Genomic DNA, 57,671 nt, shown 5'->3' on the forward strand with positions numbered 1-57,671 from the left:
CATCTTGTGAAGCTACAGAAAAACGTGCTGCATTACCTGCAAAAGCAGCAGTAGACAAATCAAAAGCAGTAGTTAGTGTGTATTGGTTAATATCATCACCAGAGGAACCCATCAATAACAAATTGAAGCCGTTGTTCACAAACACAATGGACTGAGGAAACAATTCTTGCGTTCCTACGAGCAACCTTTTGCTGTAAGTAGCAGAAGAAACATCAAAGGCCTCTGAAAGTATATACTCATTCACTGCATCATTATCGCTGCCAGCCACATACATTTTAGTGCCATCATGATTGAATGTGAGCGATGTTGGATAGGTTTCTTGAGCTGCCACCGAAAAACGTTGTGCGTTTCCGGCAAAAACTGCCGTAGAAATGTCAAAAGCAGTGGAAAGATTATATTCATTAACATCGTCACCAATTGTTCCAATTACAAACATTTTGGAGCCATCATTATTGAAAGCAAAAGAGCGTGGATTAGTTTCTTCTAGAGCCACTGAAAATCGCTCGGCATCCCCAGCATAAACTGATGAGGTAACATCATAAGCAACAGACAGATTGTATTCATTAATATCATCACCACTACTCCCCATTACGTACAACTTTGTGCCATCCAGATTAAAAGCAATGGCTCTGGGCTCACTCTCTTGCGCAGCCACTGAAAATCGGTCTTCATTACCTTCAAAGATTGCTTTGGATATATCAAAAGCACCTGATATAGTATTTACATAATTCGTTTTTGTGAGTGTTCTTGAGCAACCGTCAAGATCACTAACCGTCAGGCTTACATCGAAAGTACCAGATGTAGTATAAGTATGTGTCGGGTTTTGTAAGTTAGAAGTTGAACCATCTCCGAAGTTCCAGCTCCAATTAACAATAGGAGAAGTTGAAGTTGATTGGTTTTGAAAAGTTATTGCGCCTGTGCCACCCAATATTGTGGTGCCAGTCGTACTAAATTTAACCATAGGGCCAATGACCTGAACGTAATTGGTTCTGGTTTTTTCATGAGTACACCCCCCAGAATCTGTAATTTTTAGTTTTACCGTATAGGCTCCAGATTTATCATAAACATGTGAAGGATTTTGACTTGTTGAGGTACTTCCATCGCCAAAATCCCAAGCCCAGCCAACAATGGTATTAGCCCCTGAAATAGACGATGCATCTGTGAAATTTACCGTAAGTGGTCCGCAGCCAAAAAGTGATGTACCTGTAAAGTCAGCTGTTGCTACCGAGATGGAAACTGTTTCAGTATAAGTATCTGTATAGCCAAAAATAGTATCTTGAACGGTCAGTCTAACAGTGAAGTTTCCAGTGGTTGTATAAGTATGACTTGGGTTTTTAACTCTTGATGTGCCCCCATCACCAAAATTCCATGACCAAGTATCGGGATTAACTGATTGATCCGTAAAGGAAACTATCTGTGGATTTGAGCAGCTCTGGGTTGGAGTAGCACTAAATTTCGCATCAAAGGTTTGAGCCTTAACCACTGTTACAAATGAGATCAATAGCAGCGTTAACATTGCGATTCTAGATACACCTGTCCAGCAACTTAATTTAGATACTAAATCACTCTTATAGAGTTGAAAAGAATTTGAAGTCTTAGCTATAGGCAAGCTTTGCGAGGTTAACTGATGTGGTTGAGCTTCCATAATCACTTAGGTAAAGCCAAAGTTAAAACCCAGAGTCGCGGTAAAACATACGTAGCGATACGTATTTTCACTAAAAGATTAGTAAATAATTCACTTTCGTGCTTTCAGAGAAGTAATGAATAAAACAGCTTTTATTTAGGGATTACCAGCGAAATGATTGTTCCGGTACCTTTGGAGACAATGCTCAGTTTACCATTAAGCATGGCTATTCTTTCATTTAAGGTTTTGAGCCCTAAAGAAGTACCTGATTGTTGTTCCTGTTCTACAATAAAACCTCGACCATTGTCTTGAATATTGATTAAAACTTTGTGTTTTAGTCGCTCAATGGTAAGCTTAGCAGAAGCAGCATTAGCATGCTTTACGATATTATTCAGGGCTTCTTGAATAATTCTATAGAGATTCAACTCTTCATCATCTGCAAAAATATCATCAATATTTTCAAGGTCGGTAGAAAAGAATATATCTGAATTCTCATCCAATTGACGAATCATTTCTTCCAATGCAGCGGTAAGCCCTAGCCTACTAAGTACTACGGGATGTAGGTTTCTAGTAATGCTTCGTACTTCTTCCAGAGTATCACTTACATTCTTAACTAAAGCTTGGTTTTGAGTAGCATTTGCCTGGTTTTTGAGTAGTATCAACTGCTGACCAACACTATCGTGCAAATCACGAGAAATTCTAATTCTTTCTTCTTCTTGAACTTTCAAAAGAGAGCGTGAATAATGCTGTTCTAAAGCTTTTTCCTTATTGGCCTGCCTTATGAAATAATAACTGACAGCTATCACAAATAATACACAAATTAGTGCGAACCATATGGTGCGATAAAAGAATTCTTTGGCATAAATATTCATTTCAAAAGCTTCACCAAAAGGCGCCCCTTCAGAATCTACCATTCTAACTTTTAAATGATATTTACCGGCAGCCAAATTATTGAACTGAATTTCTCCAGATTCCTTTATACCAAGCCATTCACCATTATTCAAGCTATATTCCATATCTAGTGTTGGTTGATGAAGCAAGTTTTTTGGTGCTACTTGAATTTTTAAGTACTTGTTCTCAGCCGGTAGGTATACTTCATTAACCTGTGCTAAATCGTTGAATGATACAACGCTTATATTGGTGCTTTCTTTAGTACTAAAGTAAGTAAGCCCGGTAAGCACAACCTTCCCTCCTCTTTCTAGCTTTCGCAGTTTATCTGTTTCAAAGTAGTTTAACCCCCTAACCGATCCTAAAAGGACCCCTCCTTCATTGACCTGATAAGTACTAAAGCGATTAAACTCATTATTACTAAAACCATCATCTTCCATATACCTTATTAGGGATTTGGTTTGTGGGTTGTACTTGATAAGTCCCGAAAATGTAGCAAACCATAAATTTGATTGCGCATCTTGAAAAACTGAAACAATTGGGCTTTTGAGTGGGTCTGTAAAAATCAATTCAGGTTTACTGTTTTCATGTCTTAAGCGAAAAACCCTGCCATCAGTGGTGGTTACCATTAGACCATAGTCTTCTAAAACATCAAGCATCATCAACTTATTCGATTCCACCTGAATATCTACAAAACCCTCTTTTCCTTGTTTAAAGGTAAAAAGGCCACTCTCGGTAGTAGCAAAAAAAGTTTCACCAAACCTAATTAGGTCAACCATGGTGAGCGAATCATTTTTTGACAGTGGCTGATTTCTTTTAGATACCTTATCGAATTCTATTAATGGATATTTAACCGAACCGTAGACCAATCTATCACCATCGTTAACCATCGCCCTTATAGGGAAATGTCGAAAGCGTTCTACCTTATGCGTTTCTGGATCGATAAATAAAATCCCTTCATTGTAATTGGTCCAAATGCCATGTTTATCAATAAACACTCCTCGTATTTCAGAAATAGGAAACGGTTTATTATTAAGATATAATGGAAATGGCTCCTCAGTCTTCTTGTCAATATCAATAAGGAAGAAACCACTATTTTCAGTTGTCACCAAGTAGTTATTCTTCTTCAAATTGACAATACTTCTAATACTATGGTCTCCTAAAAATGTCTCTACATTGTTGTTATTGAACATTACGTAGTAGAGTTTTCCTGAACCAGAAAAAAACAGTTCTTTCCTTAGGTTTTTGCTCACCATTATTTGGGCATCATCAACTGCAAAGTGCGCTGACTCCCCCTCAAATGTAGAGTTAAAAAAGAACCTCTTAATGGTTAATACGCCATCTCTTGACTCAAACCTTGCGGCATTCCCAAAATCATCATTTAGTGTACCTTTTCTTAAAGGTAAACTTGCGTTTAAAGAATTCACTCTATCAGAAGATTCAAAACTACTTCTAGCCCAACTCATTGTCTTGGAGTTGTATTTATACATACTCGTTTCATTGTTCAAAACGAAATGATAATAGCCTTCAAAAAATAAAGGGGTATAAAGCGTAGGTACTTCCTGATTTTTAATACTACGTAAACCAAAATCCTCGTAATTGAACTTCTTTAGAACATCACCCTTAAGGCTATATGCAATAACCCCTGCTCGAGCTTCAGAAGTGAGAAAGTGATCATCGAAGAAAATAACCTGACGAAAATAAGACTCAGTTTCACTTTGTAACTCGAACAGATCGCTATAAGACAGGTCGTCTTCTAAGCGAACTAGATAGGTAACTCCCCCTCTGTTATTAGCCACAAAGGCCTTTTCTCCTTGCACAAAAAAGCCTGTAATCTTATTCTGATCACTATGTTGGCCCAAAAAAAACTCTCTAAACTGAAATGTATTGGGGTTGAAAAGGTAAAGTCTTTGACTCTCCAAAGAACTCATAATAAAGTAGAATTGCCCATCACTTCTCTTATGAAGCGATACATTGATGGGAGAAAAATCTGTGGGGATTGTAGGAATATTCACTGTATGAAAATTCAAACCATCAAACCATTGCAGTTTGGGCACATTATTCATAAAAAGACTGACTCCAAGTTCTGACTCAAGCCCACTTAACCAGAGCCAACCCTCCTGATCATATGCTAATGAATGAATATCACCTACCTCTAGCCCATCTCTTTCATCAAATATTTTGAATGCTGAAGCAGTTCGGTCAAGGCTGTTTTGAGCAAATAGTGTAATGGTGGCTGAAAACAGCCATAAATAGAGGCAGGAGTTCAAGTAATGCTTTACAGATAACACTACTTTAACAAGTGTTTATTTTGCAAAACCCAAGTAGTTAACCCGTTAGGCTTACCTTCTAAGTCCAACTTTTGAATAACATTACTACGATGTTTTTCTACGGTTCTTTCCGAAATAAAAAGCTTATCGGCAATCTCTCGGGTAGATTGGCCTGCGGCTATAAGCTTAAGGATTTTTCGTTCAGAAGGAGTAAGTGCTTCTACCTTTTCTAAAGACGATTGAGCAAACTTTACGTCTTTTAACTGAAAAGCATTACTAAAGTATTGCCCTCCATTTGCTACTTCTCTGATACAAGCTTCTATTTCTTCCAAAGCATCTTCCTTTAACAAGTAACCTGATACGTTCAAGCTTTTTGCTCTAGCAATAAACTCTATTTCTTTATGATATGAAAGAATAATAAACCTAGTTTCATAGCCTTTTCCCATACAATACTTGGCTACAGTAAGCCCATCCATTAGAGGCATTTCTATATCGAGAATAGCAATATCAGGATTGAACTCTGTAATTAGTTTTAAAGCAGCACTTCCGTCACTGGCTGTTCCCAAAACATCGAAGCCTTTAGAGATTAGAGTAGACTCTAGCCCCTGTAATAATAAAGGGTGATCATCAGCTAAAACTAAGGTTATCCTATTCATTTAGAAATTGAGTATTTAGAACGTGAAGATAGCCTTAATGAATAACACCTAACAATACGTAGGGCTACGTATTGTTAGGTAAAGTGGGGTTTTAAAATGCCTATAGCTCAATCATCACTCACTTCTTAATGCCTTTACAGGGTTACTTGTAGCGGTTTTCACCGACTGAAAACCTACGGTAAGCCAAGCAATAACACTAACCAGCACTACAGGTACTACAAACAGTAAGGGATTATTAATATTAATTTGGTAGGCAAAAGTGGCCAACCAGTCTTGCATAATCCAATATCCGACCGGAATGGCTATTAACGCCCCAATTACTACTAGTTTAGTGAAATCCGACACCACAAGCATGGTTAAACTTTTCACCGATGCACCGATTACTTTTCTTACCGCTATTTCTTTTCTTCTTCTTTCTAAAGTAAATGCTGCCAAAGCAAATAACCCCAAACAAGCAATGGCAATGGCCAAGCCTGAAGAAACGGTAAATAGCTTTCCAAATCTTCGTTCTTCTTCGTAAAGTGAGTTGAATGAATCATCGAGGAAAACAAAATCGAAGGGTTCGTCTTGCACCATGGCATTCCATTCTGACTCTACTTGTTTTACAGTTTCACCAAAATTACCCGTTACTTTAAGCGATAAGTAATTGCCTCCGTACCAGTCTGCTTCCATCCTTCCGTCTTCAAACATTCTTCTCAAGATTAAAGGCTCAATAGATCGTTTTAAACTCTCATAGTTAAAATCCTTAACCACACCAACTATGGTATAATCCGCGCCATCTCCCCTAGAAACTTTTTTGCCAATCACATTTTCAAAGCCCAATTCCTTTTTGGCGCTTTCGTTAATTACTGCCACAGCGGAATCTGATGCCAGATCATTTGAATAGAAACGGCCTTCCACCAATTCTAAACCCATGGTTTCCAAAAAGTCATCGGTGGTAAACATATTCATCAAATTGAACGACCTAGGATTGTCTTCAACTGTTGAATAGCCCCAATCAGCTATTCTGCTCGACACATATTGATTTGTAAGTGTAAGTGATTCGATATTTGGTTTTTGAAGTAATTGATTTTTAAAAGCAGAGAGTTTTTCTCTTAAGAGCCCTGTGTTTTTCACGACCATAATTTGTTCTGGTTGAAAACCTAGCTTCTGCTGCCCCATAAACCTTAGCTGAGAAAACACAATCATGGTGCTAATGATTAAGAAAATCGAAATGGCAAACTGAAATGCTACCAATCCCTTTCTCAAAAACACATTACCACCACCTGCTTTGTTTTCTCCTTTTAATGCCCTAAGTGGATTGAAACCAGAAAGATAAAATGCTGGATAACTGCCTGCTAAAAGTCCAACAATGAGTACTAACCCAAACAATAAAAACAGCGTGCTTGGTGCTAATAAATCCGTATAACTAAAATTTCGATTCGCCAATTCATTAAAACCACCAAGAACTAGGCTGGCCAAGCCCATGGACAGGATCATGGCTAAAACACTAATCATCATAGATTCCACCAAAAACTGATAAACCAATTGCGTACGTCTAGAACCCAACACCTTGCGCATACCAACCTCCTTTGATCGTGCTGCAGAACGTGCTGTAGAAAGGTTCATAAAATTAATGCTGGCAATTAACAGAATGAAAACTGCCACAGCAGAAAATATGTACACGTTATTGATGTTTCCTTGCGAACCTAAGGCCATATGAGGATAATACAAGTGAAGGTCTTTCATTGGTTTTAAGGTGAAAGTTCCTTGTCTGCCTCCTTCGGCTAAATACTCTTCATAGCTTGTATGCCCCGTATATTGCACTAAATCTGGACCGACATATTTGGCGACAAAATCTGGATACCTAGCTTCTACTGATTCAGGTGTGGCACCCGCCACCAGTTTAGCATAGGTAAAGAAGTTATTTCCTGTCCAGTTGCCTACCGTAATCCAGCTTTCGTGTGGGAAAGATTCAATAAAATTATAATGAAAATGGGTGTTCTTTGGTGGATCGGCCACCACGCCTGTAACCTTAAGCGAGTTACCGCTTACGGTAATTAACTCACCGTATGCCTCTTTATTAGGAAATAGCTTTACGGCTAACGACTCTGTAAGAACGATTGAATTAGGTTCAGTAAGTGCTTGGTCTGGATTACCTTCCAGAAATTGGACAGTGAAAATTTTATGGAAAGTTGAATCTGCAGTAAAGCCTTCGCTTTCTTTAAATATCTGATTGTTGACCTTAAAAGTTTGATCATATGGGCCTGTCAATCGAACAACCTCTTCTATTTCAGGAAACTCCATTTTGGATTGAGCACCAAGGCGAGCTGGTGTGTACTGACCGCTCTGATTATTGGCAATTCGATAAATACGATCTACATCTTTATGGAAATTATCGTAACTAAGCTCATTAGTAATGTAGAGCATAATGAGCAAACAGGCCGCTAAACCTAATGAAAGCCCTGAAATGTTGATTATGGAGTAGAACTTTTGGCGTACCAAACTTCTGACCGAGATTTTGAAATAGTTTTTGAACATGACAATGTTGTTTAATGAGTTAATATCTTCTAGACCTTTGATATATTTTGGACGGAAGAACCGAAGTACATCCCACCCGAATTTGCGTTTTGCTACCTTTAAACCTTCTGTTTCGACCCTTTTATAAAACAGTTCATAGGCATCTCCCTCTATGATTTCACGTACTCGTGGTTTACAGTAAAGCTGTAAAAACCAGAGTGCCCATTTCGGAGGCTCGTGATCAAATTGAGGCATATTGATTCAGACCAAAATCTATATTTGGTATTTGTTCGTGCAGTCGGTTGCGTTGTTCACGCACAAAATTGAGGGCCTTATTTCCTGCAACAGTAACTGTAAAAAATCGCTTTCTCCTACCTCCTCTTTCATTAGTGGCTCCTCCAACTTCTGACTTCAGAAAGTCCTTACTTTCTAACCGATCTAAAGCTGAATGCACCGCACTAATATTGACTTTCCGACCAGTTTGGTTTTCAATCTCTTCCATTACACTAATGCCATAGGCATTGTCGTTCAGAATGGCTACTATAAGTAGAACCAGTTCCTCAAACTCTCCCAGGTTAATTCTCTGCATCTGTTTTTATTAGTTTCACAATAGTAAATGAAATACATATGTTTCACTATTGCAAATGAAATAAACAATGGATGAATTGAATCGCGAAATTAGCGGAGTGAATTGGGCGTTTGATATCAGTCAACAGTCAATTGACCATTGCCTAAAGTTAAAATTCAGTATCCCCTATTCAGATCGACTTGGTGCAACAATGGTGTTTCATTGACTAACCTTTCGATGTTTTCCTTCAGAAGGTTAAGGGCTGACTCGGGTGAAGTTACGCTGGCTACATGAGGAGTAACTGTTATCTTATCGTGCGCCCAAAATGGATGGTCATTTGGAAGTGGTTCTTGATGAAAAACATCTAACATAGCACCAGAAAGGTGGTTTTCATCAATAAGTTTTAACAAATCACTATCTACTAAATGATTCCCACGCGCTACATTAATCAGATAACATCCTTTTGGCGTTTTGCTGAGCAGTTCACAATTCAAAATACCAACCGTTTTGGGAGTGATGGGCAGTAAATTGACCAAAACATCTAGTTCAGAAAGAAACGTATCCAGATGATTTTCATCATAACACTTCACTCCTTCGATCTGCTTTTGAGTTCTAGAATAGCCCGAAACCTCAAAACCAGCCGCATAAAGTTGTTTAGCCAAATGTCCCCCCAGTTCTCCAAGCCCCATTACCCCTACTCTGAGTTTATTGTAAGTAATGCGTTCCCACTGCGCCTTTTGCTGATTTTGTTGTAACAGCCTAAAACTTCTCTGATGCATGATTACGCCCATCAACACGTAATTGGCCATGTCGGTAGTTAAATTCGGGTCTACAATTCGGGTGATGGGAATGTTTCTGGGAATTTGAGGATCCGTCATTAAATGATCTACCCCTGCCCCGAGCGAACTGATCCATTTTAAACTGGGTAGCTTTTCAATTACTCCTTCAGCCAAAGGCTTCCATACAAAAAGTGCTTCTACATTACTCAAGTCTTCTTCCGTAGGCCAAACATAAATTTTGCCTACCAATTCCGACTGACTTAATCCTTCGACCCATGCTTTTGGATCCCATACTGAAGTTGAAAGTAAAATATCTATTTTTTGCTTACCCATTTTGAATCTTTAATGTAAAATCGCCAAGGTTTCAATGCATCTTCTTCGGCATAATCCACCCCTATTCGTGTAGTTGAAATTATTTGCTCTTCGGAAACTTCGGCTTGGTCTTCAATCCATATTTCATTTTCCAAAAGGCTAAGTCCATTATGTCTTTTAGTATTTAATCCTAAGGCCTTACCTACATTTCCTGGGCCCGAAGTTAATGCTTTGGTCAACTTATCAAACCCTCTTCTTTCAAGCATTGTATCAATTCCTATTATAGGCTCAATTGCCCTAATTAAAACTGCATCGGCTTGCCCTTCTACATTAGTTACAATATTGATCATGTGATGAATTCCATAGCATAGATAAACATAAGCATAACCTCCAGCTCCATACATCACTTCTGTTCTTAAAGTTCGAAGTCCGTTATTTGCATGGCAGGCTTTGTCGTTTCTGCCAGAGTAAGCTTCAACCTCAGTAATTATCCCCGCTGTGACAGCTCCATTAAAATTTGTAACCAATTTTTTACCCAAAAGCTTTTTAGCTAAAACCTCTACATTATTCTGTTCGTAAAAACTTCTCGTTAATTGCATTGAATGAAATCTAAATGACCAAACTCAATTAAACCCTTTGTCCAAATCAATTATAATAAACCTAAAACAAGAAATTCAGTTTACTTTGTTGAATCAAAATTCCACTTTAAAAATTAAGCACTAAATTTATACTCATGAAAAGAACACTGACACTAATTGTAATGCTTGGCCTTTTTGTTTTTACTCAAAACGCCTTTGCTCAAAGAGTAGCTGCTAGCCCATTGGTTACAGTAAAACAAATGATTGGCACCACAGAAATGGAGTTGGTATACAGTCGCCCTAGCCTTGATGGCAGAGATGTCAACAAAATGGTAAATAGCCTTAACAAAGGAGTGTGGAGAACTGGAGCGGACACAAACACCATTATCGGATTTGATAAAGATGTAACCTTAGGTGGAAAAGCATTGAAAGCAGGCCGCTATTCATTATGGACAGTACCTGGTGACAAAGAATGGAAAGTTATCATAAACTCAATAACAGATAAATGGGGAACAGCATATGACAACACCGGTGATGTTTTAAGCTTTATGGCTCCAGTTACTAAAACTTCTAACAACGTTGAGACATTTGTGATTAACCTTACTGATTTCGATAAAAACTCTAAAGACAAAGGAAATATCGAATTAGCTTGGGGAAATCTTTCTGTGAAATTCCCGGTAAAAGTGAACAACTAATTCGCAATAAAAAAAGTATAAGATAAGGTCGACCAAAATGGTTCGGCCTTTTTTTATACCCTGTTGAACTTAATTAAGGGAAAACGGATTGCTCAACTGTTATAGAGTAATCCTTTATATTTGAACCGCACAAACACAAAACAACATGAGAAAATATTCATTTGTACTAACTGCACTATTAATTGGTGTAATGGCCATAGCCCAAATTAAAATGCCTCCTGCTAGCCCAACTTTTGAGTTGAAAGGCACTGTAGGATTGGCAGATGTAAAAGTAGTCTATTCTAGACCCAGCGCCCGTGGCCGACAAGTGGCAGGTGCATTGATTCCTTACAATGAAGTATGGAGAACAGGTGCTAATGCTTCAACAAAAATTACTTTTAGTGAAAACGTAAAATTAAATGGCAACCCTGTGCCTGCTGGCACCTATGCTCTTTATACAATATTTACAGAAGAAGTAGCTACTATTATTTTGAGCAAAAACCTTACATGGTGGGGTGCTATTGGTTACGATAAAAAAGATGATCTCTTAAGATTTGATGTACCCGTAAAACACCCAAGCAGCATGTACGAGACCTTTACTATTAGTTTTTCAGACTTTACTTTGAACTCTGCCAACTTTAACATGAAGTGGGAACATACTAAAGCAATGTTTACGATCGAATCAGATGTGGACAGCAAAGTAATGGCAGATATCAAAGCCCAAGTAATTGACAAAAAACCTTCTGATGCTGGTGTATACTTCCAAGCTGCGGGTTATTATTACGATACAAACCGTGATCCTCAATTGGCTTTAGAGTGGGTAAACAAAGCCATAGCAGGAAGTACTGATGAGCAATACTGGGTAATTCACCTCAAAGCCAAATTACAAGCCAGATTAGGAATGAATAAAGAAGCCATTGCTTCAGCACAAAAATCAATGGCACTGGCCAAAACAGGTGGAAACCCTGATTATGTAAGGTTGAATGAGAAGTTAATTGCTTCGTTAAAATAAGATTACAATAGCTAAAAAATACAGAAAGAGGTTGCCAAAACGGTACCCTCTTTTTTCTTTTTATGGGCTTGAATTGAAATAAGAAATCAGTCAAATTATTCCGCACCTGACAGTACGGCTTACCTTTCAATCCACTTGGTAAAAGAAAGCCTGACAAAATTATAAGGTTGTCATTCTCTGAATGCGCTATTTGAAATAAACAACTGACAAGAACCTGACAAAACTTCACATTTAGCGATTGGCACATTTAATGCAAATGGGCTCCTCGACAAATTGTTTTAACACTTAACTATTTATAGAAAATGTCAAAAGTAAACATCACTCCATTAGCCGACAGAGTTCTAGTAGAACCTGCCGCTGCTGAAGAAAAAACTGCTTCTGGTTTAATCATTCCTGACACTGCGAAAGAAAAACCACAAAAAGGTATTGTAGTAGCAGCTGGAGCTGGAAAAAAAGATGAGCCTTTAACTGTAAAGGTTGGCGACACTGTATTGTACGGTAAATATGCTGGCACTGAAATTTCAGTAGAAGGTAAAGACTACTTAATCATGAGAGAGTCTGACATTTTTGCAATTGTTTAACCAAATCAGAAATTAAAAATCTAAAATAAAATGGCTAAAGAATTATTCTTTCGTAATGACGCTAGAGATCAGCTGAAAAAAGGTGTTGACACCTTGGCAGATGCTGTAAAAGTAACATTGGGTCCAAAAGGTAGAAACGTAATCATCGACAAAAAATTCGGTGCCCCTACTGTAACTAAGGATGGTGTTTCGGTAGCAAAAGAAATCGAGCTAAAGGAGCCAATCGAAAATATGGGTGCTCAGTTGGTTAAAGAAGTTGCTTCTAAAACTGCTGATAGCGCTGGTGACGGTACTACTACTGCCACTGTTCTTGCTCAATCAATTTTTAACATTGGTATTAAAAACGTTGCCGCTGGTGCAAACCCAATGGACTTGAAAAGAGGTATCGACAAAGCAGTTTCTGCAGTAGTTGCTAACCTTCAAAGTCAATCAAAATCAATCCAGAACTCTAACGAGATCAAGCAAGTAGCTACCATTTCTGCCAACAACGATGAAGAAATCGGGCAAATGATTGCTGATGCGATGGACAAAGTTGGTAAAGACGGTGTAATCACTGTTGAAGAAGCCAGAGGTACTGAAACTGAAGTGAAAACTGTAGAAGGTATGCAGTTTGACAGAGGTTACCTTTCTCCATACTTCGCAACCAACACAGAGAAAATGGAAGTAGAGATGGATAATCCTTACATCTTGATCTACGACAAAAAAATCTCTTCAATGAAGGAATTACTTCCAATCCTTGAGCCAGTTGCTCAAAGCGGAAAGCCTTTATTGATTATTTCTGAAGATGTAGATGGCGAAGCCCTAGCAACTTTGGTAGTAAACAAAATCAGAGGTTCTCTAAAAATTGCTGCAGTTAAAGCTCCAGGCTTTGGCGACAGAAGAAAAGCAATGTTGGAAGACCTTGCCATCTTAACTGGTGGAACTTTAATCTCTGAAGAAAGAGGTTACAAGTTAGAAAACGCTACAATGGAGTACCTTGGTACTGCAGAAAAAGTAAATATCGACAAAGACAACACTACCATTGTAAATGGTGCTGGAACAGAAGCCGATATCAAAGCTAGAGTAGCGCAAATCCAACAGCAAATCGAAAACACTACTTCTGATTACGACAGAGAGAAATTGCAAGAAAGACTTGCTAAGCTTTCTGGCGGTGTGGCTATCCTTTACATTGGAGCTGCTACTGAAGTAGAAATGAAAGAGAAAAAAGACAGAGTTGACGATGCATTGCACGCAACCAGAGCAGCCGTACAAGAAGGTGTAGTTGCTGGTGGTGGTGTTGCGCTCATTAGAGCTGCTGCTGCTTTAGATAGTGTTGAAACTGACAACGAAGACCAAGCAACTGGTGTTAACATCATCAGAATCGCGATTGAGTCGCCATTAAGAACAATTGTTGCCAACTGTGGCGGTGAAGGTTCTGTGGTAGTAAACGAAGTGAAAAACGGTAAAGCGGATTATGGTTACAACGCTCGTACTGAAAAGTATGAAAACCTAATTGCTGCGGGTGTAATTGACCCAACCAAAGTAACTCGTTTAGCACTTGAAAATGCTGCTTCTATTGCTGCTCTTCTATTGACTACTGAATGCGTAATTGCTGAAGAAGTTGAAGAAGGTGGCGGAATGCCAATGCCTCCAATGGGCGGTGGCGGAATGGGCGGCATGATGTAATCTGCTTCGCTTAGTACCTAGTACTTAGAAATATAGAAAGAGCCTGATTCGAAAGAGTCAGGTTTTTTTGTGTTTGGTTTGATTTTTTTGAAGCTTCTCTTTACAAAAATACCACTGTCGCAGGTTCTCCGAACCTGTGACCATCAATTAATAAAGGACTCTGTTCTTGAAGTTCATTGAAAGCTATGCCGCTTTGTAGACCCTTCGTTACCTCAAGGAAAAAAAATCAACGGCACATTTTTAATAACATTCCCTGTTGAGGAAATCACCGCTTCTGTACCTCTGAAAAAGATCCCTACGGGATGACGGAAAAGCAAACATAGCTGCTAAAGCTCAATCAGCAGTACAAACTTCAATTTAAGTCATGCTGTAAGCATCCTTTCTCGTCATTCAAGGCTCACTAGTTCAAATTTGTAAAGTGCATTTTCTTCTCTTGCAGGTATTCTTAATCATCCACATATTTACTACATTAGTCTGTTATTAACACTCTCCTTTTTATCCTGAGTGGCAGCGAAGGAACTAGCCACTGTCGCAGGTTCTCAGAACCTGTGACTAAGTATTTATAAAGGACTCTGTCCTTGAAGTTCATTGAAAGCTATGCCGCTTTTTAGACCCTTCGTTACCTCAGGGAAAGAAAATCAGCAGCGCACTTTTAATTACTTCCGTGTTGGAGAAATCACCGCTTCTGTATTACTGAAAAAGATCCCTACGGGATGACTAGAAAGCAAACATAGCTGCTAGCAGCTAAGCCCTACTAATTCTCGTTTACAACTAGAATATTAAACTCACTAATCTTCTTTTGCAACGAAGATTTAATGCAAAGCCCTTTAAAGATTCAATTATCTTAAATGTATACTACACTGTGCAATTGAGCAAGTAGGCGGGTTTAGAAACCACACTCTTCTGCATTAAATAGGCGCGAGTTGCATAATTGCTAATTTCAGTAAATAGAATTTGCAGCATTTACTATTGAGTAATGGAAATAAGTCAGTAAATTCCATTAAATGCAAATATTCATGAGTATCCCCACTAAGAAAACTACAAGTTTTATTACCCTTATAAGCCTATTTGTTATCGTATTAGGCGTGGCCGTAATTGTGGGGTGGATATTCGATATTGAAATATTAAAGAGCATAATACCAAGCTACACTACAATGAAATTCAATACCGCATTAGGTATGGTCTTATCTGGTTTTGCTCTGTATTTAATGGTTAGAGGAAAGACAAGAGTACACTCAATCCTTTCCAACATTTTTGCTTTATCTGTATTTGTTATTGGAGGACTAACCCTTCTTGAATGGCTTTTCGACCTTGATTTTGGTATTGATCAACTATTAGTGAGGGACTTAGACTCCATAGCTAGCAATCACCCTGTTCTTGGCAGAATGTCACAATTGTCTGCCACTTGTTTTGTTCTTTTAAGCACTAGTTTTTTTCTTATCCAACGGAAAAACACAACGGCAAAAATCCTCGGTCAAATCTTATTAGACATTATTGCCCTGCTTTCATTCATAGCTATCATGAGCTATTTGTACAATGTACAAACATTCAACAGACTTTCCTTCCTTACATCAACCGCCCTGCACACCGCTTGGAGTTTTTTAGTTTTATCTACTGCCTCTTCTTTAAAAAACCCTTCATTGGGAATAATTGGTCTTTTCTCTGGAAAGAAATTAGGAAATAAGATGGCCATTACGCTTTTTTCACAATTGACCATCATCATTCTGGCTCTAACCTACATACGTCTTCAAAGCTATAGAAGTCAAGCAATTACCGAAGATTTAGGAATATTAATATTTGCACTTGCCTTTATTCTCACAAGTCTTTTTTTAATATGGAGGACATCGCAAATGCTGAACCGCCTAGAAGCAAATAAATATGAGACGGAAAACAACTTACTAAAAGTAAGTTCATTCTTGAATGCTACCCCCGACCCTATTGTCATTATAAATGAAAACGGGCTTATTCAAGTAGTGAATGATCAAACAGAAACGGTTTTTGGCTACACAAAAGAAGAACTAATCAATCAACCTGTTGAAATACTCTTGCCAGAACGATTTCAAGGAGGTCATATGAACCATCGGAAAGATTTTATTAAAACCCCAAAGGCTAGAAGTATGGGGTCTGGCATGAGTTTGTTTGCACAGAAAAAAGACGGCTCAGAAATACCCGTGGAGATATCGCTAAACCCTGTAAAGGTGCAACATAGGGTCTGGGTTTCTGCTGCTATCCGCGATATATCGGAACGAAAGAAAGAAGAAATCCAGATCAATAGATTAGCGAGCATTATAAAAACCTCTGGTGATGCCATCATCAGTAAAAGCATTGACGGCACCATACTTACTTGGAACAAGGCCGCGGAAGCAACATTTGGATACTCTACCGATGAAATTGTAGGCCAGCATATTTCCATCCTTTTCCCTCTTGAACTGAAGGATGAAGAAGTCACTCTTATTGGTAAAATAAAAAAGGGTGAAACCATTGAAAATTATGAGACTGAGAGAATAAAAAAAGACGGGGGAAGAATTAAGGTATCTATTACACTCTCTCCTATTCAAGATCGTGAGGGAAATATTATAGGAGCTTCGAAAATATTAAGGGACATTACCGAGCATCATTTGCTCCAAGATGAGATAAAAAAGTCTCGTGAACAGTTCATGACTTTTTTCAATATGAGTCCAGTTGCCTCAAACATTGTCACTTTTCATGATGGTAAGATTTGGTACGTAAATAATGCATTTTATGAGTTGCTTCACTATGACGAAAGTATAATTGGTAAAACGGGCGATGAGATTAATATAATGAACTCAAAAGACCTAGAGGAAATGAAAGCCCTATTGGAAAAAAATAACATGAGACATAAAGGGTTTGAGACAAGGCTTAATGATAAATATGGTAGACCTAGAAACGTTATTATTTCCGTTGAGAAAGCTGAGATTGTTGGAAAAGAATACCTTATCTCCTCTATACTTGATATGACGGAACGAAATGCGGCTGAGGCAAAATTTAAAGAGATATCAAACCGCTTAAAACTAGCCACCAATAATTCATTAATAGGAATTTGGGACTATGATCTAGTTAACAACACTTTGATATGGGATGATATTATGTTCAAAGTGTTTGGAGTAGAAAAAGATATGTTCTCTGCTGATTTAGACGCATGGGAAAGTGTCGTTCATCCAGACGATATAGAACAAGCCAAAAGTGAAATGCAGATGGCAGTCAGAGGTGAAAAAGAATTTGATACTGAATTCCGTATTATCTGGCCGTCAGATAAATCCACTCACTTTATTCGAGCCAAAGGCCAAGTCTATTATGATGACTCAGGAAAACCCGTTCGAATGCTAGGTACTAATTGGGATGTTACGGCTCAAAAAATTGCCCAGCAGGCAATTGAAAGAAGTAATCAACGAAACCAAATTTTCATAGAACAAGCTCCTAGCGCCATAGCTATGTTTGATAAAAACATGTGCTATATGGCTGCATCTAAGCAATGGATTGAAGATTATAATATTACTGAAAACGAGATAATTGGAAAATCTCATTATCAAATATTTCCTGAGATTGGTGATGACTGGAAGAAAATACATCAAGAATGCCTACTTGGTGCAATAAACCAATGTGATGAAGCTTACTTCGAACGTGAAGACGGAAGCATACAATGGATCACTTGGGATATCCGCCCATGGTATATTACCAAAGGCACCATTGGCGGCTTGATTATTTACACTGCGGATATTACGAACATAAAACAAAAAGAGGTAGAAAGAGGCAGAATTGAAGAGATCCTAGACAAAACCAATGAAGTAGCTAGAATTGGAACATGGGAGGTAGACTTAGTTGCCAACACTGTTTCATGGAGTAGAATTACTAAGGAAATTCACGAAGTCCCTTCCGATTATGAACCAAACCTCACTACCGCAATTGACTTCTTTAAACCAGGAGAAAACCAAGAAAAAATACAAACCGCAGTTTCACAAGCTATAGAAAAAGGGATTCCTTACGATATAGAAGTAGAACTAATTACAGCTAAAGGAAACCCTATGTGGACTCGCGCTATTGGACAAGCCGAATTCAAAGAAGGGAAATGTATAAGGCTGTATGGGGTTTTTCAAGACATTAATAAAATTAAAATTGCCGAAAGCACGCTAAACAAAGCTAACGAAGAACTAAAGGCCATATTTAATACCCAATCTGTTTCAATTATTGGAACGGATTTAAAGGGAACTATTACGCATTTCAATAAAGGAGCAGAACAATTCCTGCAATATTCTGCAGAGGAAATGATAGGAAAACATACCCCTGCAATTATTCACATTGAAGATGAGATAGTGAAACGGGGTCAAGAGCTCACAGCTGAATTAGGACACGAAATATCGGGTTTCGATGTATTTGTTGAAATGGCAAAAAAAGGCCATACCGAAGCAAGAGAATGGACCTACAAACGAAAAAACGGCAGCACATATTCTGTCCTGCTTTCCGTAACTGCCATTACTGAAAATGATAAAATCGTTGGTTTTTTAGGTGTCGGTGCCGATATCAGTAGAATAAAATCAATCCAAAAAGAATTAGCCAATAAGAATGAAGAATTAGAACAGTTTGCTTACGTAGCTGCTCATGATTTACAAGAACCACTTAGATCAATCTCAAGCTTTCTGTCATTACTGGAAAAAAAATATGAAAATCAGCTCGATGACCAAGCAAAACAATTCATTCAATTTTCTGTTGACGGTGCTTTAAGGATGAAAAGACTAATTAATGATATTCTTAATTATTCTCGAACAGAAGCTATTAATAGTGAAGAAGTTAATCTAACCACACTAGTGCAGCAAATTACAGACTCATTTAAAAATAACAAAAAACATCAAGATGCTCAGTTCAAGCTACACCCCCTACCAACCGTAAAGGCTGATCTTACCACGATGACTCAGCTATTTACAAACCTTATTAGTAACGGGTTAAAATATCAACCTTTAGGCAATAACCCGGTAATAGAAGTGGATGCCGAAGAAGACAATGATCATTGGGTTTTTAGTATTTCAGATAATGGGTTAGGTATTGACCCAGTTTATTATCAGAAAGTATTTGCCGTCTTTAAAAGGCTTCACTCTAATTCAGAATATTCTGGAACAGGTATTGGGTTAGCTACGTGTAAAAAAATAGTGAACAAATACGGTGGCGAAATATGGATTGAGCCGAATAAGGATGGAGGCTCAATTTTTAAATTTACTTTAAAAAAACAACAGTAATTTTGTATTCTAGCAACATGAAAACCAGGTTAGATGAAAAGCTTAAATATACTCTTAGTTGAAGACAATGAGTCTGACATCATATTAGTCAAGGAAGCACTCAAAGGTGTTGAAGTAGTGAAGTCTATTATAGATTTAAGGAATGGAAAGGAAGCGGTAAGTTATTTAAAAAAACTTCCTCCCTACGAGAATGCTACCTTACCAGATCTAATTCTACTCGACATTAATATGCCCATAATGGATGGTTTAGAAGCTTTAGCGCAAATCAAAGTGGATGAAAAAATAAAGCACATTCCTGTGATCATACTCACCACTTCATCTAGAAAAGAGGATATTTTTAAGGCATATTCTGAGCATTCCAACTCCTACATTATCAAGCCAAATGACTATACTGAACTTGAGAAAGTAGCGGAGGTCATTAGAGACTACTGGCAGAACACAGTAAAATTACCTAAGGACTAATATACAATTGCTAATAGATCTGATATCTTCTTAATAGGTTTCTGTGTCTCTAACCCCTTCTAGGTATAATTCATAACCCCTCTTTTATGGTAGTGATATACATCATTTTAAGCTCATATTTGACCACCCGTTACTACACAACATATTTGAAGCATTATAACTTAACCTAAACCTCAAGCCATGTCATTAACCACAGACACAATCATAACCACGCCTAATAATCAAGCTGTTTCTATTCAAAACATACAAATTGGAGACACAATAGAAACCTTTAACTATTCCCCTCAAGACGGACTCTCCAAAGGTTCACCATTAAAAGTTGAATTCTCTAATGTGACGAGTAGCGCTCCAGTTTCTCAACATATAATCACCATTACACTCGAAAATAATACACGCCTTATAAGTTCTCCTGATCAGAAAATATTAACAGAGGGTGGTAAGCTAAAAAAGGCTAACGAAATAACCCTTTTAGATCTCTTATTTCTAGCCGATGGGTCAACTACTAAAATTGCTTCGATTTTTATAGAGCATTTTAAAGGAATAACTCATAATATCTCCACTTCACTTACCCCTACTACCTCTCTAACACATGGCAATCTATTCTCAGCCAACGGTATGGTTGTAGCCGACTATGTACTAAACATAGGAGAATCGGGTTATGGAGCCCCCCTTGGATGATATCCTGAGTAGTCAATAAGTACTGTATTGGTAATTCTAACCAATCCCTGTAATCAATGATTACTTTTTAATTTTCAAATCAACTATTTTTGCAGAATTGGTGTTAGCCTAATTCAGAATTCAAATTAATGGCGAAAAGAGTAGTTGTTGGCCTTTCGGGCGGTGTAGATTCAAGCGTTACAGCACATTTGTTGATAGAGCAAGGTTATGAGGTAATCGGCATGTTTATGCGCAATTGGGTAGACGATTCGGTGATTATTTCAGAAGAATGCCCTTGGGTAGAAGACAGTAATGATGCTTTGGCCGTAGCCGAAAAGCTCGGAATTCCTTTCCATGTAATCGATTTGAGTGAGCAATACAAAGAACGTATTGTAGATTATATGTTTGCTGAATACGAAAAAGGCCGCACTCCCAACCCAGACATTCTTTGCAACCGCGAAGTGAAATTCGACATTTTCTTAAAAGCTGCCATGAAGCTTAAGGCAGATTTTGTAGCTACTGGACATTACTGTCAAAAGGAAACCATTGTTGAAAATGGAAAAGAAATTCATCGCCTTTTAGCTGGCGCAGACACTAATAAAGATCAGTCGTATTTCTTATGTCAACTCAACCAAGATCAATTGGCCAAGGCCCTCTTCCCTATCGGACATTTACAAAAACCCGAGGTGAGAGCTATTGCCAAAGAGGCAGACTTAATTACGGCCGACAAGAAAGATTCTCAAGGTCTTTGCTTTATTGGCAAGGTAAGATTACCTGATTTTCTGCAGCAGCAACTGGCTCCTAAAAAAGGTGAAATACGTGAATTAGAAGCAGATGCGGTTAATTTCAGTTCCTTTCTTGAAAAAGATGTGTTTCATTTTGATACAAAACTAGAAGAACTCAAACACCACACTAAACCTTACGAATACCAGCCAACAGACGGTAAAAAAATAGGCGAACACAATGGGGCTCATTATTTTACTATCGGTCAGCGCAAAGGTTTAGCTGTTGGCGGAACACCGGAGCCACTCTTTGTAATTCATAAAGACACCAAGCAAAATGTTATCTATACTGGTCAAGGAGAAAACCATCCTGGTTTATTAAGAAAGGGGTTATTCGTTCCAGCTAACGCAGTGCATTGGGTACGTCCAGACATGGCTTTGAAAACAGGTGAATCGAAAGTTTATGATGCCAGAATCAGATATAGACAGCCCTTAGAAAAGGCAGAGTTGTATATGGAGACTGATGGGCTTTATATCATTTTTGAAGAGTATCAGAAAGGAATTGCATCGGGTCAGTTTGTAGCTTGGTATGACAAGAATGAGTTAATAGGCTCTGGCGAGATTCAGTAGTTTTATGTTAGATTTTAGATTTTAGACACTAGACATTAGATATTAAACGATAAGCACGAAACTGCTAAGAATTAAGGTATAATCGGCCAAAATAAAACCCCATTCAACTTTCGTTCAATGGGGTTTTGTATTTCTAGCTTAGGAAGCCTTAAACGTCAACCTTAGCGTATTTCGCATTCTTTTCAATAAAGTCTCTACGAGGCGGTACTTCATCGCCCATAAGCATTGAGAACAAGTGATCAGCCTCAACTGCCGATTCAACAGTTACACGCTTCATACTTCTAGTTTCTGGGTCCATTGTAGTTTCCCAAAGCTGCTCTGGGTTCATCTCTCCCAAACCTTTATAACGCTGAATACTTACAGAATCTTCCTTTCCTGATTCTCCAGCCATTTCTTTGGTTATTTGAGCTCTTTGTTGCTCATCCCAGCAATAACGCTGGTCTTTGCCTTTTTTAAGTAAGTACAATGGAGGAAGCGCGATGTATAAGTATCCAGCATCGATCAATGGCCTCATGTATCTAAAGAAGAAAGTCAGAATCAAGGTACGAATGTGACTACCGTCAATATCCGCATCCGTCATAATTACAATTTTGTGGTAACGCAATTTCGATAAGTTTAACGCCTTATCATCTTCTTCCGTACCAAAAGACACACCTAATGCCGTGATCATGTTCTTGATCTCGTCATTATCATAAATCTTATGTTCTTGCGCTTTCTCTACATTAAGAATTTTACCTCTCAATGGAAGAATAGCCTGGAAGTTTCTATCTCTCCCCTGTTTGGCCGAACCACCCGCAGAGTCTCCCTCAACAAGGTATAATTCGCAAAGTGCCGGATCTTTCTCAGAGCAATCCGCAAGCTTACCTGGCAAACCAGTACCAGAAAGCACATTCTTTCTTTGTACCATTTCACGTGCCTTTCTGGCTGCATGACGTGCTTGCGCAGCAAGAATTACCTTTTGAACAATGGTTTTAGCCGCTTTAGGGTTTTCTTCTAAGTAATACTGAAGGGTTTCACCCACAGCAGACTCTACAGCCCCCATAACATCGTTGTTACCGAGTTTCGTCTTAGTTTGGCCTTCGAATTGAGGTTCTGCTACTTTTACAGAAATAATGGCCGTAAGACCTTCTCTAAAGTCGTCTCCGGTAATGTCTATTTTAACTTTATCAAGCAGACCCGATTTATCTGCATAAGACTTTAAGGTTCTTGTTAAAGCCCTTCTAAATCCAGATACGTGAGTTCCACCTTCAATGGTGTTAATGTTGTTTACATATGAAACCACATTTTCAGCATAAGATGAGTTATAACTCATGGCCACCTGAACAGGTACTTCGCCTTTAATATTTTCGATATAAATTGGCTCCTCAATCAGTTTTTCACGCGTAGCATCTAGGTACTCCACAAACTCCTTTAAACCACCTTCTGAATGGAAAACTTCGCCAAGGAAGTTACCTTCTTCATCTTTTTCTCTCTTATCAGTAAGGGTAATTGTAATGCCCGCATTTAAGAAAGAGAGTTCTCTCAACCTTCCTGCTACAGTCTCATACTTATATTCCAGAACCGTAAAAATATCACCATCTGGCTTAAAATGAACAGTAGTACCGGTTCTATCCGATTTACCAATCTCTTTAACAGGGTACTTAGGAATCCCTATTGAATATTCTTGTTGAAATTTCGCTCCACCACGCTCAACAGTCACAAGCATCATAGATGAAAGTGCGTTAACACAGGATACCCCCACACCGTGAAGACCTCCAGACACTTTATAAGTATCCTTATCGAACTTACCACCAGCGTGAAGCACCGTCATTACTACTTCTAGTGCCGACCTTCCTTCTTTTTCGTGCATGTCGGTCGGAATTCCCCTACCGTTATCTGTTACAACTACTGAATTGTCTTCTTCGATGGTTACTGTAATGGTATCGCAATGGCCTGCTAAGGCTTCATCGATAGAGTTATCTACTACTTCCCAAATCATATGGTGAAGTCCTTTAACCCCAATATCTCCAATATACATGGCTGGCCGCTTTCTAACCGCCTCTAAACCCTCTAAAACCTGAATGTTAACCGCTGAATATTCTTGATTCTTTTTCTCTTCGCTCATTGTGAATAAAAACTGTTAAAAAAGGAGGTTACGGTCGGTTTCAGAATTAAATCCAAAGGACAATAGACCGCCCTCATACAACGTACGAAGATACGTAAAATAACTTAGAAATTGCCCACAGAAAGCATCACTAAAGTACAGGCTTCTTCACAAATTATACCTTGGGCTTCGGCCAGCTTTTTAAGTTCCTGATTTTCAGTTCCAGGATTGAAAATTATGCGTTTTGGCTTTAATGAAAGGATATAATCATACCACTCAATTTGGCGTTGTGGATTGATGTAAAGCGTAACGGTATCTACCTCTTCTATTTTAGGTTCATCACGAATATTCAAAATTGATTTACCCAAAACTTGCCCCTCGCTAATACCTATAGGAATAAATTCATGACCGTGGTTTTTAAGCCTTTCCGCTGCCATGAATGCGTAATTGTTCGTTTTTGGGTTGCTTCCAATGATTACTGTTTTTTTCACTTAACTATAATTAACGATTGACATGAAACTAAATGAATAACTTTGCGATTGCAATGTGAGTATAGCATACTTGTTTAGGCTTCGAACATCCAAAAGATTTATGAGAGTTCCATTAGTAGTAATATCAATATTTATTTCCTCCCTCACTTTCGCTAGTGATTCACTTTTGTTCAACGAAATTAAGAATGAAAAAGATTGGCAAAAGGTAGTTGAATTGGCGAAAGCGCAAAACAAACTTTTGTTTGTAGATGCTTATGCCGACTGGTGTGCATACTGTCATCAATTAGATGAAGAAGTATACACTAATAATCAGATAATCAAATACTTCAATGATAACTTCATTAACGTAAAATTTGATACGGAATCTGAATATGGTGCTCAATTAGCCAATATTTTTGGCGTGTCAAGCTTACCTACATTATTCTTTATTACCGAAGATCAAGAAATCTTTGACACGATTTTGGGTTTTGTTCCTGCTCCTGCTCTTATGGCCTATGGGCAAAGGGCTGTAGATGATTTCGCTCAACTTCCCATTCTAGAAAAGAAATATGACGACTTAATTGCTACCAATGAAGAAAAGCTTGATCTGATCAGAATTCTGGAAAATAAAGACTTTGAGCGTGCTGCCGAAGTAGCAAAAGACTACATCAGTCAATTGAAACTGGAAGACTTACTAGAGAATGTAGAAAACCTATGGTTGGTGTCTAGATTTGAAAACCACTTAAGTTCTGCCCCCTATCGCTACATGACAACCCATAAGAGTGAGATTATTGAAGCGCATGGTATAGACGAATATGAAGACTACTTTAAAACAATCTACAACGACAACCTTCAGCTTGCCATAAAATACGGTGATGAAAACCTGCTGTATCAGTTGATTCGCGAAGTATTGCCTGAATTTCTTCCAGAAGTAGAAATTCCTGAAGCAGCCTTCATTACTAAAAAACTATACTTTGGGCAGCGTAGAAATTATCAAAAATATCAGTTTGAAGTAAACAGTTATATGAATAATCATGTGGCTGAAGATTCAAAAGTAGATTTTCTATTTAGTAATGGACTCGAAATTATCGAAGATCAAGAAGGTGTGGCTATGCTTCAGTTTGCGGCCAATTTACTTACCCAAGCCACGGCAATAAACCCTACTCACTTTGAAGCCGCTGCCCTATTGGGTTACGCTAAAGGTTTATTGGGTGATTATGATGTAGCCATTGCGCAAATTGAAAAAGCCAAAACCATTGCTCAAAATGACGAACAAAGAGAAATGGCAGATAGCCTAATTCTTGCCGTACAGCAGATGAAGGGAAGTTAAGACCGGAATATTAAGAGGTTAAATTTGCCAAGTAATAGCTTTTTTTATCTAATAGAAAAACTCAAATTACTCCTAGTTATTAATTTTATCTGATTGATATGACCTTGGAAATTTGGGTTGCAATTGCAGGGGGAATACTAATCCCATTACTACTTTATCTTCTTTCACTTGAGAACAGAAGTAAAAAGAAATATTTCTTGATGAAATTTCAAGAGAATAAAAGCAAAATTGAGAAGTTCATAAAGGATTTGGAACATCTCTTGAATGTAAATAATTCATTCCAATCAAAGGCATTCACTGATAGTGAGATAACCTATATTGAATGTTTAACATTAATGAAGTCAAGGTTTCATCTCGAGTACTCTGATGAACAATATAAGGCACTTCAGAAAAGACGACTGAAGAAATTGGAACTGAATGAGTACATAGAGAAACTCAAGGTGCAGGAAGATAATTTAAATATACTGCGAGTCGATTTAGACTACAAAATGATGAAATACACATAAACACATGCTCCACAAATATCCATTCCGATAATCCTCTCCAAACGAAAATATTAAACTACAAAATGAAAACAATAGGCTTAATCGGGGGAACCTCTTGGCATTCCACATTAGAGTATTACCGAGATATTAATCAGGCGGTAAACGAGCACTTTGAAGATAATACCAACCCACCTTTGGTGCTTTACAATCTGAATCAATCTTTAATTCACCAATACCAACGAGAAGGAAACTGGGCAGCAATTGCTGATATGATTATTGATGCAGGCAAACGACTTCAACTCGCAGGGGCAGAAGCGCTTATGTGCTGCGCAAACACACCTCATAAAGTATTCGATACAGTAAACGAAATCCTAGAAGCCCCAATGCTGCATATTGCTGATGCCACAGCTCAAGCCATCAAAAGAAAAGGCATTAACAAGGTCTGTTTTATTGGTACAAAGTTCACCATGGAAGCCGATTTTATTACGGGTAGAATTGGGCAGTCTGGTATTGAAGTACTCGTTCCTGAAATACCAGAAGTGATTGAAGAACTGCATCGGATTATCCAGAAAGAACTGACTTTTGGTCGGGTCGAGGAATCGTCTAAACAATATGTATTGAACACCATCAATAAAATGATTTCGCAGGGTGCTGAGGGTGTTATTCTAGGTTGTACAGAATTTCCCCTAATGATTTCTGAAAGTGATCTAAACGTCCCTATTTTCAATACTACCCATATCCACTCTCAGGCCGCTGTAGATTTTATCTTAGGAAAAGATTGATCATAGCTCTATTTAATTAGCCAACCCTCCAAAAGTTCTCATTCATAGTTCAGGGGGGGTAATTAATTATTGATGAAATAGAATCTTCAACTTTTGGAGGGTTATACCAACTAATATTCGTTTGCAACGAAGATTTAAGTAAAACCATCTAATCTCCCAACTAACCATCTAATCCTCGTTTACAACGAGGATTTTAGCCAATCTCAAGTTTACCTCTACTGATTCTTTACTTTCTTTTCAAACTAGCAATTAGACTTTCGGCACATTTCTCTCCATCCATAGCAGCAGAAACAATACCTCCAGCAAAACCTGCTCCTTCCCCACAAGGAAATAAGCCTTTGATTTCCACATGCTCTAAGCTGTCTTTATCCCTTGGAATTCTTACAGGTGAAGAAGTTCGGCTCTCTACTCCCACTATTTGGGCTTCGTTAGTGTAATAGCCCTTCATTTTCTTGGCGTAGCCTTTAAAAGCGTCTCTCAATCTCAAATGAATCGACTCTGGCAACACTTCGCGCATATCTACAGAAAGTAAGCCCGGCCGATAGGAAGTGTCATTCAAAGAAGATGAAACTTTGCCATTGACAAAGTCAGTCATGCGCTGCGCAGGAGCCGCTTGAGTGCCCCCAGCAATCTGGCAAGCACGTTGTTCAATTTCTCTCTGAAACTCCATTCCAGCCAAAGCACCAAATTTGGAATACGCGGTAAGGTCTTCTAATTCAACTGCCGAAACAATACCAGAATTAGCGAAGGCTGAATCCCTTCTTGAAGGACTCATTCCGTTTACAACCACTTCGCCCGGAGCGGTAGCCGCAGGCACAATAAAACCTCCCGGACACATACAGAAGCTAAATACACCTCTTTGTTTGCCTTCATGATAAGTCTGATGAACGAGTGCGTAAGAGGATGCTGGCAAAAACTCACCCCTATCAGTATCGCAATGGTATTGAATCTTGTCGATCAGTGATTGCGGATGCTCAATTCTTACACCCAAAGCGAAAGGTTTCGCTTCAATCAATACCTCATTCCTCTGTAGTAAATGGAAAATATCTCGAGCGGAATGGCCAGTAGCTAAAATTACACCCAAGCCTTCTACTTTAGAGCCATCTGCCAAAACCACTCCCCTCATTCTTTTTTCCTTGATAATAAAGTCAGCCACTTTGGTATCGAAATGAATTTCACCACCAGCATTCATAATGCTCTGTCTGATTTCTTGCACCACTTTGGGCAACTTGTTGGTGCCAATGTGCGGATGTGCATCTACCAATATATCTTCAGTAGCACCATGGGCGACTAAAATCTCAAGGGTTCTGAGAATGTCGCCACGCTTTTTTGAACGGGTATAAAGCTTACCGTCAGAAAAAGTACCTGCTCCTCCTTCTCCAAAACAATAATTGGATTCAGGATTTACCACATGATCTTTGTTGATGGCAGCAAGATCGCGTCTCCTTTTTTGCACATCACTGCCACGTTCAATAACAATGGGTTTGTAACCCAATTCGATTAATCGCAATGCGGCAAACATTCCAGCAGGCCCAAAACCTACAATTATAACCGGTTCGGCATTGGTGACTACTGGATAATCTCTTTTGTAGGAAATTACAGGTGGAAGTTCCTCATTAATATAAACTTGCGCTTCAATATTCACCTTTACATTTCGAGAACGTGCATCGATGGAACGTTTCAAAGCCCGCACCTGAGCACTTTTAGGGTTGGTAATATTGGCTCTTTTCAGGATGATGGCCTCAAATAATTCTGGAGTGAAGGCTTCTTCGGGACGAAGCGTAGTTTTTATGGTCTTTTGCATGGCGTAGAGTATTTATCTCTAAAGTGAATGTTCTTTTATTTCCTGCAAATTTAGATTCAAAACATCAACAAACCTATTGCCCCACAACATGGGGAGCGACACTGATTTGGGTAGAACACAAAAATATATTTGTTAAGTTTATATTTATGAAATCAACCAAGGAAGCACTTCTAATTTCAGGATTAATCATTACAGTTATTTTTCTCACATCATCCTGTGGGTCTAATTCTGAAAACCAGACCTCCATTGCTACTTCAGAAGGTGTTGAGGTGATTGCTATTGACAAAATTACGCCAAGTAAACTGTCCGATGTAGTTGATGACATTGGCTATACTGCGTTGAAATATCATCCAGAACATCGTGCCTACCGAATTGACAAGGTTATTATCGAAGATGACTTGATTTATATCTTTGATTACTACTCCGGTCGATCGCTTTCCGTTTATGATTTAAAAGGCAGCTTTCAATTTGCCATTACTAAACCGGGGCAAGGACCCGACCAATACTTGGAAGTGCAAGACTTTTTAATAGATAAGGGTAAAATTGAGGTGCTGGATGCCAGAGGAAAGTTGATGTTTTTTAATGAAAACGGTGTTTTTGAAAGAAGTGAGAAGCTAACTTTTGTGGCTCAAGCATTTAGCAAAGTTGAGGGTAATTATTTATTTCAAACAGGTAAAATACCAAATGAACTAGGTGAAAATGGCAAGCCTTGTGAAGTGGTTCAATATAATTTGGAAACAAAAAAAACAGACTGTCTGCTCGAAATACATAATGGAAAAAACCCACACTCTTTTAGGGAGAGAAATATTCTGAAAAACATAGATGGTAAAACTTATTATGGCACTTATTTTAATGACACAATCTATAAGCAACAGGAAGTAAATTTTGTTCCAGAATTTATCCTTGACTTCTCTCCTGACGCTTTACCTCCTGAAATGTTTGAACCTAATTCCCCATATGGCGACTACATTGGCTACTTGAACAAAAATAAGGATAAAGCTTATCATACTCCGAGTTTACAAGGGAACGCTAACTTCTCAATAACACAGTTTTCGAAGAGTGGTAGTCACCATTTGATTTATGATATTAAGGATGGAGCTAAAATTGTCTTAAAAACCACTACTGAAAATGATGTTGATGGTGGCATACCCCTTTATTGGGCTCATACAATTAATGATCATGATATCATTATGATCTTTGATTCTGAAAACGTTCTTGCGAAGGCCGGTAAATTGCAAAAAGAAAAAAGTCAGTTCAATGAAAAAGAACAGGCCTTTTTGGATTTCGCTAGCAAGTTCGATACAAACGATCCTTTGGTGATGATTGCATACCACCTCAAGTAAGGGCTATTTATATGGCACCTTCTCTAAAATATGTCTAATAACCTGAATTCTTGCTGAAGTCTTTTTATTCGCTTTCAACACAATCCAAGGGTTGTTTTTTGTATTTGTTTCTGCAAACATTCTCACTCTATACTCTGTGTAAGAATCCCATAGTTCTTGCGCCATTTCATCTACTGGCGACATCTTCCAGCGCTTTAGTGGGTTTTCCAGAATAGCCTTAAACCTAGCCGCTTGTTCTTTCTTTGTAATCGAGAAATAGAACTTTAACAAAATGATTCCGTCATTGGTCAACATAGTCTCAAAGTTATTGACCTCGCGCATAAATCGTTCATATTCTTCATTAGTGCAGAAACCGTTAACTGGCTCTACCACAGCCCTATTATACCAACTTCTGTCGAAAAACACAATTTCTCCTGGGTTTGGTAAACGGGAAATATAACGTTGAAAATACCACTGTCCACGCTCTTCTTCAGTAGGCTTTGGTAAGGCTACTACACGGTAATTTCTTGGGTTCAAATGGTGAGTTACCCTTCTAATCGCCCCACCCTTTCCTGCGGAATCCCTTCCTTCAAACAGCAAACAAATTCGCTTTCCTTCATTAATGGCCCATTGCTGAAGTTTAATAAGTTCTACCTGAAACTCTTCAAGGCGTTTTTCATACTTAACATAGCGTAACACCTTTTCGGGATTGATGTTATTCTTGTCTTTTAGCAATAGCTTAATTGCCTTATTGCTATTCAAGAGCTTCAACTCCTTATCTGTAAAGTTGTATTTTAATTCAGACATTATATCAAATGATAAATTGATCGGTGGAAACGCATTACAATGTTCGGGTCGGGCAATACCACAACATCTGCCTCTTTTTTACCAGGGTACTCAAACTTAGAAAGTACATGGCGGATGCTTTCTAAACGGGCTTGTTTTTTAGTGTTAGTTTTTATGATAACCCAAGGGCTGAAGCTGTTATGCGTTTGGGCAAACATTTGCTCTTTGTAATAGGTATATCTTTCCCACATTTCTTGTCCCTTTTCATCTACAGGACTTAGTTTCCATTGTTTCAAAGGGTTAGCTCGTCTATCATTAAAGCGCTTGACTTGCTCATCTTTGCCTATTGAAAACCAAAATTTTATTATATGAACCCCATCTTCAAAAAGCATGTGCTCAAACTCTGGAACCTGACGCATAAAACGTTGATACTGATCTTCGTCACAAAACCCCATAACAGGCTCTACCACAGCCCTGTTATACCAACTACGATCGAAAAACACCATTTCACCAGCATAAGGAAGTTCCTTAATGTATCTTCTAAAATACCATTGCCCCTTTTCTAAATCTGTAGGCTTGTTCAAAGCTACTACGCGCATAGATCGCGGGTTTAGGTGCTCGGTAAATCGCTTTATGGTTCCACCCTTTCCTGCCGCATCGCGCCCTTCAAAAATTACTGCGACTCTTTGTTTAGTTTCGGCAATCCAGTGCTGAAGTTTAACCAACTCTATCTGGAGCTTTTCAAGCTGTCTTTCATATTCGAGGTTATACAAAGCTTTTGAGTAATCCCTACCCTTTTCTTGAAGTAAACGCTCTAAATCAGCTCCGTTCTTAATATTCGAGAAATCTCGATTATCAAGCATTTGGTCTTTGGTTAACTTATTTTGAACAGAATCATCTGTTATTAAAAATTCGCTCATAATTCGAATTGATTTCTGGCGTTAAAATAATCAAAATGGTTACACCCTTTGCATTAAGCGGCATCAATTCTGTGGAATTAAAAAAAAATATGCCCTACCTTCGCAAACACAATAAATCTATATGAAACGCTACTTATCAATTTTCACACTGTTACTTCTTTCATTTTCAGTTGCTGGTCAAGACATTCTTACAAAGCATTCTGGCGAAACCTTAACTGGCGATGTTCAATTATTATCTAATTCTGATGGAATGCCTTACGCTGTTGTAAAGAATGGTAAGGACAAGGAGACAATTAAGCTTTTCGACATCTCGAACATTTCAATGGAAGAATTTGGGTTGATCAAACCTATGAAAATTGGTGAGCAATATCATTTTGGATTACTTGTTTCTGAAGACTACTTAAGCGTTTACAAATACTCTAATTCCAATAGAATGGATGATTTTGGAATGGTGGCTTTACAGAAATTTGGAGCACCAGCATTTGCACTACCTGGTATAATGGGTTTCAGAAAATTAATGGCAGATTACCTTTCAGACTGTGAAGAAGTATCTGATAAAATTGAGGAGAAAGAATTTACTAGAAAGGATATAGATCAAATTGTTGCGGATTATAATGGCTGCATTGCGTTAAAAAACTCAATCAATGAACAACCCGCTTCTTACTACCAGTCTGCTGCTCCTAAAATAGCAGCCTCTAAACAAAGTATGTTAGAAGACTTTGAAACATTACTTAAGTATTCTGAAAAAGTGGAGAATAAAGAAAGTGCCACAGAGATGTTTTCGGATTTGAGCTCTAAACTTAAAAAGGGAGAAAAAGTACCTGACTACCTAATTAATGCATTAAAAGGTGCCATCAAAAATGACAGTAAACTGGTTGAGTTGCTGAACAAAATTATAGAGGAATAGCGGTATTATTTCACATGAGCTCTAAAAGTAATGACCGCAGTAGGTTTTCTGGGGTCGTTACTAAAAATAGCTAGTGTTTTTCTTTCGAAGCCTAATCTGTCAGTCGCATCAAAGGTAACTTGCATTTCTACAGATTCACCAGGAGCTATAGCAGCCCTTTTCACATCATACAACAAGCAAGAACAATTGCTTTCTATTTTTAAAAGCTCCAATGGCTCATTCCCTCGATTTGAAAGTGTAATGGTAGCGGACTTTTTAGTGTTTGGCGCCATCACTTTAAAGTCATGATCTAAATCACTTATTGCCAAATATGGCGAGTCGGCAGTGTAGTCCGATGGTTTCTGTTCAAGGGTAAATTGCACTGGAATTGAAAATATCAGTGAATCATTCTTGTCTTTTACTTGAACAATCTCCTTTGTAAAGCCTGGCACTAATAAAGAATCTGTTTTTAAAACAATATTCATTTTAGTAAAACTGTTGTGAGGCGCTTCATTAGGTTGAAAACTTACATCGTAATAAGATGAAATGCTGGTTGCTCTCAAATCCAATGGCTCACCTCCGAAATTGTACAGGATCATTTCCGCATTTAAGTCATCTCCAATAAAGCCAGACTTGAAATTAACTACCTGATATTTAGATCGAAATGGCCAAAATACATTACGATAAGCTTTAAATACATCTATCACTGGGGTTAAAATTCTCCCTTGAAAAACGTATTCTTTTATAATAATTTCAGCTGAGTCTAAAACTCTCACCCCTATTTCAAAACCTCCTACATAGCCTTCTGTGAGGATGGTATAAGGAATATCTACGGTTTCTCTTGGGTGCACTTTCAAGTTCTCATTTTCCAGTTTTAACCTTTCAGCTCCAGACCAAAACCTAATCAACACTGTATCCTCAGAGGTGTTTTCCCAATTAAAACTACCATAAAAAGTCCCGACTTCTCCATCAATCACCCCAACGTTGACTAACTCAGGCTTTTGAGCAAAAACTATGGGAGTAATACAAACAAAAAAAAGGAAGCTGAAGAATTTAGTCATAAGCTATTGACGACAGGAATGAGTTTTTAATATATGTTGAGCAGCAAAAATAACAAGCCAATGCTTGAATCGACCAGTCAATAATCATTTATTTGTGACAAATATTAAATCCATGGCAAGAATCTTAACTGGCATACAAAGTTCAGGCAAACCACACTTGGGAAATTTATTGGGTGCAATTATTCCAGCAATCGAATTATCAAAGGATCCTAAAAACGATTCGTTCTTCTTTATTGCTGATTTACACTCACTTACCACAATTAAAGACCCACAAACAAGAATAGACAACACCAATGCTGTGGCAGCCGCGTGGTTGGCTTTTGGTTTCGATACAGACAAAAACACCTTCTACCGTCAATCAAGAGTGCCAGAAGTTTGCGAACTTACATGGTACTTAAGCTGCATGACGCCCTACCCTATGCTGGCCAATGCACATTCATTTAAAGATAAATCGGACAGACTTTCAGATGTAAACGCTGGGCTTTTCACTTACCCTGTATTAATGGCCTGCGATATTTTACTTTACGATGCCGCTTATGTTCCTGTAGGGAAAGACCAAAGACAGCACTTGGAAATGGCACGCGACATGGCCAATACTTTCAATAATCAATACGGAGAAATATTTAAAATTCCGGAAGCCAAGATTAACGAAAAAGTAATGACCATTCCGGGTACGGATGGCCAAAAAATGAGTAAATCTTACGGAAACACCATTGATATTTTTCAGACCGACAAGGCACTGAAAAAGAATATTATGCAAATCGTTACCGATAGTGCTCCGCTTGAGGCTCCTAAAAACCCCGACACTGACAACACATTTGCCATCTATTCATTAATAGCCTCTGAAGCTCAAACCCAAGAAATGAGGGCGAATTATGAAGGCGGAAATTATGGCTATGGACATGCGAAAATTGCGCTTTACGAGCTTATTTTAGAAAAGTACGCCAAGGAAAGAGAAATCTTCAATTACTACATGAATAACCTTGACGAGCTGAACAAGAAATTAGAAGCGGGTGAAGAAAAAGCCAGAGTAGTAGCTAGAGAAGTTCTTGCTAGGGCTAAGAAAGCCATTGGTTTTTGAACCAAATGATAAAATTCTTGCTTAATTAAAGACCAAAGTCAGTCACTTGTCGTTAAGTTAATTGGTTAAAAATAAGGATTATGAAAAAGGCATTTCTACCTAGTTTGATTTTATTCACTCTTTTGTTCATCAGCTCCTGCAATGATTCTGGAAATGAACTTTCCGAATTTACGGGTAATCAAATGGAAATGGCCTTAATTCCAGGTTCTGTTGAAGGCAATACGACCTCGGGCACTTTATCAATAAGAGAACGAAATGATGGAAAAGCTCAAATAGAGATTACTCTAAACGATGTGATTTCAGGTGCTGAACATCCAGTGCATCTCCATTTTGGTAGCCTAAGTGATAATGGAGATGTAGCCACTTATCTGACCACTTTAAAAGAGGTGAATGGAATTGGTAAAAGTGTTACCATTTTGGAATCGCTGGATAACAACACTACCATTGACTATAATGACCTTTTGGAATTCAATGGTAGCATTAAAATTCATTTTGAAGCTTCAGGACCGTTGGAAGACGAAATTTTGGGCTCAACTAACATTGGACTAAATGTAGATCAAAATCAAGCCTATTTAAACGGAACTAAAAGTATAACCGTTTGTAATTCTAACTTCGGAAACTAAACTACTATTCCGTTTATCTAATTATAAACTTCTTTGTTTCCACCTTACCTAAATGACTAACTGTTAGGAAATAAATCCCAGCCGATAGCAAGCTAGTCTCTTCTACTTCTCCCTGTTCAGGTGAAAGCGTTTTATTTAAAAGTATTTCTCCTTTAATATCTCTAATCATTAGTTTAGGAAGCTCTAAGGCATTCTGTGACCAAACTCTAAGTTTTTCACCTGTAGTAATTACATTTCCTTTCAGTCCAAAACTGAAAGTATGAACTCCTTCATAAACCACACTGATAACTTCTGAATACTCAAATTGTCCATTGAAGTCAGTTTGCTTAAGCCTATAGTATGATCTCCCCAAAACCGGATTCAAATCTGATATGCTGTATGACCTTGTAGCGGTGGTTGTGCCTGCTCCTTCTACAAATAAAACTGGCGTAAATTCTTTTCCGTCTGCAGATCGCTCAATAGTGAAAAGTTGATTGTTTTCTTCAATGGCAGTTACCCATTTCAAATTGATAGAGCCTTTTGATGGATAGGCATTGAAAGAGAGCAATACAATTGGCAAACGTTCGGTGGTATTATCCATTGCATATAAATCACCAAAGCCTGCTACATCGCTCACCGTTACCGTATTGTTGGTTGGGTTTACAGTTCCGCCTACAAACCAGTCTAGAGTGCCTCCTGCAATTGTTCGGTAGGCTACTCCAACCATATTACTCTCTGAGGTTTGTGTAAAGTCTGATGCATCGTAAATAAAACTAGCATTGTATACTGGACTGGTAATGTTATTACCTGAAACTGTCCAATACAAGTCTATATAGTCTGTTGCCGCAGTACCATCATCATCACCCGCTGGTGAATCGCCAGTATTATCTCTATCACGGTTAGGATGTGCTGAATCTGTTATACTAAAATCAATCGAAGCACCACCGCCTATTGTTGCAGATGTTAGTGTAAGGGTTATGGGGGAATACTGATCGCCTCCAATTGGAACGAAAAATGTACCTAAAGCTGAAAGGCCATACCTAAGTACTCCACCTGCATTATCTTGTATATAACTGATTGAATTTCCTCCAGTAATTGTCGCCCCTGGAGACATAATTATATTCTGACCTCCCATAATAATATCACCTGCTGTCATAGTCAACCGATTGTCGATAGTGATGTCTGCAGTAGTTGTAACATCCTGTCCATCAGCCTTATTTATAACCAAATTGTAATAATTATTTCCTGCGTCTGTGGTTTGTTGAATCTCCTGATTGCTCACAGTACGATTGTAGGTAACCGTATTGCCCACAGCCGAAGCTGTAAAAGAGCTTATGGTAAAGTTTGCATTTGAACCACCATAAAGCATCGATCCATTCGCACCATTGATAAATGCCCCTGTTCCACCGAGTGCATCAGATATATCTACTCCTCCAGAGTTTGTATTGGTGTAAGATGCAGGTGTGTTTATTAAAAAATCGGACATGGTATTCATTGCTCCCGTTCCAGAAATAGTTCCAGTAGCACTTGTCAGGGTGTACTCACAACCTGCTCCGTTACAGCCTGTAAAAGTGCCGTCATTTGATAAGTTACCCGAAACTGTAGGAGAATAGGCAGCGGTTACCAGCCAAGATCCATTTGAGTTTACATCAATATCATTGAAGTTGTAAGTTCCCGCAGCTCCATCAATAGTAAAACTACCATTGTCTACAGTAATTGTGCCCGTAGAAGTAATAGAAGTATTGGCCAAAGTCATTGCTCCACCTGTAGCAATATCCATATTTACGAAGGTCAAAGTACCTGTATTAGAATCAACAGTTCCTCCATTTATATCAAAGTCTCCAGCAATACTGACGGTTGTTCCAAGTTGATTAAATGCACCACTATTCACGGTTAATCCTCCAGCAGCATTTGTAAGGGTTAAGGTTCCTGCTCTTAAGTCAACAGTGCCTGTTGCCAAGGTCATATCAGTGGCATCTATGGTCGAAGCAGTTGTTTCATTCAAATCCATAGCCCCACCTGTAATGGTAATATCACCTGAAATATTCATATCACCATCATTATGGTCATACTCACCTGATGACATAAGTAAATCGCCTGAAATATTAATTGTAGCTGTATTATCATTAAACAACAATTCACCACCAGCAATTGTCAAATCATTAGTTACATTCAGCGTATTAGCTCCGTTCATTACAAGCCTTCCTGAATTTACAATTATTCCACCCGTAGCATTTGTAACATTCATTGTACCAGCCCTTAACTGAACATCTCCCGTAGCGATAGCCATGTCTGTGGCATCCAAGGTTCCTCCATCTAAAAAAGCCGACCCATTGGTTAAATTGAAATCGCCTGATACGTTTACGTCACCATCATTTTGATCATAAATACCAGTTGATGAAGTGGTTATATCGCCAGTAACATCTAGTACAACGGTTGCATCATTTGGTCTAAAAATCCCTCCAGAAATCGCTATCGAACCTGCAGAAACATCGGCTCCAGAATTAAGAATTGTAGTGCCACTTTGTACGGCAATTTGACCTGCAACATCTAATGTACTTAATATAGCTACGTTGTTCGCATCACTATCTATGGTCAATCCGCCAGCTGCGTTAGAAATTGTCATTGTACCGCTGCTAAGCGTTACTGCAGCATCAGTAATGGTCATATCTGTGGCGTCTAATGTAGAGGTCCCTGATTCAGAAATAATCATTGTTCCACTCGTCAGAATAATATCTCCAGTTACATTTACATCCCCTTCATTTTGGTCGTAGTTACCATCTGACATCAAGAGGTTTCCTCCAATATTTACCGTATTATTGGTTGAGAAAGGCGACAATTCAGCATTAGCACCAGCAATACTTAAATTACCTGTAACGGCCAGGATTCTATTATCTCGCACCCTCATTTCTCCAGAGTTTATGGTCAGGTTATTTTCAACCGACACATCGTTATTTAGTACTTGAAGCAAAACGCCATTATCCATGTTGACTATTAAGTCATAAAAAGGAAAAGTAATATCAAGTGTTTCATTGGTGGTTCCTTGGTAGGTAAATGAACTTCCTGGATTATTTAGATCCCAGTTATCCAATGTGAAATTTGCCCCACCGGCATGGGTATTTACTGTAATAGAGCCATCATTAATCAAAGTACCCGAGCCTACTATGTCATCGTTCACAACCAAAGTACCTTCATTAGTCATGGTTACGGGACCATTAATTACAACCCTGGTCAACGTATTTGTACCTGTACCACCAATACTCTCTCCATCTCCATTAAGAACATAGTTACAACCATCTACGGTTGAGCATGGTGTCATAGTATTTCCGCTATTATTCAAAATAGAACCGTTAAATGTAAAGTTTTGGGTAGAATTATTAGTCCATGTACCGCTTCCGTTAATAGTTAAATCAGTATAAACATTATTTGAAGCTTGGGCCGTGGTGAACTCTAACAGGCCACTGAGTACCGTTGGCCCATTCGCTGTAATTCTGACGGCAATTACTTCGAGGTGACTAGAAGCATTTACGGTGGAACTACCAGTTATTACGATACGATGATTATTGGAGGAGCCAGATAATCTAGCACGAGTGCCAACCGTTGAATTGGCCACAAAATTACCTCTAACATTTAGTCTGCTAGGGTTAGCTGTAAAAGCTAGAGTACCTCTATCAATAGTAAGATTATTACAATTTTGAGTGGTGGTGGAAGCAATGTTTATGGTGTGCCCAGTTTGAATGGTAACATTGTCGTCATTATCAGGAATACCATCAGCGTCTGATCCACTCACTAAAAGCCAACTTCCAGGAGCAGTCCAGTTGCCAGAAGCAACATTGCTCTGAAAATTAGCTTGAGCACTACAGAGAACAGTACACACAAATAATGTGAATGCAAAAATAAACTTCACAGCAGTTTCGGTATTTAATCTAAATGGTTAATTCAGCACTAGTGCTAGGAATAATAGTCGACTAATAAGCTCAAAAGTGAGTAGTGCGGTGAAAGACGCATTGAGCTTACTAAGACAATCGAGGTTCTCTGCGTAAAAGAACAAAAAATATTCGGACTTTCTAAATATAGAATTACCAAAAAAGTTAGCTTAAAGACCTGCGTCAACTACTTAATAAACACCTTCAACGACTCTGTGAAGTTTCCGTTTATTACTTTCAAGATATAGACTCCTGATTTTAAAGCAGTTGGAATTTGTAATTTCACAAGACCATCATCACCCTTCTCAGTGATTTCGAGAATTTCAGAAGAGTTAAGAGATATCAATTTTAGGATAACGTTTTCATTGCCGATTTGTGCATGTTGAATATTAAGGTAATTTCCTCGATAAACAGCATTAGGATATACCTTAAGATTAGAATTCTTTTCAAAGACAGTGGCATTCATTACACTAATCACCTCTGATAATTCAAAAGCCCCATTAAAATCTGTCTGTTTTAATCGATAGTAATTTCTACCTAAAATTGGTGAATCATCAAATGCTGTGTAAGTGTTGGTTTCTTCACTTGACCCTTTACCCGACACAAATAGGATAGGCTCAAAATCAAGTCCATTTTGAGAACGCTCTATGGTAAAGAAATCATTGTCCAATTCTGAAGCAGTAGACCATGACAATTGAACCTTAGCCTTTTTTACTTCGGCAGTAAATGAAAGCAATACAATTGGCAAACGACTATCGGTATTGTCCATCGCATACATGTCGCCAAACCCGTCTCCACTGTTTAACGATACAGTATTGGTTGTAGGGTTTACTGTTCCAGCCTCCTTCCAATCTAAAACTGGTCCCATTCCACCAATTCTTGTCCGTCTGAGTGCTGCCACCATATCCGATTCTGTACCCGTTACGTCCGCATCTACATATTGATATGTGGCGCTAAAGGATGGGTCTGTAATGTCATTTCCAGTCACGGTCCAGTATCTACTTAAATAGGATACTGCTGCTGTTCCGTCATCGTCTCCTCCAGAAGCAGTATTGTCTGTGTTTCTATTTGGATGGTTGGCATCTGTGACGCTAAAATTTACATAAGGGTTAGCACCAAGTGTACCCCCATTTAAGGTAAAATTAGTAATAGGTGAGAAATCGTTGTCATCTCCCATAGGAAGGGATACTGATTGACCCGTTGCGGAAAAATATTTTCTGATAACACCCGAGCTATTTTGTCTAATATATTCAGTAGCATTTCCACCAGTAACGTTTGCTCCAGAGGCTAATTCTAGGTTGTAAGTATTCAACACCGGATCGCCCGCAATGATATTTAAAGTGCCATTTACACGTACATTATTTACCAACTGAAGTCGCTGATAGTCTCCCGTTCCGGTAAAATCTAAAGTCACATTATAGTAATCATTATTAGCGCTGCTTGTTGCCCTCCATCTCTGGCTCGATGAAGCAGTACCATATACCACTGTGTTTCCAGTAGCTGAGGCCGTGAAATTTGAAATGGTGAAATTTGAGCCAGAACTATTATCACCCTGATACCTCAAAGTAGCTCCTGCCCCATTAATAAATGTTCCAGTACCATTTAAAGTACCCGCTACCGTTAAATCCGTATTGTTTGTGTAACTGGCCGGGCTGTTAATTAGAATATCTCGAAGTGAAAGATTTCCAGAACCGTTTAAACTACCTGAAGTGCTTGTCAATGTGTAAATACTACTTCCATAACTTGGGCTAGTAAACGATCCATTGTTGGTTATGTTCCCTGAAACCGTAAAGTTATTGGGTTGAGTAACTGCCCAAGAGCCACCAGAATTCACCAAAATTGTATTGAAATTCTTAGAGCTGCCTGATGAATTAAAAGTTATCGTACCATTTATGGTAGTTGTTCCTGTTACGCTAGTTGGAATATTGCCAAGTACAAGCTCTTTACCTTCTGCAACGTTAATTGACCCTGCTGAAAAATCACCTCGACTAAGGTTTGTAGTTCCACTCACCAAAGAAAACTCGCCCCCAACAGCTAGCGTGGCTGCTGCATTATTGACAATCAAGTTACTTGTTCCGTTCAGGGTGAAATTCCCTGTTGTAGTAATAGTACCGCTACTAAAAGTAATGGCTGCATTATTCATGGTGAAAGAGCCTGCATCTAAGGTAGAAGAAGCACCACTGAACAAAAAGTCTGAACCAGAGATGTTTACATTACCTGTTACATTTACATCTCCGTTATTGTGATCATATTCACCCCCAGTGCCAATAAAGTCTCCACTTATGTTCACAACTGCAGAGGCATTATCAGGAGTAAACTCGCCATCCTCTAAGATTAAGTCATTCCCTATATTTAAAGTAACGGCATTAACCTGTAGTATACCGTCTTGAATAGTAAGGTCATTTAAAACAGACAAACTACTACCAAAGCTTAAGCTACCGCTCGATTTATTAAGAACAAGGTTATAATAGTTACCTGAGAACGATGTAGGATTTCCATAGCCTGTATACGTTATAGTATTGCCAGTTGCAGAAGCGTTGAATGTGCTTACTGTAAAAGGCCCGCTATTTTGTAATTCTAAATTACCTCCCGCACCATTAGTAAAACTTCCAGTACCTGACATATCATTCCTAACCGCCAAATTCCCATTATTTGTATAGTTCGCTGGAGAGTTAAAAACCACCTTATACATGCTCATTGGATTTGCTCCCCCAATCGTACCTGTGGCACTTACAAACCGGAACTCGGTTTGGTCGTTGGCGGTAAAGGTTCCATTGTTTGTAACATTGCCGCTAAAAGTATAGAGGTCTTGACCACCTACTGTCATCGTAGCACCACTATTAATGATAAGGTTCCCAAAGTTTCGCGGTTTGGCACCATAACCAGAAATGGCTAAGGTTCCATTAACCGTAGTTGTGCCAGCTATTGTAAAGTTATTTGCGCCAACATTTAAAGTAATACCGTTGTTGATATTCAAGTTACCCAAAACATTAAACACATGGTTGTTAGAGTATCCTGCTACGGTTGAATTGGCAATTACGCTTACGTTTCCATTAATGGTAACGGTATTATTGCTGGAAAAACTTATCGTACCGTTGTTAAAGGTAAGATTGTTGCAGGCCTGTGTGGCCGAAATAGAAATATTATACCCCGATTGAATCGTAACATTATCATTACTATCGGGAATGCCATCTGCGTCTGAACCACTAATCAAAGTCCATCTAGATGCAGAGTTCCAAGAACCACCACTAGCTGACACAAAGACACCTTGTGAAAAAGCAGTAATTTGACAATAAAGTAAAAGGGTGAAGGCGAAAGTAAAAAACCTCATTAAAGATAATCAGTTAGCGTTTTAAGGTTTCAGATACGGATAAAGCATAGGGTTTGGATTTCGAGCAATTAATTTTTTATATCTGTGAAACGCATTTTTCAATCTATGTAATACCGAAATACTCTTGAAATAGTTCGCACCCTACCATTTATTTTTGCTTCATTTTTCAGCATGAAAACATGTGAGAAAAAGCACACTGACAATAGCAACACATAATTCAACTCAGTGAACAAAGCAGAAAATATTCATTGCAAAAAAACATTATTCACAGGCCGAAATACAATTCTTAACCTCGATCAATTCCCTTAAAACTTTTTAGAGAATAAGAAACCGCTTCTATTATGAGTTGGTTAATATTGCAGTGTTCAAACAGATAAAAAGATTTCAGATGAATCCCCTAATTGAAAAAAACAACAGCCCGTTTCAAACTCCATATTTTTCACGAATCAAAAACGAACATTATCAGCCCGCTATTGAAACCTTGATTAATCAAGCAAAGGTTGGAATTGAGAACATTAATAAACTGAGTGAAACGCCTAATTTTAAGAATACGGTAGAAACCCTAGAGTTTTCGGGAAAGCAGTTGGATAGAGCTTCTTCTATATTTTTCAACTTGAATTCTGCTGAAACCAATGAAGAAATGCAGGCAATTGCCAGAGAAGTTTCTCCGCTGCTTACTGAATTTTCTAACGACATCCTTTTAAATGAGGAGCTCTTCAAAAAAGTAAAGTTTGTTTATGAAAATGAAGACAGAACAAAACTTACTGCGGAACAAAACACCTTGCTTGATAAAACTTATAAGGGGTTTGTAAGAAACGGAGCTTTATTGAATGATGATCAAAAACAAAAGCTTCGCAATATTGATGTAGAACTTTCTAAACTTTCCTTACAGTTTGGTGACCATGTATTGGCCGAAACCAACAAATATGCTTTGGTAATTGATAACGAAAGCGACCTTAAAGGTTTACCAGATTACGCCATTGAACAAGCCGCTCAAGATGCGATTGACAAGGGGCATGAAGGCAAATGGGTGATTACGCTTGATTACCCAAGTTATGTTCCATTTATGACTTACGCTGCAAACCGAGCACTGCGAAAAGAGTTGAGCATAGCATTTTCATCAAAAGCCTTTAAAGGCGATGAGCTAGATAACCAAGAAACCGTAAAGGCAATTGTAAAACTCAGAAACGAACGTGCTAAACTGCTTGGTTATAAAACTCATGCCGATTTTGTATTGGAAGAGCGCATGGCTGAGTCGCCTAAAAAGGTGCTCGATTTCTTAGATGAAATTCAGAAACATGGAATTGAAGCGGCTAAGAAAGATGTAAAAGAAGTAGAAGCTTTTGCCAAGAAACTAGATGGCATAGATAAATTAGAACGCTGGGATTTCGGTTACTATTCCGAAAAGCTCAAAATGGAAAAATACAGCATTGATGATGAAATGCTAAAGCCATACTTCAAACTTGAAAATGTAGTAGATGGAGTTTTCCAAACTGCCCAAAAACTCTATGGCTTGACATTCAAGAAGAATGATGAAATTGAAGTATACCACCCTGATGTTACAGCCTATGAAGTAAAAAACGAAAAGGGTGAGCACATGGCAATTTTCTATGCCGATTTCTTCCCACGGCCTGGCAAACGCGCTGGCGCTTGGATGACACTTTTCGCGGGGCAATACAAAGATGAAAAAGGAGATCACCGCCCATTGGTTTCAAACGTTTGCAACTTTACTAAGCCAGGAAAAAGTAAACCTTCACTCCTCACTTTTAACGAAGTAACTACGCTTTTCCATGAATTTGGTCATGCTTTGCATGGAATGCTTTCCAATGTTCAATATGAAAGCCTATCAGGACCAAGCGTTTACTGGGACTTCGTTGAGCTTCCTTCTCAAATCCTAGAAAACTGGTGTTATGAAAAAGAATGCTTAGACCTTTTCGCGAAGCATTACGAAACAGGAGAAACCATTCCTGAGTCACTGGTTGAAAAAATTAAGGAAAGCGCAAATTTCTTGGAAGGATACCAAACCATGCGTCAGTTAGGTTTTGGTAAACTAGATATGGCTTGGCACGGGCAAGATAATTCTAGCATTACCAGTGTATCTGATTTTGAAAGAGATATTCTAAAAAATACCGAAGTGCTCGCTCCTATTGACGGGACTAATATGAGCTGCTCGTTCTCTCATATTTTCCAAGGCGGGTATTCGGCTGGGTATTACAGTTATAAATGGGCCGAAGTTTTGGATGCAGATGCTTTTGAGTATTTCAAAGAGAATGGAATTTTCAATAAAGAAATAGCCAACAAGTTTAAGGACAACATTTTATCCAAGGGAGGTTCGGAGCACCCAATGACTCTGTACAAAAGATTCAGAGGCCAAGAGCCAGATGTAAAAGCATTGTTAAGAAGAGCCGGTTTATTAAAATAAGCCCCACTCTTATTCTATAATTTTTGAGAAAATAGGCACCTGAAAATTAGGTGCCTATTTTTTTTGAAGTCACTTTATTTAGATGACCGATTTTCCATAAATTAGACACCTAAATTGTCCACTATGCAACGCCTAATCACAACACTAGTTTTTCTAACACTGACCTATACTTATGTAGATGCTCAAGTGAATTTTACAATGAGAAGAGCCGACAATGACGAAACAGTAGAGCTTGTCAGCCTAATATCAGACGGAGAAGGAGGTGCAAATCCAACTTTTCTGATTACCTGGAGTGGAAAATGGTGTACTCCATGTATGGATGTCATAAAATCTTTAGGCGCAGCTGCAAAATCGGGTAAAGTTCAGGTTTTGGCCCTTAATGTTGATGAAGATTGGAAAGCCATGAAAGCCAATAATTACCATAACAACTACTGGAGCAATGTTACTAACCTTTACTTAGACACTGATTTATTCAATTCATTTGATACGTATTTCACTACTTCTCAAGCTCCGGTAATTCTATTTTTTGATGAAGTAGGTCATATTCAATACATGGACGCAAGTTATAGCTTGAGGTCGTACATGTTCGTGGATTATTTTGGAAAAGAGTTTATTTGGGAAGATTCGGAAGGTCTTAATTCTTACGCTTGGAACTATTATTTAGAACATGAAGATGACAATAAAGTAATTCCCGAAACAGATGAAGAAATGGCAAAGGCATTAGAGTTTGTGAAACGATCTATCAGCTTAGACGCCAACTACAATAATACTGACACATACGCTGCCCTCCTATATCTATCGGGTCAATATACCGAAGCACTAAAAAAGGCCAAAGAAGCCATCGATCTTGCCAAAGAAAGTGATACGGATTATGAAACTACAAATGAGTTAATTCAGAAGATTATCGAGAAGATGTAACCTCTATTTTAGTAAATCAATGTTTACTAAGTAACTTTACACCAACCGAACTCCATCTATTTTGACTTTAAGCGTTCCCAAAAGGGTATTACCCACCATTGTGTTTGCTCAATTTGCGGGAACCTCTCTTTGGTTTGCAGGAAATGCCATTCTAAAAGAACTTCAATCAGAATGGGTTTTGCCTGAAGATGCCTTGGCCGCTGTCACTTCATCGGTGCAATTAGGCTTCATCTTCGGTACTTTTATTTTCGCTCTGCTCTCGATTGCCGACAGATTTAAACCCTCAAGGGTTTTTCTGCTCTGCGCACTCACTGGCAGCGCCTTGAATGTCTCATTAATTATCTTACCCCCTAGCTACTTTGTATTGCTTTCTGCACGCTTTTTAACAGGGATTTTCATTGCTGGAATTTACCCTGTCGGAATGAAAATAGCCTCTGATTGGTTTGAAGGTAAACTAGGTAAAGCATTAGGCTATTTAGTGGGCGCTTTGGTTTTAGGTTCTGCTTTCCCTCATTTATTGAACTATACCGGCAGCAGCCTTTCTTGGAAATTCGTTTTAATTGGCACTTCCGCTTTGGCCGTTATAGGTGGTTTAGCCATGCTATTCTTTGTGGGAGAAGGCCCACACCGCAGAAAGGGTTCTAAATTCAACCCCGCTAAGATTTTTGAAGTGTTTAAAGTTAAAGAGTTCAGGTCTGCGGCTTTTGGCTATTTTGGACATATGTGGGAATTATACACCTTTTGGGCTTTTCTGCCTGTGATGCTGGTGTATTATAATGAAACGCAAGGAACATCCCTTCCCCCAAGCCTTTTCACCTTTATTATCATGGCGATTGGTGCTATTGGTTGTGTTTTGGGGGGCTTTATTTCAGTAAAAAAAGGCAGTGCAAAAGTGGCTTATTCCTTCCTGATGATTTCTGGAATACTCTGTTTGGTTTCGCCTCTTATTTTCAATTTAAACGAAACATTTTTCATTGCCACGCTCCTAGTTTGGGGCTTTGCTGTCATTGGCGATTCAGCTCAATTTTCTTCATTAACTGCAAAAACAGCACCCAAAGAATCGGTTGGTACGGCCATTACAATTGTAGTGAGTATCGGCTTTTTATTGACCATTCCAAGCATTCAGCTTTTAGGATACTTGGCCACGGTAATCGATACCAAATGGCTAATGTTTAGCTTGTTTATAGGACCTTTATTTGGTTTAGTGCATACCAAAAAGTTGATCAAGGAAAATATTACGAAAGCTTAAAACACTTGGCTAACAAAAACAGTTGATAACCAAATTTGAAACAATGGTATCACTGAAAAGTCATTCTGGTATTTACACCCTCAAAACTGTACAAGAGCTTCCAATAGACATTAAAACAGCTTGGGCTTTCTTTTCTTCCCCTAAGAATTTAGAGAAAATAACACCAAAGTATATGGGTTTTAAAATCACTTCTGAAGAAGCCAAAACCATGTATGCAGGCCAAATCATCACCTATAAGGTTTCGCCCTTCCCCGGTATTAAATCTAACTGGGTAACGGAAATAACTCATGTAGATCACCTCAATTCATTCGTAGATGAGCAGCGGTTTGGCCCTTATGCCATGTGGCACCACGAACACATTTTCGAAACTTCTTTGGCTGGAGTTAGAATGATAGACAAGGTATCATATAAACTTCCTTTTGGCATTTTAGGACGTATGATTCACCCAATTTTAGTAAGAGGAAAGCTCTTGCAGATTTTCACTCACCGTTACAAAGTGTTAGAAGAGATGTTTCCAGCTAAACTGAAAAATCCTTCTAAAAGGTGATGCAATTATATCAGCTGTGTTAAATCACTTTATTTAAAATCAGAATGAAAAACGTTGGAAGGTTCTACCTACTCAAAAGGTCAAGCCTAAGTAAGATTTACTGCCCTTTTGATGGCATGGTATACCCTTCTGCTTCAATTTGAGCGGCCGTCATTTGTATAACACTGACATCTAACTTAATAGGAACCAAAGGCGCATTGGTTGAATCCTTTTCTACCTTAACTATTTGATCAACCACATCCATTCCTTTAAACACCTGTCCATAAATCGTGTAATCCCCATCTAAACGCGGTAAACCCTTTTTATTCTGTACAATATAGAATTGACAGGCAGCCGAAACTTTATCTGGGTTATCATCTCGCCCAGCACCAAAAGCTCCATACACATGCTTAGCAATAGGGTCAAATTCGGGCTCTAATAGATGAGTAGAATAGGCAAAACCTTCGGGGGTATCTGGGCAACCGCCTTGGGCTACAAAATTTTCAATCACTCGGTTAAACGTATAATCGTTCCAATATCCTTCTTCGGCCAATTCAATAAAGGCCTCTTTATGTTTTGGAGTTTCATCATAAAGCCAAATCAGAATTTCTCCTTTATCGGTTTTAATTTGCCCCACAGGGTAAGTTGTTTCTGGTGTGCAACTTGAAATCAGGCCAATAACAAGTAACAGAAATAGGTTCTTCATACTCTCTTTTTTTCTTGAAAGTAGAAAAAATGAACGTGTGATCATAATAGAATAATGGCAGTAATCTCATCAAACAGGTCTGACAATTTTTCGAATATTTTTCGTAGTTTGTAAAGACCAACTGTCAACCATATTTAACTTTCTGAACCATGATTATCAATAAATTCCCTGGAACGCACATCACGGCAGAATTACTCAACCCAAAGCACTCCAATTTTTGTGAAGTGTTTTATGAAAGCCCACCGCTTCAACCAGAAGTAGTAATGGGCTCAGTAAACGCTGGAACTTCTTATACAGGTTCTTTATTCGAAATGGGACAGGAAGGTATGACAGGAGCTTTTTATGGCATTCTCAGTGTTCAACAAAATTTTGTAGGAAAGCACCCTTATCAGAAAATTCACAAAACATTACATCGCCTAGCAGAAAACAAAGAAACAGCCTATATCGATAATTTTGACAGTGATTTTGGAGTACAGTTTGCGCTTGTTCAAAAGCCTCCGGTAGACACGGCTTGTATTGATTTTGACGGAACTGTGTTCGTTGATATTTTCAAAGATCATCTGCGCCCTTATCAAATAGATGCCAATTATGCCATGATTTATGTAGTGCCTCCCTTGGCCGATTTGTACAGCACCCCAAACGATTTTTTGAATGCTATTGAAGATACTGCCGAAAACATTATCAGGGCTGTAATGTACTACAACAAAAATTTCACCTTAGAGAAAAGTCCTAACAGCCTAAACCTAAAACCCATCAATACCATTCGGGTGTGTTTATTCAGCGCTGGTTATTTCAACACTTTCCAGATGTCGCACGACCAAATTGCATCATACATTTATCACGGAATTGCCAGTCAATTGCATAGCGCAGAAACTTATATCACCAACGTTCAGTTTGAAAACAATTATCACGAGGTAATGGCTACCGGTTTGAAATCAGAAACTCAAGACTTCAATATTTTAAGAAAATTGATGGCAGAATAAACTAGCTCAATACCTTAATTTTAATTTTCAACTCCTTTTCAATTTCGAAAATCTTAGATTTTTCTTTTTCAGAAATGAATAAGATCGAAGTTCCTTTCAATCCTGCACGCCCCGTTCTGCCACTACGGTGAGTGTAATACTCAATTTGCTGCGGAAGTTGATAGTGCAATACAAAGCTTAAACCTTTTACATCGATACCACGGGCTGCAATATCGGTAGCTACCAAAAGGTCGATTTTCTCGCTCTTAAACATACGCATTACCTTATCGCGGTCGCGTTGACCCATATCGCCTTCAATTACATCTACAGCAATATTCTTGGCTAAAAGCTGCTTGGTGAGAATTCTTGCAGCGTTTTTAGTTTGGCAGAAAATCATTCCGCGCTCGTCTTTATGATACGACAAGAAATGATTGATTTCCTGTACCTTATCTTTTGATTGGCAAACTACATATTCGTGGCTAATATTGGCATTTACACCCGCACTTCTACCTACTTCTATTTTCTGAGCATTATTTCTTAAGAATTTCAAAATGATCTCTCTGATGCCATCAGGCATGGTAGCCGAAAACAACCAAATGGTACGTTCGGCAGGAACAAAGTCCAGAATACTGTGCATATCCTGCTTAAATCCCATACTCAACATTTCGTCCGCCTCATCTAAAACCACATACTTCACTTGAGAGATATCAATCACTTCTCTTTTGATCAAATCCATTAAGCGACCAGGAGTAGCCACTACAATATGAGTTGGCCTTTGTAGGCGCTGAATTTGAACTTGCATATCGGCACCACCATATACCGCTTCGATAAAAATCTTGTCAGTATACTTGGTGAATTTAAATAGCTGCTTCGCGATTTGTTGACATAATTCACGTGTTGGTGCTAAAATCAAACCTTGAATGGACTCTTTCTTTGCATCAATTTTCTGAAGCAAAGGCAAGCCAAAAGCTGCGGTTTTGCCCGTTCCCGTTTGTGCCTGACCAATAAAATCGGTGTTTTGTTGAAGGAGAATTGGGATGGAAAGCGATTGAACCTCAGAAGGTTCTAGAATATTCATTTCGCTTAAGCCTTTGATTAAATCTTTGGATATGCCGAGTTCGGAAAATGTAGTCACTGTGTCTTTTATTTTTTGCAACTGCAAAGGTAGAACGAATACTTCGCATTAAAGCATTGGATTCTTCTTTCAACCTGACTTATTTGCATCAAAATAAGGAACATGGAAGTTAAAATAGGAATAATTACAGTATCAGATCGAGCCAGTAAAGGAACCTACGAAGATCTTTCTGGCCCTGCCATTATCGACACTCTTAACGAATACCTCCTTTCTACATGGGAACCCGTGTATCATGTGATTCCAGATGAACAACATTTAATAGAGAGTACAATTAAACAAATGGCAGATAAAGAACGCTGTTGTTTAATCGTTACCACAGGCGGAACAGGGCCTGCTCCTCGCGATGTAACCCCAGAGGCCACCGAGTCCGTCTGCCATAAAATGCTGCCAGGTTTTGGCGAACTAATGCGCCAAGAAAGTTTGAAATACGTACCTACCGCCATTTTATCACGACAAACAGCAGGAATTAGGGGAAAGTCACTCATAGTGAATTTACCAGGGAAACCTAAGTCGATAAGAGAATGCCTCGATGTCGTATTCCCTGCTATCCCCTACTGTATCGATTTGATTGGCGGGCCGTTTATTGAAACCAAGCCCGAAGTAATGCAGGTTTTCAGGCCAAAACAGTAGTTGGAAAGGAATAGTAAACGTGTTTTGAACTACCTAAGGCAATGCCGTGTTTAAGGGCTGCATTGTGCATTAATCATTTTTGAAATCACGTTTCAAAAGCCAGTCAATTAATTGTACTTTTGCACAACTTTTCTGCTTATGGGCAGTATAAACGATTCATTGTTTTAGGTAACCAATAAATGAAAAACAAAAACGGTAAAAGTTCAGAGGATTTGTTGAAGCAAATTGAAGAGATGGGTGACGATCACGTGATGTCCTCTATTGAAACACCGATGCGCGAAGGTGCTTTTGACTTATCAGACGAAGAGAAAATCGCTATTATTCAAGGCCACTTCGAAAAAATCATGCACACTTTAGGTTTAGACCTAACCGATGATAGTTTAAGTGGAACGCCAAAGCGAGTGGCCAAGCTTTATGTAAAGGAGCTTTTTAAAGGCTTAAAACCTGAGAATAAGCCATCGCTTTCTACTTTTCAGAACAAGTATGAATACAGTGAAATGCTCGTTGAAAAGAACATTACACTATACTCAAACTGTGAGCATCACTTCCTACCTATTGTGGGTAAAGCCCATGTGGCGTACATTCCAAACGGAAACGTAATAGGCCTTTCTAAAATCAATAGAATTGTAGATTATTACTCAAGAAGACCTCAAGTACAAGAGCGTTTGGCTTTGCAAATTCTCGATGAAATGAAACGTGCTTTAAATACTGAAGATGTAGCGGTATATATTGATGCTGAACACATGTGTGTAAGCTCCAGAGGTGTATCAGACCAATCTTCATCTACGGTTACGGTAGAATACAGCGGTAAATTCAAAGAAGAAGAAACCAAAAGAGAATTTTTAACTTACGTGAACGACAAGCTTAAATGAGCCTGATTGAACAATATCCAATTTCAGTATACAACTCTCTCACAAAACAAAAAGAGGCTTTCAAGCCACTAGTAGAAGGCCGAGTGGGCATGTATGTGTGTGGACCCACCGTGTATAGCGATGTCCATTTGGGTAATGTTCGCACCTTTCTTTCTTTCGATATTGTTTTTAGGTACCTCAAGTTTTTGGGCTACAAAGTGCGTTATGTGCGTAACATCACCGATGTGGGTCACCTTGTAGGCGATGCCGATGAAGGAGAAGATAAAATTGCTAAGAAAGCTCGTTTAGAAGAAATCGAACCTATGGAAGTGGTGCAGAAATACACCAATGGCTTCCATGATGTAATGCAAATTTTCAATATTCAAGCGCCTTCTATTGAACCTACGGCCACCGGCCATTTAATAGAGCAAATTGAATTTATTAAGAAGATCATTGAAAATGGGTTTGCCTATGAAAAAGATGGCTCAGTCTACTTCAATGTAAGAAAATACAACAAAGCACACGAATACGGAGAGCTTTCGGGCAGAAACGTAGACGATATGCTTTCGAATACTCGTGCTTTGGCTGGCCAAGACCAAAAAGCTGATCCATTGGATTTCGCTTTATGGAAAAAAGCCGAAGCAGGACACTTAATGCACTGGCCATCGCCTTGGAGCGAAGGTTTTCCAGGTTGGCATTTGGAATGCTCTGCCATGAGCACAAAATACTTGGGTCAGTCTTTCGATATTCACGGAGGAGGAATGGATTTAAAATTCCCTCACCACGAAGCTGAGATTGCCCAAAACAAAGGTTGTCACCATACTGGAGGCGCCAATTATTGGATTCATGCCAACATGCTTACCGTAAACGGTCGCAAAATGGCAAAAAGTGAAGGCAATGGTTTTACGCCAGAAGAACTGATTACAGGAAATCATAAGCTTTTGGAGCGTGGTTATAGCCCAATGACGGTGCGTTTCTTTATGCTTCAAAGTCATTATGCCAGCACGCTAGACTTCAGTAACGAAGCCTTGCAAGCAGCAGAAAAAGGCTTTAAGCGTTTAATGGCCAGCGTTCAATTGATCGATAAATTGCCAGCTGCTGGAACTGGAAAGGTTTCTAAAGAGAAATCTGAAGAGCTGAAAGGTTTTATCGACCAAGCCATGCAAAACTTGAGCGATGACTTCAATACAGCAAAAGCGATTGCTTCTTTGTTTGATGTAAGTTCTAAAGTTAACACCTACTACCAGAACCCTTCGGAACTGGCGGAAATTGATGCGGAAGCTTTTGACTTTGTGACAACTAAATTCAAGGCCATTATTAACGATGTGCTAGGCCTAGTTTCCGAAACCGAAAATGCAGCCCAAAATAATGTTTTAGAGGGTGCAATGGAGGTTTTGATCAACCTAAGAAAAGAAGCTAAGTTTTCTAAAAACTATGCGCTTTCAGATAAAATTAGGGATGATCTCAAAAATGTAGGCATTCAATTAAAAGACGAAAAAGGAGGCGAAACCTCTTTTACCATAGACTAATCATATGATTCTTTCAGGAAGGGAAATTCAAAGAGAAATGGGCAAAGGCATCAATATAGAGCCTTTTAATCCATCTCAGCTTAACCCAAATAGCTATAACCTAAAGTTACATCACGAGCTGCTTACGTATTCCAACAACGAGTTGGACATGAAGCAACCCAACCCAACTGAAAAACTGATTATTCCTGAAGAAGGATTGCTTTTAGAAACCAACAAGCTTTACTTGGGCCGTACTGTGGAGCACACTGAAACTTCTAAGTTTGTGCCTATGCTGGAAGGTCGTTCTTCTATTGGGCGCTTAGGTTTGTTTATACATGTTACTGCTGGATTTGGCGATGTGGGTTTCAATGGTTTTTGGACCTTAGAAATATTCTGTGTGCAGCCCATCAGAATTTACGCTGGGGTAGAAATTTGTCAGATTTTCTATCATACCATTGAAGGCGATTACGACATGTATAAAGAAGGCAAATACCAGAACAACCAAGGCATTCAGCCGAGTTTACTTTATAAGGATTTCGAAAGAAAAGCTTAATATTTTTTATTAATCTTGATTATCCCAATCCCTAATTTAAATAGCGAGGCATAAAAAAGTAAATATATAGGTTACATTAAGTCCGTTTCAGTCCTATGTTTAGACATCAGGGTAAAAGAAGAACGTTTAAGAACAACTTACGAATCGCTATCGTGCTTTCTTTTGTGGCTGGAATTGTAAACTTAGCTGGATTTTTGGCTATACATCAGCTTACCACCAACGTTACTGGACATTTCGCTTTGTTCATCAATGATATTTTAGAACTTGAATTCTCTAAAGGCTTAGCCTACTTTCTCTATATCCTTTCCTTTCTTATAGGGTCTTTCACCTCAAGCCTGCTTATTGAATGGACGATGCGGACTAAAAAACTCAATATTTTCATTTTACCCACATTACTTGAATCTGCCATTCTACTACTTGTTGTTATACTAACAGATTTAACTACCCTTCAATCGCCAAACACAATTGCCTGCATGCTACTTTTTGCTATGGGCGTGCAAAACTCATTCGTGACTAAAATATCGAATGCCATAGTAAGAACAACCCACCTCACAGGGCTTTTTACTGATTTAGGCATCGAACTGTCACAGCTATTTTTTCTTAAAAAAGAACCCAATAACAAAAGCATCATTTCAACTATTAAGTTGAGAATCTACATCATCACCTTTTTCTTTTTAGGGGGAATATTTGGAGGCTTTCTTTATATGAAAATCCAGTTGAATGTACTGATCATAGCGGCCTCAATTCTATTAGCTGGCCTGATTTACGATGATATGAGACATAGATTTTTACTGGCCAAACGCAAGTACCGCCACAAAAAGATGGCCTGATACATACATGCTTCTAATTCGCGTTAAGTGCACAACAAAATAGGTGCTCGGCAAAGGCTTGCTTGATGCTAGGCAGGCAAGCACCTTTACCGCAGTGGGCAATTGAGCGCCAGAGGGTAATCTAACAGCAAGATAAACCAAAAGCAAAATGACCCCAAGTTCCGTCTAACAAAACCACCTAAAGAGAAAATCTCAACAAAGTGTCAATCAATATTAGTGACCTGCGGATTTAAGGTGCAATTGCGAACTAATTAGTTTTTAAGATTCCTTTTTTTTTAAAAATGTTATCCTTAAAATTCCAAGGCTAATTTTCTGTTCCTATCGAGTTATTTTTGCTTTAGAAATCAAACATATTAATCGAAATGGAAGAAATGTCCGATAGGGAAATGCTAGAATTTGTTTATAGCTCACAGGTCGTACTGATGGGAATGATTCAAAGAATTGAAAATCACTTGAGCAAAGACGATGAAGAGGGGTATCGTAAATCCGATACTCGTTCTCATCTGGAGGTTCATGATTATCTTAAAATCAAAGTAGATCAGGTACAAACAGAGCTAAATATTAGGGCAATTCAAGAAGGGTGAGTAATTTGATATTTACTCATTTTCATTAGTCTTTGATTCCATGAAGGAAAATAATATCTCTTTAAGAGGGAAACTATTCTAGTTCTTTCTTTTTAAAGGGGTTCCTTACCTTTCTGGTAGAGTACTTCACTTTTCTGTCAAGCTGATTTTTCCTGTAGTTTTCACTGGTAGACATTAAGTTCTTTTTCCATATCATGTTGACGATATAGATAGGTGCCCCAATGAAAATTGGTAATGAGAGTCCAGAAAGAGAAAGTTCTGGCGTTAGGTAATAACTTAAATTGAAGAATTGACCAAACGTACTACCAACTATAGCAATAAACAGTATCAGTGAATTACTTATGGTTAGATAGTGAGTGAATTTTGCTTTAGGATTCGCTTGGAAATAATTAAACTTTCGTATGTTTTGAATGATAAGAACCCCAATAATTACCATCCAATAAATCCAAAATAACCAAATTCTTATCCCCCAAGGTTTATATTTTAATGCTTCAATATTTAGGAAAAGAATTATTACGGATAGACCAAGTAAGAAAATCGTTAAAAAAATTGTTCTTATCGTTTTCAAGAGAAAGAATGTATGTATAGTTATGGTTGATGATTCCGAAGTTAGTACTTTTTAGTAACTTATTCTTTTCTTGGCGAGTATGTATCTTTTCATGCACATGTTATACTAATTACACCTGAGTATTAAGATCAGTCCGCACTGCAACTTTAAATCCGCATATCTGCAAATAATTAATCCGTAAAAAACTGATATATAGCCTTTTACGGCCTTGGTATTTTCGCCAAATTAGGTGTGCTAACAAATCCCATCTCCTACCCGATTGTATCACAAAGGAACTACAAATCGGTTTCCAACCGATAGTTCCGTACTTAGTGAAAAACACCTTCAGGGGCACAGAACCAAAAAAGGCTCATCCGCAATTGCAAATGAGCCTTTTTAATGAATTTTCTTTCAGCTTATCTTAAACCACTTGGGTCAACCTCTGGCTTTTATTGTCACAAATTATTTATATTTTTGTGACAGAAAACCAAGCAGCATACTGATGCAAAGTGTCGAACAAAAAATAGAAAAACTAATCAAATCAAAACAAAGAGGCACTCTACTCTTTGCGGATGACTTTTTTGAATACGGTTCTTCAGATGCAATACGCCAAGCATTGGTAAGATTAGCGAATAAAGAAATAATCAGACGAGTCGCACAGGGAATTTATGTACGCCCTGTTGTTAGTAGTTATATCGGTGAAGTTATGCCAACTGCTGAACAGGTTGCTCTCGGAATTGCTAAGCGAGACAAAATAAAAATTGTTCCAACAGGGTCTCATGCTCTAAACAAATTAGGTCTTAGTACTCAAATACCTCTAAAGCTTGTGTATTTAACAGATGGTACTCCCCGAGAAATTCAAATAGGTAAAAGAACTATCAAACTAAAAAAAACAACCCCAAAAAACTTAATGGCAAAAGGCAAGATTAGCAGTTTAGCTATTCAAGCATTAAAAGCGGTTGGACAAAAAGAATTAACAGAAGGTTTTGAAAAAAAAATCATTCAGCTTCTAAAAAAGGAAGAACAAAAAGAGTTAGAACATGATATTCCTCTAGCCCCTGTATGGATTAGAAAAATTATGCAAAAGGCACTATGATCAAGTTTTTACAAATACCAGATAATGAAAAGAAAAAAATTTATCAAGATGTCTCTAACGAAATAGGGGTACCACCTCAAGCCGTTGAAAAAGACGTTTGGGTAACGCTCGCCCTCAAGATGATCTTCTCATCAGGTTTAGCTCCTCACTTTATTTTTAAAGGAGGAACATCATTGAACAAAGCTTTCGACTTGATAAACCGTTTCTCAGAAGATATAGACCTTGGGATTGATAGAAAATATCTTGGTTTTGAAGGCGATTTAAGCAAAGGGAAAATTCGGAAACTAAGACGAGCTTGTCACACTTTCGTTTCTGGTGAATTGATAGAATTATTAAAGGAACAACTAGACAAGCATGAAGTGGATAAAAGCTTGTACGAATTAGTTGTAGAAAACACAGAAATTTCAGACCAAGACCCAGAGACCATTTTGGTGAACTACAAATCACTTTATGAAACGA

At 38.4% G+C, this 57,671-nt stretch carries 45 protein-coding genes (2 of these 45 cut by a window edge); 28 read left to right on the forward strand and 17 right to left on the reverse strand.

The window, feature by feature from the left end:
• The 7 genes from MB14_RS13760 to MB14_RS13790 all read right to left on the reverse strand — a co-directional run.
• Positions 1-1,645, reverse strand: partial view of an Ig-like domain-containing protein gene (locus tag MB14_RS13760; RefSeq protein WP_062592508.1) — the start only. 5,090 nt of this gene lie to the left of the window's left edge; only the first 1,645 of its 6,735 coding nucleotides appear in the window; it begins with the start codon at positions 1,643-1,645; its stop codon lies beyond the left edge, outside the window.
• 131 nt (positions 1,646-1,776) lie between these two features.
• Entirely contained in the window at positions 1,777-4,782 is a 3,006-nt protein-coding gene (locus MB14_RS13765; RefSeq protein WP_221405489.1) for an ATP-binding protein, read from the reverse strand.
• A 20-nt stretch (positions 4,783-4,802) separates the two neighbouring features.
• Positions 4,803-5,438 (reverse strand): response regulator, encoded by a 636-nt coding sequence (locus MB14_RS13770; protein ID WP_062592512.1) that lies wholly within the window; start codon positions 5,436-5,438, stop codon positions 4,803-4,805.
• Between the two features lie 114 nt (positions 5,439-5,552).
• Positions 5,553-8,192, reverse strand: coding sequence for an ABC transporter permease (locus tag MB14_RS13775; RefSeq protein ID WP_062592513.1), 2,640 nt, complete (start codon positions 8,190-8,192; stop codon positions 5,553-5,555).
• A complete protein-coding gene (locus MB14_RS13780; RefSeq protein ID WP_062592515.1) occupies positions 8,179-8,526 on the reverse strand; it encodes a helix-turn-helix transcriptional regulator in 348 nt (115 codons plus the stop codon). Before MB14_RS13780 ends, MB14_RS13775 begins: the two co-directional genes overlap by 14 nt.
• A gap of 155 nt (positions 8,527-8,681) precedes the next feature.
• Positions 8,682-9,617 carry a 2-hydroxyacid dehydrogenase gene (locus MB14_RS13785; protein ID WP_062592517.1) on the reverse strand — a complete coding sequence of 312 codons (936 nt, stop codon included), beginning with the start codon at positions 9,615-9,617 and terminating at the stop codon, positions 8,682-8,684.
• Entirely contained in the window at positions 9,599-10,195 is a 597-nt protein-coding gene (locus MB14_RS13790) for a DNA-3-methyladenine glycosylase (protein ID WP_062592519.1), read from the reverse strand. Before MB14_RS13790 ends, MB14_RS13785 begins: the two co-directional genes overlap by 19 nt.
• Positions 10,196-10,329: 134 nt before the next feature.
• On the opposite strand from MB14_RS13790, the gene MB14_RS13795 reads away from it, so the two are divergent.
• The 8 genes from MB14_RS13795 to mnmA all read left to right on the forward strand — a co-directional run bounded on the left by MB14_RS13795 (position 10,330) and on the right by mnmA (position 21,826).
• The gene (locus MB14_RS13795; RefSeq protein WP_062592520.1) at positions 10,330-10,869 is read left to right on the forward strand and encodes a DUF2911 domain-containing protein; all 540 of its coding nucleotides are present in this window, start codon (positions 10,330-10,332) and stop codon (positions 10,867-10,869) included.
• 145 nt (positions 10,870-11,014) lie between these two features.
• A complete protein-coding gene (locus MB14_RS13800; protein WP_062592523.1) occupies positions 11,015-11,860 on the forward strand; it encodes a DUF2911 domain-containing protein in 846 nt (281 codons plus the stop codon).
• Positions 11,861-12,162: 302 nt separating this feature from the next.
• Positions 12,163-12,441, forward strand: a complete 279-nt coding sequence (locus tag MB14_RS13805) for a co-chaperone GroES (protein ID WP_053222081.1) — start codon at positions 12,163-12,165, stop codon at positions 12,439-12,441.
• A 30-nt stretch (positions 12,442-12,471) separates the two neighbouring features.
• The gene (groL, locus tag MB14_RS13810; protein WP_062592531.1) at positions 12,472-14,106 is read left to right on the forward strand and encodes a chaperonin GroEL; all 1,635 of its coding nucleotides are present in this window, start codon (positions 12,472-12,474) and stop codon (positions 14,104-14,106) included.
• Between the two features lie 1,004 nt (positions 14,107-15,110).
• Entirely contained in the window at positions 15,111-19,355 is a 4,245-nt protein-coding gene (locus tag MB14_RS13815; protein ID WP_084376079.1) for a PAS domain S-box protein, read from the forward strand.
• Positions 19,356-19,388: 33 nt separating this feature from the next.
• On the forward strand, positions 19,389-19,817 hold the full coding sequence (locus MB14_RS13820; RefSeq protein ID WP_062592535.1) for a response regulator: 429 nt from the start codon (positions 19,389-19,391) through the stop codon (positions 19,815-19,817).
• A 180-nt stretch (positions 19,818-19,997) separates the two neighbouring features.
• A complete protein-coding gene (locus tag MB14_RS13825) occupies positions 19,998-20,495 on the forward strand; it encodes a Hint domain-containing protein (protein ID WP_062592537.1) in 498 nt (165 codons plus the stop codon).
• 128 nt (positions 20,496-20,623) lie between these two features.
• Positions 20,624-21,826 carry a tRNA 2-thiouridine(34) synthase MnmA gene (gene mnmA / locus MB14_RS13830; protein WP_062592539.1) on the forward strand — a complete coding sequence of 401 codons (1,203 nt, stop codon included), beginning with the start codon at positions 20,624-20,626 and terminating at the stop codon, positions 21,824-21,826.
• 148 nt (positions 21,827-21,974) lie between these two features.
• Here mnmA and gyrB read toward each other — a convergent pair whose 3' ends face one another.
• On the reverse strand, positions 21,975-23,930 hold the full coding sequence (gyrB, locus tag MB14_RS13835; protein ID WP_062592541.1) for a DNA topoisomerase (ATP-hydrolyzing) subunit B: 1,956 nt from the start codon (positions 23,928-23,930) through the stop codon (positions 21,975-21,977).
• Positions 23,931-24,034: 104 nt separating this feature from the next.
• Positions 24,035-24,400, reverse strand: coding sequence for a CoA-binding protein (locus MB14_RS13840; RefSeq protein WP_062592543.1), 366 nt, complete (start codon positions 24,398-24,400; stop codon positions 24,035-24,037).
• Between the two features lie 100 nt (positions 24,401-24,500).
• Between MB14_RS13840 and MB14_RS13845 the strand changes: the two genes are divergently transcribed.
• The 3 genes from MB14_RS13845 (at position 24,501) to MB14_RS13855 (ending at position 26,976) form a co-directional block, all read left to right on the forward strand.
• Positions 24,501-25,709, forward strand: a complete 1,209-nt coding sequence (locus MB14_RS13845; protein WP_062592545.1) for a thioredoxin fold domain-containing protein — start codon at positions 24,501-24,503, stop codon at positions 25,707-25,709.
• Between the two features lie 98 nt (positions 25,710-25,807).
• The gene (locus MB14_RS13850; protein ID WP_062592547.1) at positions 25,808-26,215 is read left to right on the forward strand and encodes a hypothetical protein; all 408 of its coding nucleotides are present in this window, start codon (positions 25,808-25,810) and stop codon (positions 26,213-26,215) included.
• Positions 26,216-26,277: 62 nt separating this feature from the next.
• The gene (locus tag MB14_RS13855; RefSeq protein ID WP_062592549.1) at positions 26,278-26,976 is read left to right on the forward strand and encodes an aspartate/glutamate racemase family protein; all 699 of its coding nucleotides are present in this window, start codon (positions 26,278-26,280) and stop codon (positions 26,974-26,976) included.
• A 226-nt stretch (positions 26,977-27,202) separates the two neighbouring features.
• On the opposite strand, the gene MB14_RS13860 is transcribed toward MB14_RS13855, so the two are convergent.
• Complete coding sequence (locus MB14_RS13860) at positions 27,203-28,780, reverse strand: NAD(P)/FAD-dependent oxidoreductase (RefSeq protein ID WP_062592551.1); 1,578 nt, start codon at positions 28,778-28,780, stop codon at positions 27,203-27,205.
• Positions 28,781-28,926: 146 nt separating this feature from the next.
• Between MB14_RS13860 and MB14_RS13865 the strand changes: the two genes are divergently transcribed.
• Entirely contained in the window at positions 28,927-30,123 is a 1,197-nt protein-coding gene (locus MB14_RS13865) for a DUF4934 domain-containing protein (protein ID WP_062592552.1), read from the forward strand.
• A gap of 3 nt (positions 30,124-30,126) precedes the next feature.
• Here MB14_RS13865 and ppk2 (MB14_RS13870) read toward each other — a convergent pair whose 3' ends face one another.
• Positions 30,127-30,909: a polyphosphate kinase 2 gene (gene ppk2, locus MB14_RS13870; protein WP_053222063.1), complete on the reverse strand. Its 783-nt coding sequence runs from the start codon at positions 30,907-30,909 to the stop codon at positions 30,127-30,129.
• On the reverse strand, positions 30,909-31,808 hold the full coding sequence (ppk2, locus tag MB14_RS13875) for a polyphosphate kinase 2 (RefSeq protein WP_245620767.1): 900 nt from the start codon (positions 31,806-31,808) through the stop codon (positions 30,909-30,911). Before ppk2 (MB14_RS13875) ends, ppk2 (MB14_RS13870) begins: the two co-directional genes overlap by 1 nt.
• A gap of 121 nt (positions 31,809-31,929) precedes the next feature.
• Between ppk2 (MB14_RS13875) and MB14_RS13880 the strand changes: the two genes are divergently transcribed.
• Positions 31,930-32,715, forward strand: coding sequence for a hypothetical protein (locus tag MB14_RS13880; RefSeq protein WP_062592554.1), 786 nt, complete (start codon positions 31,930-31,932; stop codon positions 32,713-32,715).
• A 5-nt stretch (positions 32,716-32,720) separates the two neighbouring features.
• Here the strand turns inward: MB14_RS13880 and MB14_RS13885 are convergent, their stop codons facing one another.
• Positions 32,721-33,755, reverse strand: a complete 1,035-nt coding sequence (locus MB14_RS13885) for a DUF1573 domain-containing protein (protein WP_062592556.1) — start codon at positions 33,753-33,755, stop codon at positions 32,721-32,723.
• A 112-nt stretch (positions 33,756-33,867) separates the two neighbouring features.
• Here MB14_RS13885 and trpS point away from each other — a divergent pair, with 112 nt between their 5' ends.
• Both trpS and MB14_RS13895 read left to right on the forward strand, forming a co-directional pair.
• Positions 33,868-34,836 (forward strand): tryptophan--tRNA ligase, encoded by a 969-nt coding sequence (trpS, locus tag MB14_RS13890; protein ID WP_062592558.1) that lies wholly within the window; start codon positions 33,868-33,870, stop codon positions 34,834-34,836.
• 80 nt (positions 34,837-34,916) lie between these two features.
• A complete protein-coding gene (locus tag MB14_RS13895; RefSeq protein WP_062592560.1) occupies positions 34,917-35,459 on the forward strand; it encodes a hypothetical protein in 543 nt (180 codons plus the stop codon).
• A gap of 13 nt (positions 35,460-35,472) precedes the next feature.
• On the opposite strand, the gene MB14_RS13900 is transcribed toward MB14_RS13895, so the two are convergent.
• Both MB14_RS13900 and MB14_RS13905 read right to left on the reverse strand, forming a co-directional pair.
• Positions 35,473-39,345: a T9SS type A sorting domain-containing protein gene (locus MB14_RS13900; protein ID WP_062592563.1), complete on the reverse strand. Its 3,873-nt coding sequence runs from the start codon at positions 39,343-39,345 to the stop codon at positions 35,473-35,475.
• A gap of 206 nt (positions 39,346-39,551) precedes the next feature.
• Positions 39,552-42,695, reverse strand: coding sequence for a T9SS type A sorting domain-containing protein (locus tag MB14_RS13905; RefSeq protein ID WP_062592564.1), 3,144 nt, complete (start codon positions 42,693-42,695; stop codon positions 39,552-39,554).
• 388 nt (positions 42,696-43,083) lie between these two features.
• Here MB14_RS13905 and MB14_RS13910 point away from each other — a divergent pair, with 388 nt between their 5' ends.
• From MB14_RS13910 to MB14_RS13925, 4 genes are all read left to right on the forward strand, one after another.
• Positions 43,084-45,117: a M3 family metallopeptidase gene (locus tag MB14_RS13910; protein WP_062592566.1), complete on the forward strand. Its 2,034-nt coding sequence runs from the start codon at positions 43,084-43,086 to the stop codon at positions 45,115-45,117.
• Between the two features lie 123 nt (positions 45,118-45,240).
• The gene (locus tag MB14_RS13915; protein WP_062592568.1) at positions 45,241-46,035 is read left to right on the forward strand and encodes a TlpA family protein disulfide reductase; all 795 of its coding nucleotides are present in this window, start codon (positions 45,241-45,243) and stop codon (positions 46,033-46,035) included.
• A gap of 61 nt (positions 46,036-46,096) precedes the next feature.
• Positions 46,097-47,284, forward strand: coding sequence for an MFS transporter (locus tag MB14_RS13920; RefSeq protein ID WP_062592570.1), 1,188 nt, complete (start codon positions 46,097-46,099; stop codon positions 47,282-47,284).
• 43 nt (positions 47,285-47,327) lie between these two features.
• On the forward strand, positions 47,328-47,831 hold the full coding sequence (locus tag MB14_RS13925) for an SRPBCC family protein (protein ID WP_062592572.1): 504 nt from the start codon (positions 47,328-47,330) through the stop codon (positions 47,829-47,831).
• A gap of 97 nt (positions 47,832-47,928) precedes the next feature.
• On the opposite strand, the gene MB14_RS13930 is transcribed toward MB14_RS13925, so the two are convergent.
• Positions 47,929-48,516, reverse strand: a complete 588-nt coding sequence (locus MB14_RS13930; protein ID WP_062592776.1) for a peptidylprolyl isomerase — start codon at positions 48,514-48,516, stop codon at positions 47,929-47,931.
• Between the two features lie 149 nt (positions 48,517-48,665).
• Between MB14_RS13930 and MB14_RS13935 the strand changes: the two genes are divergently transcribed.
• Positions 48,666-49,499, forward strand: coding sequence for a hypothetical protein (locus MB14_RS13935; RefSeq protein WP_062592574.1), 834 nt, complete (start codon positions 48,666-48,668; stop codon positions 49,497-49,499).
• A 1-nt stretch (position 49,500) separates the two neighbouring features.
• Here the strand turns inward: MB14_RS13935 and MB14_RS13940 are convergent, their stop codons facing one another.
• Entirely contained in the window at positions 49,501-50,613 is a 1,113-nt protein-coding gene (locus MB14_RS13940; RefSeq protein ID WP_084376092.1) for a DEAD/DEAH box helicase, read from the reverse strand.
• 102 nt (positions 50,614-50,715) lie between these two features.
• Here MB14_RS13940 and mog point away from each other — a divergent pair, with 102 nt between their 5' ends.
• The 8 genes from mog to MB14_RS13985 all read left to right on the forward strand — a co-directional run.
• On the forward strand, positions 50,716-51,243 hold the full coding sequence (mog, locus tag MB14_RS13945) for a molybdopterin adenylyltransferase (protein WP_062592576.1): 528 nt from the start codon (positions 50,716-50,718) through the stop codon (positions 51,241-51,243).
• Positions 51,244-51,422: 179 nt separating this feature from the next.
• A complete protein-coding gene (gene folE, locus MB14_RS13950; RefSeq protein WP_062302568.1) occupies positions 51,423-52,115 on the forward strand; it encodes a GTP cyclohydrolase I FolE in 693 nt (230 codons plus the stop codon).
• Positions 52,112-53,623, forward strand: coding sequence for a cysteine--tRNA ligase (gene cysS / locus MB14_RS13955; RefSeq protein WP_062592578.1), 1,512 nt, complete (start codon positions 52,112-52,114; stop codon positions 53,621-53,623). Before folE ends, cysS begins: the two co-directional genes overlap by 4 nt.
• A gap of 4 nt (positions 53,624-53,627) precedes the next feature.
• Entirely contained in the window at positions 53,628-54,155 is a 528-nt protein-coding gene (dcd, locus tag MB14_RS13960) for a dCTP deaminase (RefSeq protein ID WP_062592580.1), read from the forward strand.
• A 95-nt stretch (positions 54,156-54,250) separates the two neighbouring features.
• Positions 54,251-54,985, forward strand: coding sequence for a YoaK family protein (locus MB14_RS13965; protein ID WP_062592582.1), 735 nt, complete (start codon positions 54,251-54,253; stop codon positions 54,983-54,985).
• A 362-nt stretch (positions 54,986-55,347) separates the two neighbouring features.
• Positions 55,348-55,569 carry a hypothetical protein gene (locus MB14_RS13970; protein WP_062592584.1) on the forward strand — a complete coding sequence of 74 codons (222 nt, stop codon included), beginning with the start codon at positions 55,348-55,350 and terminating at the stop codon, positions 55,567-55,569.
• 1,049 nt (positions 55,570-56,618) lie between these two features.
• Positions 56,619-57,212 (forward strand): DUF6088 family protein, encoded by a 594-nt coding sequence (locus MB14_RS13980; protein ID WP_084376080.1) that lies wholly within the window; start codon positions 56,619-56,621, stop codon positions 57,210-57,212.
• On the forward strand, positions 57,209-57,671 hold the 5' end (the start) of the coding sequence (locus tag MB14_RS13985; protein WP_062592587.1) for a nucleotidyl transferase AbiEii/AbiGii toxin family protein. The gene runs 530 nt beyond the window's last position; the window shows 463 of its 993 coding nt (coding positions 1-463); it begins with the start codon at positions 57,209-57,211; its stop codon lies beyond the right edge, outside the window. Before MB14_RS13980 ends, MB14_RS13985 begins: the two co-directional genes overlap by 4 nt.

The organism is Roseivirga ehrenbergii (assembly GCF_001593005.1).
Taxonomy (GTDB): domain Bacteria; phylum Bacteroidota; class Bacteroidia; order Cytophagales; family Cyclobacteriaceae; genus Roseivirga; species Roseivirga ehrenbergii.

What these genes read in the sequence shown, in the direction of transcription:
- MB14_RS13845 (WP_062592545.1), top strand. Translation starts at nt 24,501, where the DNA reads ATGAGAGTTCCATTAGTAGTAATATCAATATTTATTTCCTCCCTCACT.
- MB14_RS13825 (WP_062592537.1), top strand. Translation starts at nt 19,998, where the DNA reads ATGTCATTAACCACAGACACAATCATAACCACGCCTAATAATCAAGCT.
- MB14_RS13850 (WP_062592547.1), top strand. Translation starts at nt 25,808, where the DNA reads ATGACCTTGGAAATTTGGGTTGCAATTGCAGGGGGAATACTAATCCCA.
- MB14_RS13820 (WP_062592535.1), top strand. Translation starts at nt 19,389, where the DNA reads ATGAAAAGCTTAAATATACTCTTAGTTGAAGACAATGAGTCTGACATC.
- MB14_RS13800 (WP_062592523.1), top strand. Translation starts at nt 11,015, where the DNA reads ATGAGAAAATATTCATTTGTACTAACTGCACTATTAATTGGTGTAATG.
- MB14_RS13855 (WP_062592549.1), top strand. Translation starts at nt 26,278, where the DNA reads ATGAAAACAATAGGCTTAATCGGGGGAACCTCTTGGCATTCCACATTA.
- MB14_RS13795 (WP_062592520.1), top strand. Translation starts at nt 10,330, where the DNA reads ATGAAAAGAACACTGACACTAATTGTAATGCTTGGCCTTTTTGTTTTT.
- groL (WP_062592531.1), top strand. Translation starts at nt 12,472, where the DNA reads ATGGCTAAAGAATTATTCTTTCGTAATGACGCTAGAGATCAGCTGAAA.
- mnmA (WP_062592539.1), top strand. Translation starts at nt 20,624, where the DNA reads ATGGCGAAAAGAGTAGTTGTTGGCCTTTCGGGCGGTGTAGATTCAAGC.
- MB14_RS13775 (WP_062592513.1), bottom strand. Translation starts at nt 8,192, where the DNA reads ATGCCTCAATTTGATCACGAGCCTCCGAAATGGGCACTCTGGTTTTTA.
- MB14_RS13805 (WP_053222081.1), top strand. Translation starts at nt 12,163, where the DNA reads ATGTCAAAAGTAAACATCACTCCATTAGCCGACAGAGTTCTAGTAGAA.
- mog (WP_062592576.1), top strand. Translation starts at nt 50,716, where the DNA reads ATGGAAGTTAAAATAGGAATAATTACAGTATCAGATCGAGCCAGTAAA.
- MB14_RS13880 (WP_062592554.1), top strand. Translation starts at nt 31,930, where the DNA reads ATGAAACGCTACTTATCAATTTTCACACTGTTACTTCTTTCATTTTCA.
- MB14_RS13815 (WP_084376079.1), top strand. Translation starts at nt 15,111, where the DNA reads ATGCAAATATTCATGAGTATCCCCACTAAGAAAACTACAAGTTTTATT.
- trpS (WP_062592558.1), top strand. Translation starts at nt 33,868, where the DNA reads ATGGCAAGAATCTTAACTGGCATACAAAGTTCAGGCAAACCACACTTG.
- MB14_RS13925 (WP_062592572.1), top strand. Translation starts at nt 47,328, where the DNA reads ATGGTATCACTGAAAAGTCATTCTGGTATTTACACCCTCAAAACTGTA.
- MB14_RS13770 (WP_062592512.1), bottom strand. Translation starts at nt 5,438, where the DNA reads ATGAATAGGATAACCTTAGTTTTAGCTGATGATCACCCTTTATTATTA.
- MB14_RS13915 (WP_062592568.1), top strand. Translation starts at nt 45,241, where the DNA reads ATGCAACGCCTAATCACAACACTAGTTTTTCTAACACTGACCTATACT.
- ppk2 (WP_245620767.1), bottom strand. Translation starts at nt 31,808, where the DNA reads ATGAGCGAATTTTTAATAACAGATGATTCTGTTCAAAATAAGTTAACC.
- MB14_RS13905 (WP_062592564.1), bottom strand. Translation starts at nt 42,695, where the DNA reads ATGAGGTTTTTTACTTTCGCCTTCACCCTTTTACTTTATTGTCAAATT.
- MB14_RS13895 (WP_062592560.1), top strand. Translation starts at nt 34,917, where the DNA reads ATGAAAAAGGCATTTCTACCTAGTTTGATTTTATTCACTCTTTTGTTC.
- MB14_RS13860 (WP_062592551.1), bottom strand. Translation starts at nt 28,780, where the DNA reads ATGCAAAAGACCATAAAAACTACGCTTCGTCCCGAAGAAGCCTTCACT.
- MB14_RS13885 (WP_062592556.1), bottom strand. Translation starts at nt 33,755, where the DNA reads ATGACTAAATTCTTCAGCTTCCTTTTTTTTGTTTGTATTACTCCCATA.
- MB14_RS13965 (WP_062592582.1), top strand. Translation starts at nt 54,251, where the DNA reads ATGTTTAGACATCAGGGTAAAAGAAGAACGTTTAAGAACAACTTACGA.
- folE (WP_062302568.1), top strand. Translation starts at nt 51,423, where the DNA reads ATGAAAAACAAAAACGGTAAAAGTTCAGAGGATTTGTTGAAGCAAATT.
- MB14_RS13785 (WP_062592517.1), bottom strand. Translation starts at nt 9,617, where the DNA reads ATGGGTAAGCAAAAAATAGATATTTTACTTTCAACTTCAGTATGGGAT.
- gyrB (WP_062592541.1), bottom strand. Translation starts at nt 23,930, where the DNA reads ATGAGCGAAGAGAAAAAGAATCAAGAATATTCAGCGGTTAACATTCAG.
- cysS (WP_062592578.1), top strand. Translation starts at nt 52,112, where the DNA reads ATGAGCCTGATTGAACAATATCCAATTTCAGTATACAACTCTCTCACA.
- MB14_RS13935 (WP_062592574.1), top strand. Translation starts at nt 48,666, where the DNA reads ATGATTATCAATAAATTCCCTGGAACGCACATCACGGCAGAATTACTC.
- MB14_RS13790 (WP_062592519.1), bottom strand. Translation starts at nt 10,195, where the DNA reads ATGCAATTAACGAGAAGTTTTTACGAACAGAATAATGTAGAGGTTTTA.
- MB14_RS13970 (WP_062592584.1), top strand. Translation starts at nt 55,348, where the DNA reads ATGGAAGAAATGTCCGATAGGGAAATGCTAGAATTTGTTTATAGCTCA.
- dcd (WP_062592580.1), top strand. Translation starts at nt 53,628, where the DNA reads ATGATTCTTTCAGGAAGGGAAATTCAAAGAGAAATGGGCAAAGGCATC.
- MB14_RS13930 (WP_062592776.1), bottom strand. Translation starts at nt 48,516, where the DNA reads ATGAAGAACCTATTTCTGTTACTTGTTATTGGCCTGATTTCAAGTTGC.
- MB14_RS13980 (WP_084376080.1), top strand. Translation starts at nt 56,619, where the DNA reads ATGCAAAGTGTCGAACAAAAAATAGAAAAACTAATCAAATCAAAACAA.
- MB14_RS13865 (WP_062592552.1), top strand. Translation starts at nt 28,927, where the DNA reads ATGAAATCAACCAAGGAAGCACTTCTAATTTCAGGATTAATCATTACA.
- ppk2 (WP_053222063.1), bottom strand. Translation starts at nt 30,909, where the DNA reads ATGTCTGAATTAAAATACAACTTTACAGATAAGGAGTTGAAGCTCTTG.
- MB14_RS13910 (WP_062592566.1), top strand. Translation starts at nt 43,084, where the DNA reads ATGAATCCCCTAATTGAAAAAAACAACAGCCCGTTTCAAACTCCATAT.
- MB14_RS13780 (WP_062592515.1), bottom strand. Translation starts at nt 8,526, where the DNA reads ATGCAGAGAATTAACCTGGGAGAGTTTGAGGAACTGGTTCTACTTATA.